The organism is Sporosarcina sp. CAU 1771, assembly GCF_054482775.1.
Genome location: NZ_JBTLRN010000002.1, coordinates 119322 through 176788 on the forward strand (window position 1 = coordinate 119322; position 57467 = coordinate 176788).

The window sequence follows — 57467 nt, forward strand, 5'->3', positions numbered from 1 at the left end:
TATGGGCTGTAGCAATTTTAATTTGCCACTTACAGCGTGCTCTCTTTTTTCTATGATAGACAAAGTATCAACGGAATCGTAATCCTCTACATAACTACCTTCAATAATAGGCGAATCTTCGACAAATTCAAGCATTTGTGAAGCATACTTTTTTTCGTAAAGTTCGGCAGTGAACGTTGCGATTAGTAAAACAACTACATAGGCTGCCACAAGTAGATAGACGAATTTTCGATTCACTTGAAGTTTTACTTGGAATTTGGGACCTAATACATACCAACTGATTAGCGCTAAGAATAGGATCGCAAGTACGATAAACAAGGTTGTATTCATCATCTCGACCGCACCTCCCGATTCATTAATGCAACTGAAGAAATGGTGAAAAATAATGCGACTGTACAAACGACTTTTAATCCAAGAACTAGAAAATTACTTTCTGCACCGTAAAAGAAAATCAAGTTTTCGAATAATCCACTACTATCTGTTGAATGATTGCTTTGAGCTTGCAAACCTAAAAATGGTACTGTGAATAACCCTAGAAGAAGTAAGGGGATAATGATCTTGCTTTTTTGTACAAAAGAGCCGACGAGATAACCAAGACTTATGAAAAGAAGTACATACAGAATAGCTGTCCCAATTCGGTAGAGAAAATCCGTCGGTGAATTTAAGAGCCCGGGTGTTTCGATGTAAATAGCGGCTCCTTGAAAGAAAACAATAAATTTTAGTAGAGAACCTGAAAGCGCAGCTGTTATTCCTGCGAGTGTAGCAACGATTAGTAAAAATAGAGAACTAGATAGATGATGACTTAATCGATTGGATACAAGGGTAAATGCGTCATTCCGATAAGCGGTTGTCGTCACAAGAATACCCGTAATAAACGCCCAAATAAGTGTAAATAGCACGACATTATCATTTGTCGAAGTCATCCCGATAACAGTGACACTTTCTCCAAAAGATGAGTGATTCCCCATGGTTCCTATACCAAGTAAAATAGCTATCACTTGTACGATAAGGAGCGAAGTGAAAACTCCGGTGTAGCCATTAAATTTATAGTGCAATTGCTTTTTGACGACATCAAATAGTCGCGGTTCAGTCAAATACATCATCAATCCCTCCTTTAGAATTCGACGTGAGCGAAACATAAGCCTCATTAGCTGGTACGGCAAAGATTTTGATTCCATCGTCTTTCATTCGCAGTTTCTCGTCTTTAGTAAATGTATCTTCAACCGTTGCCTCGTAATAGGGTCCAGTTGATTGCCTTGCAAATACATTTTTTTCAGCAATGTAGTTTCGGATGGTATTTTCAGACCCGCTCAGTTTCACAAACATTTCTTGCAACTCCGTAATCGGGCCATGAAAACGGGCAACGCCGTTATTAACTAGTAGTATATTTTCTAATAGATCTTCAATTTCGTCTAGATGATGACTGGACAATAAAATGGTGCGCGGATGTGCAATGTAATCTTTTAAGAGTGCTCGGTAAAAATCTTTTCGTACGGCAGTATCCATTCCTGTCGTAGGTTCATCGAAAATGGTAAGGGGACACCTTGCCGCAATACCAATAATGGCATTGAATGTGTTCATCTGTCCTTTTGATAATTGATTATGAGGACCCTTTGGAAATAGCCGGAAGTAAGTTAACAACTTTTCAGCAAGCAATGCATCCCAATTCGGATAAAATCGTGCAGCCTCTTTAAAAATATCTTGAAGAGTCAATTTGTCTGAAAAGCTCATCGTATCATCAATAAATATCGAGTTCGCAGATACTTTTAAACTGTTAAAAGGCTGTTCTGAGAAGACATTGACAATGCCGGAGGTCTCCTTAATATGGCCTGCGATGATTTTCATTAATGTTGTTTTACCGACGCCATTTCGACCGATCATCCCGGTGATAATACCTTCTTCAATTGAAAAGTTCATATCGTTTAAAACAGAACGTCGCCCGTAAGACTTTGTAACGTTGTTGAACTCTACCACTTTCATTTGGAATCCTCCCTTTTTCTTAATTGTTCCGATTGAATCATTGCCAGAAGATGTTGGTTGTCGACGCCAAGCAGTTCAGCTTCGCTAAGAAGTTCTGCAATGAGACGCATGAAAGTTTCTTCTTTTCTCTTAATCAACAACTTTTCACGTCCGTCCGGAGCAACGAAAGTGCCCAGCCCACGTCGCTTATACACAATTTCACTATCAAGCAATAACGTCAGCCCCTTTCCAGCAGTTGCAGGATTGATATTAAACAATTCGGCAAGTTGATATTGGGAGTGGACTTTTTCATCAGGCTGAAGTGTACCATCAATAATTTCTTTCTCGATCCACTCCGCGATTTGTATGTAAATGGGTTTCGAACCGTCTATGTCGAGCATGCAAACACCTCCTATGAGTCAGTGCATTACTGTTGCAATGTACTATATGCCATTTTAGGATAAATTACAACTGTAAACTAGGAAAGTAATGCAAATTGGTGGGGTGCTCGCTGGATTTATTCTCGTGGCGTTGCTGTTTGCTCCCGTATTGACGGTGTTTATTCCCGTAACGATGCCAGTTGTTCCCGCAACGGCGGATTTATTCCCACAACGCGGAATTGCTGCACTTTATTCTCGTAACGGTGTTGTTTGTTCCCGTATCGCCAGAGTTTATTCCCGTAACGAGGCTAGTTGCTCCCGCAACGGCCGATTTATTCCCGCACCGCGAAATTGCTGTACTTTATTCCCGTAACGGTATTGTTTGCTCCCGTATCGCCAGAGTTTATTCCCGTAACGATGCGAGTTGCTCCCGCAACGGCCGATTTATTCCCGCACCGCGGAATTGCTGTCCTTTATTCTCGTAACGGTGTTGTTTGCTCCCGCATCGCCAGAGTTTATTCCCGTAACGTCGCTAGTTGTTCCCGCAACGGCCGATTTATTCTCGTAACGGTGTTGTTTGCTCCCGTATCGCCAGAGTTTATTCCCGTAACGTCGCCAGTTGTTCCCGCAACGGTCGATTTATTCCCGTAACGCGAAATTGCCGCACTTTATTTTCGTAACTTCATTGTTTGCTCCCGCATCGCCAGAGTTTATTCCCGTAACGATGCGAGTTGCTCCCGCAACGGCGGATTTATTCCCGCAACGCGTAAAATCACCAAAAAACTCAATTTATTAACTCATTATTTCAAAAGAACTAACTAAAACCTTCAAATTGTGGCATAATTAAGACATTGAATAAATAATTCGTGCATCGAAAGAGTTGTGGGGGATTCATTAACATGAAAACAATATTCTCGTTTACAAAACCATATAAATGGCCAATTGCCATCGCATTATTTCTTATGCTGATTGAACTCGGAGTGGAACTTGTACAGCCGCTTCTGATCGCGAAAATAATAGACGATGGAATTATCGCAGGGGACGAAAATGTTATATGGATATGGGGAAGCGTTATGATGGGGCTGGCAATTGTTGCGCTGCTTTCAGGTGTCACCAATTCGTATTTTGCGTCTCATGTGGCACAAAGTTTTTCTTTTGATATAAGAAAAGCTTTGTTTCAACAAGTACAAGCTTTTTCGATGGCAACGTTCCTTCGTTTTCCGACAGCTGGGTTAATCACAAGGTTAACGAGTGATGTCACCATCGTTCAAAACGTACTTTTCATGGGGCTTCGCATTATGATGCGTGCGCCACTCCTAGTTATTGGAAGTTTAATTATGGCATTTATCGTCAATGCCAAACTAGCCCTTTTATTATTAATCGGATCTCCATTTCTGTTGTTCTTCCTTTATTTCATGGCAAGAAAAGGGGTTCGATACTTTTCTAAAATTCAAGTCCGTCTCGATAAGGTCAACCGTGTGAGTCAAGAAAACTTACAAGCAGTTCGGCTGATAAAAGCGTATTTGCGTGGAACATATGAGGCGAGTCGATTTTCGAAGGTGGCGAATTTACTACGCCGCGATACTGTACAAGCTATGCGTTTAATGGAGCTTATTTTACCGATATTATTATTAGTTATGAACTTGAGTTTGATGGCAGTTCTATGGTTTGGGGCAATTGAAATTAAAGACAATGGAACCCAGGTTGGTGAACTTGTAGCAATCGTCAACTATGCGATGCGTATTACAGGCGCATTCTCGATGTTTTCGTTTCTAATCGTTGCCTTTTCACGTGCGAAAGCTTCATCTGAGCGAATGGAGGAAGTGCTTCTTGCGAATGAAGACCTTGAAATTCAAGATGTAGATGTAGAAAAGTCGAAGTTATTTGAAGGAGACTTACGTTTTGACCACGTATCTTTCCGTTATCCAGGCAATGATCAGCCAATTCTTGATGAGGTTTCATTTCATGTTTCCAAAGGAGAAAAGCTTGCGATAATGGGCGCAACAGGTTCCGGAAAGTCTACGTTGTTAAACTTAATCCCGCGAATTTTTGAAGCTACAGAAGGAGACGTTTTTGTTGGCGGAAAAGAAGTAAAGGAGTGGGGCTTAAGAGAATTACGAGAAACAATTGGATTTGTCCCTCAGCAATCGGTGCTTTTTACAGGTTCTATTTTGGAGAATCTGGCGTGGGGCGATACGGATGCGCATGTTGACGAACTCGAGGAAGCCGCAAGAAAAGCACAAATTCACGAGTCTATCGATGCATTCCCTAAAAAATACGAAACCCGTGTCGGACAAAAAGGCGTCAATTTATCTGGTGGCCAAAAACAGCGTCTATCGATTGCAAGAGCTCTTGTTCGAAAACCTTCAATTCTCATTTTTGATGACAGTACGAGTGCGCTCGATGTGAAAACGGAAACGGCTCTTTGGAAAGCACTCGAAAATGAAAAGTCGACGATGCTTATCGTAACGCAAAAGATTTCGACGGCAAGGGGAGCAGACCGAATTCTACTTATGGATGAAGGAAAAATTGTAGGATACGGAACGCATGCGGAACTGATTGAGCAATCTGAATTGTACCAACGAATAGCTAAATCTCAGTCGGAAGGAGAGGTGGGTGGAGATGTTGCGAGCGATTCATAAACCATTTGGGTACGAACCGATCCTTTCGAAAGAGGATATTAAAGGAACTAGTAAGAAAAAAGTTGAACGTGCAAGAGATTGGAAGTCTGTTTTATACCGCGTTTGGCAATTTGTCGATGAGCAACGTGCTCTGCTTGTACTCGTTCTATCGCTTGTATTTGCTAGCTCAGTATTAACTTTATTAGCCCCAATTATGGTTGGGCGGATTTTAGATAATCATATTATAACTGGAGATTTTGGTGGTTTAGGCACTCAAATTGCAGTGTTAATCGCAGTATACATAGGTTTGTCCGTCACCATGTATTTACAAAACTATTGGATGGTTGGCATTGCGCAGCAAACTGTTTTTCGTCTTCGCACAAGTTTGTTTTCTCATCTTCAACAATTGCCCGTCACTTTTTTTGATAAACGACAGCATGGTGAACTGATGAGCCGAATGACGAATGACATTGAAAACGTCAGCCAAACATTGAATACGTCCTTCATTCAAGTGTTTTCTAGTATATTAACGCTAACGGGAACCTTAGTAGTTATGTTGTATTTAAGCCCTTTATTAACAGTATTAACGATGATTATCATTCCAGTTATGTTTATTGCGATGCGGTGGATCACACGTCGAACGAGCAAATTATTCAAAGAGCAACAGAAAGCCGTTGGTGAATTGAACGGAATGATTGAAGAAACTATATCTGGTCAACGAATTGTCAAAGCGTTTTCTCAAGAAGACCGTGTCATGGACGAGTTTGCCGAGAAAAACGAACGTCTTAGACATGTTGGATTCTGGGCGTTAACGTATTCAGGTTTTATTCCCAAGGTGATGAATGGGTTGAATAATGGTGCGTTTGCTGTAGTAGCAGGAGTTGGTGGATTACTCGCACTCCGTGGAGATGGAGTTGTAACGATTGGTACCATTGTTATTTTCTCTGAGTTAGCCAGGCAATTTACACGACCGCTGAATGATTTAGCCAATCAATTCAACACCGTTCTTTCCGCCATTGCAGGTGCCGAGCGGGTAATTGGAATTATGGATGAAGCGATTGAGAGGGACGAGGCTACGGAACATTCTAATAAGGTCTTGCAAGGGGATGTAGAGTTTCAACATGTATCATTCGGGTATGAAAGTGATTCAGAAGAACCGATAATTGATGATCTTTCCTTCCATGTAAAGTCAGGCGAAACAGCCGCATTCGTTGGAGCAACCGGTGCTGGAAAGACGACAATTATGCAATTGCTTGCTCGGTTTTACGAGGTGGATAAAGGGGTTATCAAGGTTGATGGCATACCTATTACAGAGTTGCCAAGGAAGACGCTCCGAAGTCAAACTGCATTTGTGCTCCAAGACTCCTTCTTATTCGAAGCGACTGTATTTGAAAATATTCGCTATGGAAAATTGGATGCAACGGATGAAGAGGTAATTGAAGCTGCTAAAAAGGCGAATGCACATGCGTTTATCAAACGGTTGGAGTTTGGATATGATACAGTGCTAACGGCAGATGGCGGTGAAATTTCACAAGGACAGAAACAACTTCTTTCCATCGCTAGGGCTCTCGTCGCAGATCCGGTATTGTTACTATTGGATGAGGCGACAAGTAGTATTGATACGGTCACGGAACTTGAGATTCAAGAGGCATTAGATCGTTTAATGGAAGGAAGAACGAGCTTTGTGATTGCCCATCGATTAAATACGGTTCGAAAAGCAGATACGGTTTATGTATTGGACAAGGGAAAACTAATTGAATCGGGTAGCCAAGACGAATTGATTGAACGAAAAGGTATGTATTATACGATGTTAAAGGAATCAAAAATATAAGAAAAGGGTACGTGGAATCAAATCCGCGTACCCTTTTCTTAGTGTTTACTTTACTTCATCAATTTCTAGCACCGTTCCATCATCAAAATGAACTTTAAGTTCGAATTCTGTATACGTATCTGCACCGAGATAAAGTACGATGTTGTCCATAGCTTCTTCTTTTGACGTGTCTTTTGTAATCCTTATGGTCTTAAATAGTTCGTCAAGTTCAGTCATGGCCTTTTCATCTTTGAAGTCTTTACCTTCAAATTTGTTTTCGTATTCGGCTTTCACTTTGCTGCTTTGCATATCATAATCAGCATCGACCATTTCTTTTCCGTCGACTGTAATTTCAAGGTCAAACTTATCGAAACCATAGCCATCACCGAGTTCGCTGGAACCTCCAACGAGACTGTTTTCGTGTTTAATTGACGGTTCATCTTTATCTTGGGTAATTTTATTCCCGCACCCGCTAATCATTAAAATACTAGCCAATGCGAACAATCCAATTATCTTTAGCTTCATTTTATATTCCACTCCTTAGGCATTAAAAGTCTTGCTACCCTTATTTTTGCCTATATTCCAGGAAGTTAAACACTGCTTTAGGAAGAGGATTAAAAAATAATTACCATTTAGCTATATGTTCTTCTGAACAGCCGAGCATCTGGCGGATTTGAAGTGTTTCACCGTGACCCAGTTTAATTTTGCCGTCAAAATAACCGACAAGCTGATGGACTTCCGTGCTGACGACTTTAACATTTGTTGACGCAATACGCTCGTAAAACGGTGTGAATGTTAAGTCGACGCGATCGGAAAACTTGGATTGGATTTTCCATGTGTCCATAAAGCTGTTTGGATCATATATGAAGAGGACATCCTCATGAATCTTAGTCATGGCGCCGTCAATAAATACAGCATTTTCGGTCATGCCCGTCCCGTCCGTCCACTTTCCACCAAAGTTAAGACCAATTCGACGCCCGCCGAGACGTTGTGAAGCCATCGCCCAGTTCCATTTTGAATCCCTTGGCCAAATTCCACGTCCATAGTCGAGTACGGAAAAACTATAATCTGGATTGTAATCGTACCGTTTGTCTCCAATTTTCACGAAACCTGAGGTGGGAAGTGTGTGATGCTTCGCGGTAAATTGATAAATATTCCTGCTTTTTGGGATGACGACGTTGAGTGATTCATCTTCGGCAGGGTGTGTAATGTGAAGATCAGCATGCAACACTTCGTTATCAAAATCTGGAATTGTAACGGTTAAATGCGTTTCTCCTTGCAAATAGATCATTTGGACAGTTAAATGATCGTTTGTAAATTTTACGGTTTCAAGCACTTCCTCTGGCATCTTCACATTGCGACCAAGGGGGATCGTGACTTGTTTTTCGTAAAATCTTTGAGTTTCATAATCAAGCATATAAACAAAACAAACCGCTGCATAATCAATATGGCTGATTGTGACAGAGAACATAAGGTTTTCACCATAAATACACCAATAATTCCACTTTTTCTTCCGCATGAAGTTTTTACTCAAATTGCTTGTTATTATAGGTTGTCGAGCAAAGCCGATTGCTTCTGGATTTAGAAGACCTTTGTTGTCGCACAGTTCAACGGGTTCAGTAATTTCTCTCTCGAAGTGTTGGATATGGTCGTCCCCCTGCCTATTGTTATTTCCTAATCTTACTGCTATACTTCTTATTGTATCAAATTTACGGGGGCTTAGCTCAGTTGGGAGAGCGCTTCGCTGGCAGTGAAGAGGTCGTCGGTTCGATCCCGATAGTCTCCATATTAGAGTGAAATACGTCCAATCCTTTTGAATTCAGGGATTGGGCGTTTTTTTTGTTGTCTACAAAGATGAGGTGGGAATTTCTTAATTAGTGGAAGAATTGCGGATGCAGTGATTATAACCTGCAAAACTTCAACTTATAAACTATTGAAAAATAAACTTCAGCGAATGAAGGGCAACGGGACTTTACGCTTCGAGCTCATGCTGATGCTTGTTACATCATACAATGCTCAAAGGAGGCATTGTATGATGTATGACAGGGCGGCAGCTGTTGCGTATGCAAATAAATGGTGGAATGATTACAATCCGGCGTATCCGAAATTCGATGTGGACTGTACAAATTATGTATCTCAATGTTTGCGTGCGGGCGGAGCTCCGATGTGGGGGTATCCGAACCGTGAAAAAGGGTGGTGGATTCAAAGCGGGACTTGGAGTCTGAGTTGGGCAACTTCCCATTCGCTTAGATGGTATTTAGGTACATCGACAAAAGGAATGACCGCAACCCGGGTTGATTCGGCAGAGTTGTTGGAGCCTGGCGATATAATTAGCTATGATTTTCAAAACGATGGGCGATATGATCATACAGCGATTGTGACCTCGAAAGTCGGAAATGTTCCTTTTGTTAATGCGCATACGTATAACGTTCAACACCGAGATTGGACGTACAAAGATTCGTACGCGAGCACTCCAGATGCACGATATGTTTTCTTTAAAATTAACGATCAGTTCTCATGAGTAAAAGCCAGCCCAATTAGGATTTTCTTTTTTCAAAGAAAAGTGAAATTTTTTAGACTACGAGCAATGTCTAGTCTCCAGCGCCTAGCTCACTGTGGAAAAGATAAAATCCCCAAAAGTCAAAGGGCGACTTATGGGGATTTTCCTATTTCCTTCGCGAGCTACCAAGGCGCTTGCGCTTTTCGGGCTGTCTAGTCTCCAGCGCCTAGCTCACTGTGGAAAAGATAAAATCCCCAAAAGTCAAAGGGCGACTTATGGAGATTTTCCTATTTCCTTCGCGAGCTACCAGGGCGCTTGCGCTTTTCGGGCTGTCTAGTCTCCAGCCCCTAGCTCACTGTGGAAAAGATAAAATCCCCAAAAGTCAAAGGGCGACTTCCGGGGATTTTCGTATTTCCTTCGCGAGCTATCTAGGCGCTTGCGCTTTTCTTAATTTATTCATAAAACCATACAACAGCAAGCGTTCCTTCTCCTGCGTGGACGGCTAGTACCGTGCTAATATCCCCAATAACGATATCCATGCCAGGTAGTTGCTCATTTATTAAGCTTTCAACAAGTTTTGCCTGTTCCATTACATTCCCTTGCATAATGTGGAGTTTACGGTTGCCTTTGTGATACCCTTCGGCAACTTTATTAACCAAGTACTGAAGTGCCTTTTTTTCAGAACGCACCTTATCGGTTGGTGTCAGTTCTCCCTCTGGAGAAATTTCAACAATTGGTTTTACTTTTAAAAGGCTCCCAAGGTAAAACTGTGCTGCACTCATACGGCCACCTTTGTATAATTGTTCAAGTTGGCCCATCAGTATGTAGTTGTGCATCGTGCCCGCCATTTTTTCAAGTGCTTCTTTAATTTCAGAAACAGTAGCACCAATTTCATGCATTGCCATTCCTCGTTCGATGAGTCCGGTAACGCCGTAAGACAATGAAAGAGAATCGATAATCGTGACAGGGAATCCCGAAAGTTCAGCCCCGCCTTTTGAAGAATCAAGTGTACCGCTCATTTTACTCGATACATGTACGGCAATTGCTTCTTCATAATCTTCAGCCAATTTTTCATATAACGTAGCAAAGTCGCCGGCGGAAGGTTGTGAGGATTTAGGGAACTCTTTTGTTGTTTTAATCTTTTCATACAATTCTTCAGCAGTAAGATCCACACCATCAATGTATTGCTTTTCACCAAAGTGTATATTCAATGGTGCTGAATAGAAGTCAGGATGTTCTTGAAGCTCTTTTGAAATATAAGCCGTACTATCTACAATCCATGCAATCGGTTTTTTCGTCAATTTGGGCTCATTCCTTTGATTGATTTAATATTCTACTAATACTATAGCATGAAAAGTACTTTTTAGGTAAATAGAAGGCCATTAGGGAATGAGTAATTCTTATGGTGGATAACGTATAACCGCTAACTAATTAGATAGCATTTCAAGACTAGTTTGGATTCGCTTCGATTTAGGTAATGAATGGGGTTTATCCAAAGTGAGATCATTTAAAGGGCTATTTACATAGGGTGGCCTTCAGTAGGTTTAAGGATTATTCATAAGGCTCTGATTCAATCGATTATTCCTAGATTCAGCAATCTAGTTAAACTTAATGTATAATTGGGCTAGAACTTTAAAAGGAGACATGGTAAATGAATGAGCAAGCTTTATCCGTCAGAGAAGCAATTGTTACTCGTCGTTCAATAAAAAACTTCAATGGGCAACCAGTTGACCCTGAAACAATTTCCGAAATATTAGAGGATGCGGTATGGGCCCCTAATCATGGCAACCGTAACCCTTGGCGCTTTTTCTTAGCAGCCGATAAAGAATACGTACAGTTTCAAGATGTCCTTCGAGACCATGCGTTTCCAACGTGGAAAGAGTTATCCGAAGAAAGTCTCGAAAGGCAAATGAAGAGATTTACTGCGCCTGGAGCTGTTGTTTTTGTTATCGTTCCAGAAGACGTCAGGCAAAAACAGAGATTAGAAGACTACGCTGCGGCAAGTATGATGATCCAAAACGTATCGCTTCTAGCTTGGGATAAAGGAATCGGAACATGTTGGAAAACACCTGGATTTCTTGACCATCCAAAGTTTAGAGAAGAACTAGGAGTGGAAGCAGGGGAGCGTATTATTAGTATGCTTCAGTTCGGTTATTACGATGAAATGCCGAAAGCTCGTCCACGAACAGAAGTAAGTGAATTAATCACATATTACGGAACTGAAGAAGAATAAGTATAAATGAAAACGCCCGAATCGCATGAAAATATGTGGTTTGGGCGTTTTTTATTGGATTTTCGATATATCGACGTTCGTGTGGATGATATCGGCGCTTGCAGATGGTTTATCGACGGTTGCAATGCGGATATCGGTGCTCGCAAGTGATTTATCGGCGCATGCCATCAGTTTATCGGCGAACACGTACTTTAGTCGCATCAAAAAAGCCGAATTCTTCGAAGAGAATCCGGCCAACCAATTATTTTTTCAATTCATCTTTTGTAAATCCTGCAATTTCATAGTAATAATCACCAATTACACGCAAACCTTGGTCGAAGTTCTCCAAATGGAAGTGTTCGTTCGGTGCGTGGAAGTTTTCTGATGAAAGACCGAAGCCCATTAACACAACAGGTACTTCTAATATTTCATCAAATGCCGCAACGATAGGAATCGATCCGCCACCACGTGTGTATGCTGTTGGTACGTGATACACTTTTTCGTACGAGCGACCGGCAGCTTGAATTGCTGGATGATCAAAAGGTGTAATGAATGGCTTTCCTTTATCAAACTCAGTAATCTCGACTGTGACACCGACTGGTTTATGTTTTTCAATATGCGCTTTGAGTTTTTCAACAATTTCATCGGGATCTTGATCCGGTACGAGGCGGCACGTGATTTTTGCGCCAGCTTCGGCAGGCAAGACTGTTTTAATGCCTTCTCCAGAAAAACCACCAAATATTCCATTCAACTCAAGTGTAGGTCGCACCCATACTTGTTCGAGATGAGAATAGCCTTTTTCACCGAATAATGTTGGAACGCCGAGTTCTTCTTTCAACGCGTTTTCATCAAAGCCAAGTTCTTTATAAGCTGCACGTTCTTCCTCGGTAACAGGTCGAACATTGTCATAAAAGCCTTCTACGGCAATGGTTCCTTCTTGATCACGGAACGTTGCTAACACTTCAACGAGTGCGTGCAGTGGATTTTGTACACCGCCGCCATATAATCCAGAATGCAAGTCACCTTTTGCACCTTTAACATCGATTTGTAACCCACAAAGTCCACGTAAACCGTAACATACGGCAGGTTGTCCAGGTCCTTGCATACCCGTGTCGGAAATCACAATGATGTCAGAGGATAACTTGTCTTTATTCGCCTCGATATACTTCTCTAGGTTTGGACTGCCAACTTCTTCTTCACCTTCGATAAGAAATTTCACGTTGACGGGAAGTTTGCCGTCCTTTTGCATAAGCGCTTCGACTGCTTTAATGTGCATGAACACTTGGCCTTTATCGTCACTTGCGCCGCGAGCGTACAATTTATTGTCGCGAATTTCTGGCTCGAATGGGCCGCTTTCCCAAAGTTCGAGAGGATCTACGGGCTGAACGTCGTAATGACCATACACGAGAATTGTCGGTTTTCCTTCCGCATGAAGCCAGTCACCGTAAACTACGGGATGACCATCCGTTTCATCGATGACAATATTCTCGAGCCCAGCTTTTTCGAATGAATTGACTAACCACTCCGCCGCTGTTTGCATATCCTTTTTATGCTCGGAAAGTGCACTAATACTTGGAATTTGTAAAAATGTAGTTAATTCATCCAAATGCTTTTCTCGATTCATTTTGAAATATCCGTCCAATTCTTGAATATGTCCCAATTCAATCCCTCATTTCATAAAGTTTTGTATGGAAATAGTATAGCAGAAGAAAACAGCGTTGAGAAAAAATTCAGACGTTGGAAAGAAAATTATGGTATGCTATTTTAAAAGTTAGAAGACGAAAAAATAAATTGAAATACAATCGTATTTGGGAGGAACCGCACTTGTTTATCGCACTAGCATTCTTTTTGTTTATGTCGTTTTTCCTTTCGGGGAGTGAGACGGCACTTACAGCAGTAAACAGGATGAAGGTCCAGTTTCGAGCGGATCAGGGAGACCAGCAATCGATTCGATTGTTGAAAATGATTTCGAAGCCGGACCGTATGATTACCGCTATATTAATCGGTAATAACATTTCTAATATTATGATGCCAACAATTGTTACGATGATTGGGATTGAGCGTGGTTGGCCAGTGGGTATTGCAACAGGTATTTTGACGCTTGTGCTCATTATTTTTGGCGAGGTATTACCGAAAACCATAGCGGCTACATTTTCGGACCGAGTTGCTTATATGGTTGCGCCTTGGATAGCTGTACTGGTCAAATTACTGACACCCCTTACGACATTGTTAGCATTATTTACAAATATATTCATTCGTATTATTTCAAAAGGGACGATAACTGAAGCGACATTAACGAAAGACGAATTAAGGTCAATGGTTGACATTGCTTCTACAGAAGGAACATTCGAACAAGATGAATCACTTCGCTTGAAAGGTGTCCTTGATTTTCCTGATAAAGATGTGTCAGATGTACTTGAAACGCATCGTACAGACATAATTGGTTTGCCAATTGATGCGACGTATGTGGAAGTTCGTGATACGATTCTTGAATACTTCTACACACGTTATCCGGTTTATGAAGACAGCATGGATTCAATTGTTGGGATGTTTTATTCGAAAATGATCATTGAGTGGTCAATGGAGCCTGAGAAAACATTAAGGGAATTAATAGACCGTGAGCCGCTTTTTGTTGTCCAGTCGGCAAGTGTTGAAAAAGTTTTCAAACTCATGCTAGCGAAAAAGAAACATATTGCAGTTGTTTTGGATGAGTACGGAGGAACGCTTGGTATTGTAACGCAAGAAGACATTATCGAAGAAATGATTGGACAAGATATCGAAGACGAGACAGATAGTGCTGAAGAAGTTCTCGTTTACGAAAAAACAGATACCGTGTTGACATGCCACGGGCGACTTGAAATCGTGGATGCAATGGAACTCCTTGGCATTGAACTACCTACGGACCATGAAACGATTGGTGGCTTCGTATTTCAAGAACTTGGACATATTCCAGAAGAAGGCGAGAAGTTTTCCCACGAAAACTTGCGTGTTGAAATCGAAGAAATGGACCGCAACAGAATTATTCGGATGACGATAACAATAAAAGACGTTCACGAAGAGGGTTAACTCTTTGTGAACGTCTTTTTCTATACGAAACTATATAGATTAGAGCTTTTTAACAAATTCAGATTTTAATTTCATCGCACCGATACCGTCAATTTTACAATCGATGTCATGATCTTCATCCACCAGACGAATGTCTTTCACTTTCGTTCCTTTTTTCACAACGGATGAACTGCCTTTGATTTTAAGGTCTTTAATGACAGTAACAGCATCGCCGTCCGTCAAGACGTTTCCATTTGCGTCCTTGTAAACTTTCGCTTCTTCAACCTCTTCTTCAAGAGATTCCAGATTCCACTCATGTGCACATTCTGGACAAACAAAATTATTGCCATCTTCATATGTATATTCGGAATTACATTTAGGGCAATTTGGTAAATTAGCCATACTTCCATTACCTCCATTCATTATCACTACCATAATGTCATAGTTTTCACAGATTGACAAGTTCATTTAGGAGCTTTGTGCAATGAAGGGATGGATACCTTACACATTTGTAAGAGAAGTGAAAGAGAATACGATGGTTTGAAACTCTTTATTTGTCGATAATGTTAGTAATAGCAAAAGACGGAGGAGTTTACACGATGGAAAAAAATCTAGATAGCCTACATGAGGAATACGGTCGTTATATCTATCATTTATGTCTCAAATTAACACGGAACAAAGAAGAGGCGGAAGACGTCATGCAGGACGTTTGGGTTAAAGTGGTACGCAATAGCGCAAACATGGACAATGTGGATCATATGAAAGCTTGGTTAACAACAATTTGCATGAATACATTTCGTGATCGATACCGTAAAGGTGTTCGACAGAGTAAACATGTGATGAACCAGCCGGATACACTTGATGTACCGTTACTAGATTTAGTGCCAAGCACTAGTTTGACGCCATGTGAAATTATGGAGAAAAATGACATCGAGCACTTAGTAAGAGAAAAAATCAATCAGTTGGATGTAATCTATAGAAAAACAATCGAGTATTTCTATGTTCACCAATATTCCCTTATTGAAATATCAGAACTTATGAAGGTTTCAATCGGGACAGTCAAATCACGTTTGTTCCGTGCAAAGAAGTATTTAAAAGAAATGATGATTCAAGATAATGCTGTAAAAGAATATGTTTCTGCGTAAAAAAACAGCCGTTGGGCTGTTTTTTTACGGTTTGAATATGGTTTGAGATTGCAAGTGTGCTAGATTTGTTACGGCGGTGGGGAATTGTCTGGCTTTGTTCCCGTAACGCTGGGTGTTGCTCCCGTACTGGCGTGGTTTATTCCCGTAACGCCGCGTGTTGCTCCCGTATTGACATGGTTTATTCCCGTAACGGACGAGTTTGCTCCTGCAACGGGGAATCGCCTGGGTTTGTTCCCGTAACGCCGTGTGTTGCTCCCGCATTGCCGTGGTTTATTCCCGCAACGGTGATTATATTCCCGTAACGGGGAATCGTCTGGTTTTATTCCCGTAACGCTGGGTGTTGCTCCCGTACTGGCGTGGTTTATTCCCGTAACGGAAGAGTTTGCTCCCGCAACGGGAATCCATCTGGCTTTGTTCCCGTAATGCCGCGTGTTGCTCCCGTATTGGTGTGGTTTATTCCCGTAACGCCGATTTTATTCTCGTAACGGAAGAGTTTGCTCCCGCAACGGGGATCCGTCTGGCTTTGTTCCCGTAACGCCGCGTGTTGCCCCCGCATTGGCGTGTTTTATTCCCGCAACGGACCAGTTTGCTCCCGTAACGGGAATCGTCTGGCTTTGTTCCCGTAACGCCGTGTGTTGCTCCCGTATTGACATGTTTTATTCCCGCAACGACGATTTTATTCCCGTAACGGACGAGTTTGCTCCCGCAACGCCGCACCCCATCATCCACTAACCAGATAAAAACGCCCTCCTTATAAAAAATTTCCCCAACAAAAAAGACTGTCTCCAATTCTAGGAGACAGTCCCGATTCCTTAATTTAACGCAGCACGCATTTTATTCAACTCTGCTAATCTTTCTTCTAGCGAGGCGAGACGTGTTTCTGCTTTTCTTACAAAGCTATCATTGCCAGTCGATTCGAGTTTCTCGATATCTCCCTGTAAGTTTATATAGTCCATTTTTAATTCGGCGATTTCGTTATCGATTTGTCGTTTGTCCAAAAGGGAAAACCTCCTAGCTTTTTCCCTATTGTAGCATATCGGAAGTCTCTTTTCCCGCGGTGCCGTCTAATTTGCGCTTTGGGTATTCAAGGTAATAGAGGATTGCTTCGTTAATTGCACTAAGACCGTCTCCAAGTTCCAACGCAGTTTGTCTTTGGATGGCGCGTTTTCGAAGTGGTTCATGTAAAAGGAGTTCCATGATTGCATTTAATAGGCTAGACTGTTTCACTTTGCGGCCAGAACCAAGGTGAATAAATCCATGTTGTTCTTTTGGAAAAGCGAGCGATTGTTCAAAATCATTTTGTGCAAGAACAACGGCGGGAATGCCCATGTATGCCACATCGTACGGCATGTATCCGGATCCGCATAAGACAACATCCGCAGTCGAGTAAATCTCGGAGAAATCATAGGGATGAACCTGAATGAATGTATTGCGTCTACCGAGTGCCATCATTCGGAGTTCGCTGACATCGTGACTATATTGTTCCCCAATAAGTGCTGTAACTTTAAGTGGGATTTGAAGTTGAAACATATGACGAAGGGCGCGGTACGTTAAATTCCCGGGATCCTTGTCGTCGAATGAAATAATGAGATGGGGAATAGGGTTTAGCTTGTTTTTTTGCAAGCCAGTATTTTTATAAGGCAAGATTTTTTCGTCTGCGATAAACGTTTCGATGCCTTCAACGTAGTGTTCTGGAGCTTTGTCATTTGTGTCTTCATAGAGTGTCTGAAATACTAGGTCAGCATGCTTTCCGCCTTCGCCAAAATCATCGAAATGAATAATGGATGGAACAAGACTTCGAATTTTTTCAACTTCTTCTAGTGATGTAGAGCCACTGTCACGAAGCAGTAAATCGGGCTCGATCGTTCTTAATGTATTTAAGAGTGTGGACTTGCTTGAAACGGTAAAGGTTTCATATCCTTCAGGTGTTGAAACGGATTGATTTCCTCGGATAAATACAACTTCGACTCCTGTTAATTCTTTTGCAATCGTTTCGACTCTTCTTGTTGGGTATGTCCCTTTTTCGTTCAAATCACAAATGTAAATTGCCACTTTCTTCTTTTGAAGTTTGTCTATTGGAATCACCCTTCCTTAACATATCAGTCTGTCTATCCATCGTATGGCTGAAAAAAATAATTTATGTATTAATCCGTTCAATGAATCTAGGAATGTGGTAAACTAATTGTATTTGAGACAGGTTTCATAGATTTTGAAGCGAATCCAAATGAAGGAAATCTAAGATTTTAAAAAACTGAAACTTAGTATAGGGAGGTGCTTGCATTGTTAGATTCATTATTATTTAACCTAATGCTCGTCGTATTAATCGGTATTTTATCGCAGTGGGTTGCTTGGCGATTTCGCATGCCAGCCATTGTTGTTATGTCCGTTGCAGGACTACTTGTAGGACCCATTTTTGGGTTGATTAATCCTCAAGAAAGTATGGGGGAATTATTTGGACCGATCATTACGTTAGCGGTCGCAGTGATTTTGTTTGAAGGAAGTTTGAACTTAGAAATCAAGGAAATTAAAGGTTTTGGTAAGCCAGTTACACGAATTGTTACGATTGGTGCCTTTATCGCTTGGATAGCTGGATCGCTTGCAGCACACTATATCGCGGGGCTTCCCTTAACGGTTGCATTTATTATTGGTGGTTTGTTTATCGTTACAGGGCCAACAGTTATATTGCCATTATTAAGACAGGCAAAATTAAAACCGCGTCCAGCAGCGATATTAAAGTGGGAAGGTATTGTTGTCGATCCAATCGGAGCACTTCTTGCAGTTTTTACGTTTGAGTTATTCAAATTTATTAACGGTGAAGTTACTCTACCATCGTTCCTGTTGTTTTTTGCAGGTTCAATTTTTGCGGTTATCTTAGGTTATGCAGTGGGGAAAATTCTTGGAGTTTCGTTTGAAAAGGGAAATGTTCCCGAATTCTTGAAGTCTCCCGTACTTTTTGCAGTTGTTATTTTCACATTCGTATTTTCGGATGAAATTATGGAACACACAGGCCTACTCGCTGTTACTGCGATGGGAATGACGATGGCGAATATGCGTCTAACTTCCATTCATGACATTCGAGAGTTCAAAGAAAATATTTCTGTGCTATTAATTTCTGGAATCTTTGTGATGTTAACAGCGTCACTTGATCCGCAAATACTTAAAGAAATATTTAGTCTAAATATCATCCTTTTTGTAATCGCAATGCTCATTGTCGTTCGTCCACTATCCATATTGCTTTCCACGATAGGGACCGACTTAAATATGAGAGAAAGAATACTCCTCAGTTGGATTGCACCAAGAGGAATTGTCGCTTTAACGGTTTCAGGCTATTTTGCAACAGTGTTGACGGAACACGGATATGAAGGAGCAGAAATTCTAACAGCACTTACCTTTGCACTCGTATTTGGAACAGTTGTGTTACACGGCTTTTCAATTGGTCCGCTTGCAAGAAGATTGAATTTGACGACTGCGGATGAATCCGGAGTGCTCATTGTTGGTGGTTCACGATTTGCAGCAGAATTTGCTCAATCAATTAAAAATACTGGAAATGCTGTCATTGTTGTCGATCGGTCGTGGGCGAATTTAGCGCCTAGTAGACAAATGGGTGTGAATACCTTTATTGGGAATATTCTTGAAGAACAAAACGACTACCATCTAGATTTAACGCCGTATCGATTCATCCTTGCGATGACAAAGGCAGACATATATAACGCGCACATTTGTGCAGACTTTGTCCCTGAGTTAGGTCGAGAAAACTTGTATCAAACAGGGTTTCATTCAACAACTGAAACAAAAGGGTACGGTCTTACAAGTGGGCAGTACCTATTTACGCCAGCTGTTTCGATCTATCAAATCGAGGACCGCGTAAATGAGGGGCATGTCATTCGTAAAACACTCATTACGAAGCAATATAGTTATACACAATACCTCCGCGAACGGGATGATTCATCCATACTGCTGTACATTTTACGTGCAGATAGTTCGATTGAGTTTTATTCGCCGGAAGTTGAGCTTCAGGCAAATCCAGGGGATGCTGTACTTGCGCTTAGTGTACCTACGAAAGCGATTGAACGTGTTCTAGATCGACTTGGAGAAGAAATCATAGGGAACGATGCAACTTATGATGAAATTAAAGACCTTTTTACGAATGAAAAAAGCAATAAAGCATTTATTCCAGGAGATGCACCTGTTTCAGCGAAAGTATAATCTGTAAAAGAAGAGTTGCCGAAGTCCATTTATGGGTCGGCAACTTCTTTTTTTGGTAGAATGGAATGTATCATATCGTTTCAGGGGGATTTCAAGTGAAAGTCGTATTTGTAAATGGAACAGTACTCGGTTCAAAAACAAAAATTATGTTAGAAACAATTCGAACGTATATAGAAGAAACAGGGTGTGGATTCACTTTGGAATTGGTGGATTTAGGAGACTATGAGCATCAAATTGTAGATGGAAGACCTTTAGAAAACTACAATAAAGATATGCAGGAAATTGTTCGTAAATTTGAAGAAGCGGATGGATACATCATCGCCTCGCCGATTTTCCAAGGATCAATTCCTGGTGTGCTTAAAAATGTGTTCGACATACTTGATCCGAAAACGATGCGCTATAAACCGGTGTCAATTGTCGCAAATGGAGGTACCTACCAACATCACCTCGTTATCGAAAACCAACTGAAACCGATATTGGATTACTTTCGTTGTCTCGTAACGCCGAATTTTGTGTATACACATGCAGGCCATTTTGATGAAAAGAATACAATCATCGATGAAAATGTACATAATCGATTGCGTGAACTTGCACGCGTTTTTGTACATTATGCGGAGATGAGTAAAGAAGTGGCAAAGGAATCACTGGATAAGGATTGATGGAAACGATTTTCTGAGCTGTCTAACAAGTTTGTACTACTGAAGAGGTGAGTGGAGATTCGACGATTCCACTCACCCTTTTTTATTTAACAAAGCCAAAAAGTTGTTCGAATACCTCCTATCCATGCAATGAACTCAAATCTCCTTTATACTAAAAGTATGTAGAAAGGGGATTTACGAATGTCTAAATCACTTGTATTAGCAGAAAAGCCATCTGTAGCACGCGATATTGCGCAAGTGCTTGGCTGTCATAAAAAGGGGAACGGTTTCCTCGAAGGGACAAATTATATTGTCACATGGGCGCTTGGTCATTTAGTGACGCATGCGGATCCTGAAGGGTATGGCAATGAATATAAAGAGTGGAAGCTGGAGCATTTACCGATTGTCCCAGATCCATTTAAATTGGTGCCGATTCGCCAGACGATGAAGCAATACAATGCAGTAAAAGCGCAATTAAAAAGAAGCGATGTTAAAGATATAATTATTGCGACAGATGCTGGACGTGAAGGGGAACTCGTTGCACGCTGGATTTTGGAACAAGCAAAAGTTAAAAAGCCTGTAAAACGTCTGTGGATTTCTTCCGTTACGAACAAAGCGATTCAAGACGGATTTAAAAACTTAAAAGATGGTCGTGCATATGAAAACTTATATGCAGCTGCCGTCGCTCGTGCTGAAGCGGACTGGGTTGTTGGCATTAATGCAACTCGTGCTCTGACCGTAAAATACAATGCGCAACTTTCAACAGGCCGCGTACAAACCCCAACTCTTGCAATGATTGCAGAACGGGAAAAACAGATTAACGAGTTCAAACCACAATCGTATTATGGACTGGAAGCTATTTCAGAGACTGCGAGGTTTACTTGGTACGACAAATCGGGTCAGACGCGTGCATTTGATAAAGCTAGTGTGGAGCAATTATTGGAGAAACTTGACGGTGTTCACATTGGGAAAGTTAGCGATGTGAAAACTTCGCCAAAGTCTCAACCAGCACCGCATCTGTTCGATTTGACAGAATTACAAAAAGAAGCACACCGTCGTTGGTCATGGTCAGCGAAAGAGACGTTGTCTACACTTCAGAATTTATATGAGCGCCATAAAGCGGTAACGTATCCACGTACCGACTCGAAGCATTTAACATCTGATATGGAAAGTACGTTAATTGACCGCGTGAAGGCTGTGGATCTTGGACCTTTCCGAAAAGCTGTTAATACGTTGCTTCGTGCGGGAAAAGTGAAACCACAGCGTGGGGTCATTGATGATAAGCGGGTTTCAGATCACCATGCCATTATTCCGACGGAGGAAACACCTATCTTGCAAAATCTGTCTGATAAAGAACAGCGTTTGTATTGCATCATCGTCAATCGATTTCTCGCGGTATTTTTCGGCCCCTATCGATACGATCAAGTAACTGCTGATTTACTTGTTGGTGGTGAAATGTTTAAAGCAAGAGGGCGGACAGTAACGGACGAAGGATGGAAAAAGGTGTACTTGTCAGATGAGGAAGAAGTGGATACAGATAGGCTTCCTGCATTTACAAAAGGTGAAGAGTTGAAAATTAAGGCCGTCTCGATGACAGAAGGACAAACGAAGCCTCCCGCACGTTTTAATGAAGGAACATTGCTTGCCGCGATGGAAAATCCCACACAATTTATGGCGGGCGAATCGAAGGATTTGATTCAAACAATTGGTGAAACGGGTGGTCTAGGCACAGTGGCAACACGTGCGGATGTTATCGAACGACTGTTTAAGTCTTTTGTTCTCGAGAAAAAAGGGAACGATATATATACAACTTCAAAGGGACGCCAATTGCTAGAGTTGGTACCTGAAGACTTAAAGTCCCCAGCTTTAACAGCGGAGTGGGAGCAAGGATTGACAAAGATTGCAACGGGTAAAATGAAGAAATCGGAATTTATGAAAGAGATGATTGCTTTCTCTCGTAAAGCCGTTACAGAAATTAAAACGGATGAGAAGAAATTTAAACACGATAACGTAACGGGAAGAACTTGTCCGGACTGTGGAAAACTTCTTCTTGAAGTGAATGGTAAACGGGGCAAAATGCATGTCTGTCAAGATAGAGAATGTGGCTATCGTAAAAGTATTTCTAGACAAACAAATGCAAGATGTCCAGTCTGTCACAAGCGTCTTGAGCTTAGAGGACAAGGCGATGGACAAATTTTCGTTTGTGGGTGTGGTCATAGGGAAAAACTATCTGCATTTGAAAAGCGAAGAAAGTCTTCGGGTAACCAGAAAGTGGATAAACGTGATGTCCAAAAATATATGAAAAAGCAAGAAGAACCAGAAAATAATGCAATGGCAGAAGCGTTGAAGAAACTATTCGATAAATAGTTCATCTTTTTGCATTCGGTTTACTAATCAATTCAAGCATTTTCGAAAGAGCCAATTCATCACATTGACACGATCCTATTTTGAATTCAATAGGATCGTGTTTTTTTGAAAGTTTACATTCATATAATATATTGATATGATAAAAAGAAGTAGGTACTTTTCTAGTAAATTAATTGCTTTGGAATGAAAGCGTTTACTTTATGAAGCGGGGAGGTTGGATTTATTCTACGAAGAAAAGGGGAGAATGGAAAATGAGAAACGTTGTAGAGATTATGAAGGAAATCCTTGGTGTTCCTGAATCAGAAATTACTGAAATAAAGCCTTTTGGTGGAATGACGAATATTAATTATTGCACTTCGGTAGGGAACGATCGATATATTGTAAGAATTCCAGGACTGGGAACAGACCAGTTTATTAATCGGCATGAGGAAAAAAGAAATCTTGAAATTGGAATGGAATTGGGGATAAATCCAGAGCATATTTATTTCGATGCAGAAACAGGTTTGAAAATCACCCGAATGATTCCAGGTGCAAGAACGTTAACGCAAAAGGCTACGAAAGAACAAGGTACGATTACAAAGGTAACGGAAGTGCTGAGAAAATTACATGATTCAAATGTTAAAATGGACAATGATTTTAACTTATATAAACTAATGACGCATTATGAAAACAATGCAGCGGAAGCAAATGCGACATTCTATTCGAATTTTGATGAAGTTAAAAAGGAAGTAGAACAAATTAAGTCTGCTTATGACACGATGCCAAAATTAGTCTATCCATGTCATATCGATTCAATCTATGAAAATTTTGTTACGGATGAAAATGAAAATTTGTTTTTAATCGATTGGGAATACAGCGGTATGTTTGATCCACTTTGGGATGTAACGACACATATGATGGAATCAGGTTTTACAGCACAAGAAGAAGCTGTTTTTTTGTGTGCTTATTTTCAAAGAGAGGCTACTGGAGAAGAGAAAGAAAGAGTTCTCATCCACAAAATCTTTCAAGATTATTTATGGTCCATCTGGACGTTGTTTAAAGAGGCAAAAGGCGATCATTTTGGTTCGTATGGACAAGACCGCTTTGATCGATTACAAAGACATGTGAAATTATATAAGGAAGAGTATAGCAATAGGATATCTATATGAGAAACAAAAAAACGGTTGGCGGCGTGACGTTCGGTATTTTTTCGGGAATATTTTGGGCCGTCGATACTGTTTTAATAGGCGTAGTCCTATCAATGACGGGTTTTTTAGCATTTGAAGAAATCTTATTCGTTGCCCCTTTGTTAAGCACTTTTTTGCATGATGTTTTTTCAGCAATTTGGATGACTGTTTTTCTTCTAGGAAAAGGTGAGTACAAGACGGCGATCTCGAGTTTGAAAAAGAAGCCAGGTCGAATTATTATTCTTGCGGGAACTCTTGGGGGACCGATTGGCATGACCTTTTATGTCCTCTCAATTCAAAGCATCGGATCGTCGTATACTGCTGTTATTTCGAGTATATATCCAGCAGTAGGGGCCCTCTTTGCATATATAATATTGAAAGATAAATTAAGGTTAGGCAATTGGTTTGGTTTGATCATGAGTATCACATTCATTATTCTACTAAGTTATTCGGGTGAACTCGTTGTAGGATCCAATGCATCATTAGGGCTTATTTTTCTTATCATTTGTATTATAGGATGGGGATTGGAGTGTGTCGTTAGTGCTTACGCAATGAAAGACGATGGCATTAAACCTGAGCATGCCTTACTAATTCGACAATACACTTCTTCACTTATCTTCGGATTGCTCATTATTCCAATTTTTGTTGGGCATTCCTACACGCTTCAAATTATGACATCCCCACTCGTACTTCTTGCTTTAGCTGGCGTCGCTTTAGCTGGAACGTTATCCTATATTTTTTACTACAACGCAATCAATATTATTGGCCCTATTCGTGCAATGGCTATGAACATTACATACGCTGCATGGGCCGTCGGATTTTCAGCAATCCTATTTGGCGCAACCTTTACGTGGAAAGAATTTATTTTCGCAACATGCATTATCGTCGGCTCAATAGTCGCAGTAGTAGAAAAAGGCACAGTTCCATTACCTTTGATAGGAGAAAAAGAATTTGTGAAATGAAGGAACATACGCCTATAAGGATAGGTCTTTCGCTTAATGTGAAGATTAATGAAACCCTGTATAATTTAAATTAACTGTATAGAGCGACAAATCTCATTTTAAGAAGCGAGGTGAAGTGAAATGAATGCAATCTTATCGCAAGTATCTATGCATGATAAGATGCAAAGAGTGGACATAGCTAAGCGTAGAAATGCCGAGATTGCATATGGTCGTCAAGAGAAATACAATGTAGATCATCAAAAGAAATTAGAGGCTTTAGAGCAATTAATCAAAGGAAAAACGGATAGGGAATCCATTCAGATCAAGAAATCGAAAGTAAGTGAACTGGGTGCCGGTCAAGTCAAGCAAGTCACCATTCCTGTTGGCAAAACATTAGAAGAAACAATTGATTTGTGGAAAAACGTCCGGAGCGAAGCGATTTCAAGGCCGGAGCCAACAACAGCAGATTTTCAATTAGCTGCAAAAGCAACTTCTACTATTATGCAAACAGAAGCACAAATTACGCTTCATAATTACGCTCATTCCGAAATTGATCGTGCAACAAAAGTGGAGGAAGCTGAGTCAATGAAGCTAGCATCCATGGAACTTCCCTCAAAATTAGATTTCGAAGTGTTAGAAAAGCAAAAAAGATTCGAGCATGCCATATCGACCTACTCTTTCCACGTACAAATGAAGCAGCAAGGTTTTGAAATTGCATTGCCAAGTTTTTATAAAGTTGCATAGAACTTCTGAGACCACCAATGACTTGGTGGTCTTTCCGATTGAATGGGTATGTGGAATGTTGAGGGATGGTTTGCGAAAGCGCGTACAATCGAAGGAATTGCGCGGACATCCCGCTGATTAGCGCGGACAATCCGTTCGAAAGAGCGGACATCCGCTAAAAGGGCTGACAATCGACGGAATAGCGCTGACATCCCGCTGATTAGCGCGGACAATCCATCAAAAAGCCCGGACATCCCGTCCCAATCAAAACTTCATCATAAAAAAGGAGCCCCCAAATGGCGAAATCGAGTAAACCTACGAAAACGAATGCGATGCGAATTTTGGATCGTGAAAAAATAGCATATGAGTTAATGGAATACGATATTCACGATGGACAGATAGATGGCGTGTCAGTTGCCGAGAAAACAGGACAACCCCAAGACATCGTATATAAAACACTAGTTACGAAGGAAGGTGCATCTAATCTATTTGTTTTTTTAATTCCAGTTGCTCAAGAATTGGATTTGAAAAAAGCTGCAAAAGTTGCAGGCGTGAAAAAGTTGGATATGCTTCCAGTAAGCGAGCTAACTAAAGAGACAGGTTATATGCGTGGTGGTTGTTCAGCAATTGGAATGAAAAGAAGTTACCCGACATTTATCGACAAATCAGCAGAGCAATTCGAAAATATTATCGTCAGTGCAGGTAAAATAGGGCTTCAGATGAAACTAGCGCCTCACGACCTTTCACGAATGACGGACGCTATTTTTGAAAGTCTTGTCAAAGCTTGACTATTTGTATAGAAAACCATGTCCATGCTATGATGAATAGATTATTAGAGGCATTCATTTGATTCTTGCATGGGTGTTACATATAGAGAGAAGGAAGTATATTGAGAAGGATTTTGATGTGGAGATGGATTTTCTTCTTTGTGGGGATTATGATTCTGTCACTAGGTGTTTCGATGACAATAAAAGGTCAGCGGCTGGGCATCGCTCCTTGGGATGTTCTACATGTAGGATTGTATAAGAACTTTGGATTAACGATTGGGACATGGGGAATCATCACTGGATTTGTAATCATATTGATAACCGCGGCAGCACTTAAGCAATTCCCGAAACTAGGTACATGGGTTAATATGGTTATGATTGGCTTGTTTATAGACTTATTTAATTGGTTATTGCCCGAATTTACTACGTTGGCTGGACAAATCATCATATTTACACTAGGTGTTCTCGTTGTCGGTATTGGCTGTGGCGTCTATGTTAGCGCAAGTGTGGGTGCCGGTCCAAGAGATAGTTTAATGCTCCTTTTAGTAGATAAAATGGGGTTTAGCTTAAAAAAGGCTCGTACAATAATGGAAGTTGTCGTAGCTATTTTAGGGTGGATGCTAGGTGGTCCTGTTGGGATAGGTACTGTCCTCGTTGCAATATTCACCGGACAAATTATTCAGTTCGCGCTTGCGAAAAGCCGTAAACTTCTACTGAGAATTATTGGTGATGTAGATCAAGAACTATTATTTAAAATGAACTTAATTCAATAAGTAAAATGACTAAAGCATGTGCCCTGGCCGTGCTTTTTTTGTTTGTCCGAGCATAGATTAATCGTATGTATAGAAAGGGTGAACAGCATGTATGGAACAGTAATAGAGTATATGGGTACGGCATATACGGGGGAAGGGGTTTCACATAAATATGAGGAACTGATCGCATCCGCCTCCAAAACAGTGTTTCTAAAATGTCCTCCGACAAATGCGCTTTCGAATTTATTGAATGAAACCGGAACTCACTTTTTAAAACGTGGGTATGATATTGACCGATTTATGAATCCAACCCATCCAGATCTTACAGATGCAATTTATGTGAAAGGTCTTAACTTGTTAATTGTTCAAGCTTCAAATCCAGTTGCATTAGAACCTACAGACATTGGTGGTAAACATTTCGTTGTCAGTTTTTATGATGTGTACAACGAAACCATTTTGCGTGAAAAAAATAAAGTCATTGTAGAAAAAATAGAACAATCGGAGAAATCCTTTGAGAAAGCACTTGGTTTTCTTTCGGATGCAAAAGTGATTCATGATGAATGGGAAGTAGTTAACATTGACCGGATGATTTGGGAACTCCATGTACAGCTAATTGAATCATTGAAAGAAAGGTTGTTTGATTCGATCTCGCTGAATAAAAAGTCGGTCGTTTCACATCGTCTCATTGGTTCGTTAACATCACGTGGAGCGCGAGATTTCATACCTTCAATTACGAAGCGAATGGAACGCCGAATTCTCATTAAGGGATTGCCTGGAACTGGGAAATCTACGCTTATGAAATCCCTAGGTGCTGAAGCTGAAAAGCGGGGATTCGATGTGTTGTACGGTTGGTGTGGTTTAGATCCAAGTGGAGTCGATCTCGTTCAATTTCCGGAGTTATCCATTTGCTTAATCGATGCGACGCAACCGCATATGTATGAACCTGAACATAAGGGCGATGAAGTGTTGGATCTTGTGCATATGTGTGAAGAGGATGAAGAAGCTGAGGATAAAGTGCAGGAAATAAGCGGAAGATATGCTGGAAGAATTCTAGATGCCGCTGGATATATGCAGGCGTTTGCACAAGCTGACAGCATCATGAAGAGCACGATGGATTCTGCAATTGATCAAACCATCTTTGAAAAGAAGTCGAAGCAACTTTTAGACATAATCGGATAACAAGTACATTAAACTACAGGTTGGTGGGCATTATGATAAAATAGCCGTAAAACCCACCTGAGAGGAAGATGATTATGTCCAACATACTAGATGCATTTTTAAATGAAAACCTACAGGAACTTCGGGAACAAGGAATGTACAATGAAATTGATCCCGTCGAAGGACCAAATGGTGCGATGATTTCAATTCGTGGCAAGCAGTTAATTAATTTATCCTCAAATAATTACTTAGGTCTTGCAACGGATCAAGACTTGAAACGACTTGCAACAGATGCGATCGAAAAATACGGAGTAGGTGCGGGTGCAGTTCGTACAATAAACGGTACACTCGATCTTCACGTAGAGCTCGAAAAAAAGCTCGCTGAATTTAAAGGGACAGAAGCCGCTATTTCTTACCAATCCGGCTTCAATTGTAATATGGCCGCTATTTCAACCGTTATGAATAAAAACGATGCCATTCTTTCAGATGAATTAAACCACGCGTCAATAATCGATGGTTGCCGTCTCTCCGGCGCAAAAGTAATTCGGATTAATCATCAAGATATGGACGACCTTCGTGCAAAAGCGAAAGAAGCGACTGAATCCGGTATATATGGAAAAGTAATGTACATTACGGATGGTGTATTCTCCATGGACGGCAACATCGCCAACCTTCCTGAAATTGTGAAAATCGCTAAAGAATTCGACCTGATTACATATGTGGACGACGCACATGGATCAGGTGTAACTGGGAAAGGGAAGGGAACTGTAAAGCATTTCGGTCTTGAAAAAGAGATTGACATGCAGATGGGAACACTGTCTAAAGCAGTTGGCGTTGTCGGGGGATATGTCGCCGGTAAACAAAACTTAATTGATTGGTTAAAAGTTCGTTCACGTCCATTTTTATTCTCAACAGCGGTTACTCCCGGAGATGTCGCTGCGACAATAGGTGCCTTGCAAAAAATTATGGACTCGACTGAATTGCATGATCAACTATGGGAAAATGGGGACTACTTAAAAGTGGGGCTTAAAAAGCTAGGATTTGATATTGGAGCTTCTGAAACGCCAATTACTCCATGTATTATTGGTGAAGAAAAATTAACTCAAACCTTTTCGAAACGCCTGATGGAAGAAGGCGTCTATGCAAAGGCCATTGTATTCCCAACAGTAGCCAAAGGAAAAGGCCGCGTGCGCAATATGCCGACCGCCGAACATACGAAAGAGATGCTCGATGAAGCACTTCTTGTGTATGAAAAAGTAGGAAAAGAGCTTGACATTATTTAATATTGGAACGAAAGGACCTCCAACTGGCATAAGCTAGTTGGAGGTTTTTAAATTAAAGTTCGATTATCTAAGACCAATCTAGTGCATACTAATGCGAATGTAACGGATGCATAGGGGTTAATTTAAGAAATAAGGAATCATGTACCGTTCAAAAATACATACTTTAAATTTGAAAGGAGTTTTCACATGAAAAAAATCATCGTTACCGGAGCAAGTGGCCAAATCGGGTCGGAGCTCATATCAAAACTGCGGTCAGAATATGGGGTCGATAATGTTTTAGCGACAGATATACGCAAAAGTAATACCCCAACAGACGGCCCGTTTGAAATGCTTGATGTGACCGATGCAAATTCAATGCATGCGCTTGCTGGCAAGTTTGGTGCCGATACGATGATCCATATGGCGGCATTGTTATCTGTAAAAGCAGAAGACGCGCCACATTTCGCATGGAATTTGAACATGGGTGGACTCATGAATGCACTTGAAGTATCGCGTGAATTAAAGCTTCAGTTTTTTACACCGAGTTCAATTGGTTCATTTGGTCCAACTACTCCTAAAATAAAAACTCCGCAAGATACGTTTCAACGTCCGACTACGATGTACGGTGTCAATAAAGTGGCTGGCGAACTTTTATGTGACTATTATTATCATAAATATGGATTGGACACACGTGGGGTTCGTTTCCCCGGCCTCATCTCCTACATAACGCCACCAGGGGGAGGAACAACAGATTACGCTGTCGATATCTATTACAAGGCGCTTGAAGACGGAAAATTTACATGCAATCTTGCAGAGGGCACTTACTTAGATATGATGTATATGCCAGATGCATTGCAGGCAATAATTGATTTATTGGAAGCGGATCCTTCGAAATTGGTTCATCGGAATGCGTTTAATGTAACAGCGATGAGTTTTGAACCGTCTGAAATTGCTGCTGAGATTAAGAAGCACATCCCGTCATTTGAAATTGCATACGAAATCAACCCGGTGCTGCAAACAATTGCCAACAGTTGGCCTGACTCACTTGATGCATCGGCAGCTGTAAACGAATGGGGATTCAAAACGGTCTATGATTTGGAAAAAATGACGGTAGACATGCTGGAGAAATTAAAGCTGAAATAAGTTTGATAAAAAAATAAGAGTGCCACGTATGGACATCCATTCGCTTCCCTGCGAATTGTGGTCGTACTTGGCACTCTATTTACGTTTCTAACTATCTGTAAAGTACAGGCATTGCTAGACGCACACTAAATAGTTTGACGAAACGGAATAGTGTGATAACGTTAAGCTAGAATTCGCGATCCGTACAATTTTGCGCCAGGTTTTCATGGTGCTCCTTATGAAAAACGCGGTCTAAAGTTCTTCTTTTGGCTAATCAAAATGACTATGTATCTAACTTAGTATAAGGAGAGATTTTAATGAGTGAATTTAAATCACCTCATAAAATTTATTATGGGGCAGGATCACTGGAAAAATTAGAAAGCATATTAGATGAAATAAATGCACGTAGTGTGTTTCTCGTTAGTGACCCATCACTAGTAAAACTCGGTTTGATTAATCCTATTTTAGAAGTTTTAGAATGTAGAAAAACAAACGTGTATTTGGAAACAAATGTTGTACCCGAGCCATCTGTAGACCTTGGAAATAGAATAGTAAATGAAATTCGGAAAGGCGATTATGATTTAGTAATTGGAATTGGAGGCGGGAGTTCAATAGACTTGGCTAAGGCCACCGCCGTACTCGCTAAAAATGAAGGACGAGTTGAAGAGTACTTAAACCTTTCTGGAGATAAAGTACCTATACATAAAGGGCTTCCAAAAGTATTGATTCCAACAACGTCAGGCACTGGAGCGGAAGTGACTGACATTTCAGTTTTTTCATTGGAAGATACAAAGGATGTAATTACTCACGATTATTTACTTGCTGACTATGTGATTGTCGATCCCGTTCTGACGTATACACTTCCCCAGAGAATAACCGCGGCAAGTGGAATTGATGCACTAACGCACGCACTAGAGGCTTATACTTCAATCAATTCAACGCCGTTAACAGATTTACTAGCATTGGATGCAATAGAAAAGATATCACAAAGTATTAGAACTGCAGTTTGGAATGGTCAAGATAAAAAAGCTAGAGAACAAATGGCATTGGGAAGTTTGCAAGCGGGTTTAAGTTTTTATAATGCAGGGGTGGCTGGCGTGCACGCACTCGCATATCCGTTAGGTGGACTGTTTAAAATTCCACATGGAGAGTCAAATGCAGTCTTGTTGCCGTATGTTTATGATCATATTTGGCCTTCTTGTATAGACAAGATGGTAAAAGTTGCGGAGGCAATGCAACTTCCAACTGAAGGGAAAAGCAATCGGGTTAGTGCTCAAAGCGTCGTTCAAAGTTTGTTAGATCTCGTTAAAGACGTTGGACTACCTATCAGACTAAAAGATTATAATATAAAAACAGAGGATTTAGATCGTTTAGCTGAAAATGGAGCGAAGCAGAAAAGATTACTTAGTAGAAGTCCCAAACAGTTAGACATTACCTCTATTGAAACGATCTATAAAAATGCTTACGAGGGTACACTAACTATTGATTAAGAGAGTGTGTAAGATAAAATTCTTGTAGACTACTCTATCAAGTACGTTCAAAAAATAGGTAATGCCCTTATGAAAAAATATTGGCGCAAAGGGAGAGAACCAAATGTACAAAATGATTATAGAACCTCGAGTTTCAGAAACAGATGGTGTTGGACATATCAATAATACAACTTTGCCAATTTGGTTCGAAGCCGCTCGAAATCCTATATTTAAATTATTTACGCCAGATAGTCAATTTCAAAACTGGAAAATGATTATTTTAACTATGAATGTAAATTACAAAGCTCAAATATATTTTGGAACAAATGTAGAGGTTTTTACATGGGTAAATAAAATAGGGAATTCAAGTCTAGAATTGTACGAAGAGATTTGGCAGGAAGGAAAGTTATGTGCGGATGGAACTGTAACCTATGTGAACTTTAATACAGAGAAACAAGTTTCGGAACGCATTCCTGATACGATTAGAAAAGAGTTGGAAGTACACCGTTATAATGAAGGGCAGTGAACATCACTTGTTCAATTTTATTTACAAGGGATGCTTGATAAATAGATAACATATGTGTAAACTTATCCACAAAATATGAATGTTGAATGCTATTCGTAATTCAACTAGAAAAGACCCTACACTCGTGTAAGGTCTTTTCTGTAGTTCATTTATCATAAAGGCTATGTTAAGTAACTCTGTTGATAGTTGATAAAGTATTTGGACACACCTTGTCAAGTAGAGGGGAAAGTGTGAAAATATCGCTTCGTCAACGTTTTTTAGCATAGCTAAAATAATGAACATTAATTGGTGATGGCCTCCCGTAGTAAGCCCGTCAGAAAGTTCACTGTCGATCTTACTACTTCGGCTCACACTTGTCGCTTCTTCGCTAGTTCGTTTTATTTCATGGTTAATGCAGCAATAAGATTGGAGCAAAAATACTATTTGTACGCTCCTAGTTGATTGAAGTGGAAGACGGCGACTCCGGGAGGACAAGCGGGTCAGGTGAAACAACAACGGGTTGGTCCACCGCCTGCCCTCCGGAACGCGTCAGGGAAAGATCGGATTTTATCTTTTCGCACTTCCGGTCTGAAACGGAAATCAGCGTGTTAGATCTGCTCACTCAAGCGCTTTTGTGTAATAAGCTTTATCAACATTACTATATTAAAAGAGCTAAAATAAAAGATGGGCAACTCCTGCGATAATTGGTAAAGAAATAAGTGTGCGCAGAAGGAAAATAACAACTAAATCTAAGAAGTTTACTGGTATTTTTGAACCGAGTAACAGTCCGCCAACCTCCGCCATGAAGATTAACTGAGTCACTGAAACCGTTGCAATAACGAATAATGTTAGCTCGGATGTAATTAGCCCCTCCGCCAAAATAACGGGTAAAAACATATCCGTAAAGCCGACAACCATGAGTTGCGCAGCATCAGCAGCCTCGGGAATGCCGAGAACAGCTAAAATCGGTTCAAACGGTTTGCCTAAAATGGTGAAAACACTTGTATATTCGGCAAGAATAAGTGCAATTGTCCCAAAAGCCATAACGACTGGAATAACACCTAACCACATATCAAGGACATTTTTGAAACCACTCGATAGGACTTTTCCGAAAGAGCGATTGGCATCTGCTTTTGTTAAGGCATTTTCAAGGCCATGCGTAAAGGAGCTATATCCTTCAGGCAACTTTTCTTCATTCCCAGTAAAAGGTCTGCCATCAATGTATTCATCTTCTTTTCCAGCCAATGGATAGATGCGTGGCATGATAAAAGCAAGAACGAGTCCTGAAAAAACGACGGTGCCGTAAAAAGGTAAAAAGTAAGAGCCGAGGCCGACTTTTTCAATGATAACTATGGAAAAAGTGATAGATACAACTGAAAAAGTAGTTCCGATAATCGCTGCTTCTTTTTTCGTATAAAAGCCTTCTTCGTATTGTTTACTCGTAAGTAAAACCCCGATCGTACCGTCTCCAATCCATGAAGTAAGTGCATCGATCGAAGAGCGACCAGGTATTTTGAATAACGGTCGCATGATCTTAGACATCATCGTTCCAAAAAACTCAAGTAACCCGAAGTTCAAAAGAAGGGGTAAAAGAAACCCAGCGAATAAGAAAATTGTAAATAAGAACGTCACCAATCCGTCATCGCTTAAAAGAAGCCCTCCTGTATACTCACTCCAAATCGCTTCTGGCCCAAATTGTAGTTGAACAAGTAGTGCTGAAATGGCACCAATAATTCGTACAATGATCCAGAAAGGCGAAACTTTGAACAGCTTCATAGCGAAAGATGGTTTCGCATGCTCATTTTGAACAAATAAATAGAGAATCGAACCGATTGCTGCAATTAGTAAAATACCAGTTGCGGTCCAAGGCATAATTGGAGCGATTGACGTAGATAGAATATCTGCAAATATGGCAACAGGAACTTTCCAAACTTCACCGAACTTGACGGGCACCATAAATAAAATAACGCCAAGAATTGAGGGGATTAGGAAGAGTAACCATGTAGAAAGCGAAAATTTTTTCATTTATTTATAACTCCTCTGTATATTGAATGCTGACATGTGAATAATTATACATTCTATACTCTTGTAGTATCCTTGTAAATAGTATAGGTCAAATTCCATTTCTTCAGACTTTTCAGTAGGTAACTTCAGGTGCCAGTTGCCTTTGTTAAGTTTAAGAGGAAACTTTTTTATGAAAAAATGAAACGATTTCATATCGTATGCGTATAAGTAGTAGAAACAAAATTTATTGCAGGAAAAGAGTGTTTGATATGTTGGAATTGCTACTATTTTCATTAATTGTAGGTGTTGTCGGAAGTGTCATTGTCGTTCCGCTACTTACTTCAAATAACGAAGAGGAATCGCTAACGTTCAACCGATGGACCGCTTTAGGTACGCTTACGGTTGTTGGTACAGTTGTCGTCTTCATATTTTATTATGCGACGAATTTGGATCGAAATTGGACATCGCTTTGGACGTTGCTTCTCATAGTTACTGCATTAGGTGCATTTGCATCAAAAGGGACGGAACGCAAAGTAAAAATGGCATTCGCACTTGCTGCACTGATCGTCGGTGTTTATGTGTTAAGTGCTCCACTTTTCAATGCGAATAAAAAGTATGAAACAGTGGAGATGGTTCAAAAAGTAGAAATTACTGCATTTGATGAAACGAAAACACCGGCAAGTGTACCTCCTAAATTTGCGCGCAACAAAATGAAGAAAGCATTTAGCCAAGTTCCAAATACGAGTTATTATGAGCTTGGGAATTTACAAATTCAAAAAGTGAATGACGAGTTTGTTTACATTGCACCTGTAGAATTCTCTGGTTTTTTCAAGTGGTTTAACGGGAAGACGACACCGGGATACTTTACGATGAGTGCAACAGACTCAGCGGACAATCCAAAGTTTGTTAAAGTTGAAATGGCTTATACACCGTCCTCTTTCTTCCATAAAGAAGTCCACCGTAAAATGCGCATGGAAATGCCAAACTTAATCTTTTACGGAGATGTTCAACTGGAAATCGACGAGGAAGGCATGCCGCATTACATTCGCACATATGGGGACTTTATTTCCGCACGTGACGGGTTTGATGCGAAAGGAATTGTCATGTTGAATCCTGAAACAGGCGCTACGAAAAAGATTTCGTTGGACGATGTTCCTGAATTTATTAACGGAGCAGTTTCACCAGAAGCAGTCAGCCTTCAAAACAGTTATTTCGGGAATTATATTCATGGTTTTTGGAATTCAATTGTCGGAAAGAAAGATGTGAAACTCCCTTCGGATGAAGGAACGGAAGCGAATGTGAGCCCGATATTTGATGAAAATGGGCATATGTATTATTTCACAGATTTCACAAGCCCTAAAGAAGGCGTCGATTCAATGCTTGGTTATGCATTGACGGATGGTCGTACAGGAAAAGCAACGTATTATTCGGGGAACCTTGAAGAGGCGTATATGGATTCGCAAGGTGCACTCCAAATTATTGAAAAGAAATTTATCGAAAAGAAATGGTACGGAGAAATGCCTGTGTTGTACAATTTTTACGGAGAAACAAGTTGGTTGACGCCGGTACTTGATTCGAATGGATTCTTGCAAAATTACTTTATTGTATCTGCTGCAAATCCTGAAATCTCAGTATTTGCGAATACACCAAACGAAGCTTTGAAATTGTATAAAACGGCACTTCAACGGGGTGTAAGCACGGTCGATGGAAGTTCGAATGCAGAAGAAGCAAAAGCTGTAGTCACAGTAGTGCGAGTGTTTAAAGAACGCATCGGTGACTTTACGCTAGTTTCATTCCTCGCAGAGGACGGCCGAAATTTCCTTGTTTCATCAGAAGTGGAACCACTTTCTATTTACATTGAAATTGGTGATAAATTAGCTGTAACGTATTTAGAAACAGGTGAACTATTCCTTCCTGTTAAGGGATTAACGAATATGAGCGTGAACTAATCGAACTACCCATTTTTGTGGGATAAAATCAAAAAAACTGCGTGCTACCAAAGTGTTTGAAACTTGGTGGCACGCAGTTTTAATTTTGAGTCTAGTACTGATCTAATTTGTTGGTTTTATTCGAAATCCTGTTCCCAGTTATACGTGTAAAAACGCTCATAGCGAAGCCATTTTTGGGCATCAGGATCTTTCGCTTCTAATTTGGCTTCCATTTCTTTCATCATCCACACGGTTTGTGAAGCATGTGCTTTCAACGCCGCAATTTTCTGCTCAGAAAAGTCTTGAATGTCATGAATAATATCAGGCTCACCAAGAACTTCTACGGTATTGTTCGCAAATGCAATGGTGTACAGATTTGGTCGCTCATTTTCAGTTATTCTTCGAACTGCTCGAACAACCGCCCTTGCAGTCGCATCATGATCCGGATGAACCGATAATCCTGGATAAAATGAAATGACTAAAGAAGGATTTGTTTCTTCAATCAACTCGGTAACAAGGTTGACCATCTTCTCATCGTCTTCGAATTCGATGGTTTTATCACGGAGTCCCATCATTCGTAAATCATCAAGTCCCATCGCTTCACATGCGTTAAGCAGTTCAGCCTTCCGAACTTGTGGCAATGTTTCTCGATTTGCAAAGGCGGGGTTTCCTAAATTGCGGCCCATTTCACCTAATGTTAAACATGCATACGTTACGGGTACGCCCATACTCCGCCAGTTTGAAATGGATCCTGAAATGCCGAAAGCTTCGTCATCCGGATGTGGTAAAACGATGAGTACATGTCGTTCTTTTTTCAGCATAAGTGGTGCCTCCTTAGTATGTAAACGGTGTTTCGCTTATTTCAAGTGCCACAGCAAGTTTCCCTTCAGGATCAAGCCCTGCCATGAGTAAACGCCCATCTTCATCGAGTGTAGAATGTGTAATGCCTTGCGCGTAAATCCAACCGTAAGGAAGTTTTAAACCGACACGGTGAGGCGATTCACCAGCTACTTTTCCAAGTTCAAAACGCACAACAACGTTTCGAATGAAAGCACCAGCATTGAAAAAACCTTCCTTAAAGTGACTCGCATATGAACCATTCGTCGTTTCTAGATGGATATACACATCTTTATTCGCGAATGAAGTAAGGTATTCTTGTAATTGTTCAGGTTGCACTTTTTCCATAAATAATCCTCCTCGGTAAAGCATGTGTTAATTATATAATGAATGGAATGGGAATGCGATTGGCCGGCTCACACCAAAAGCGCAAGCGCCTGTCCAGCTCGCGAAGGAAATAGGAAAATACCCGGAAGTCGCCCTTTGACTTTTGGGTATTTTATCTTTTCCACAGTGAGCTAGGCGCTGGAGACTAGACGCCAACAAAAGCGGAAGCGCCTGTCAAACCCCGACAAGCGCTGGAAGGCTTGAAGATAAAGGCGTTTTTTGCCTTTATCAGCAAGACTGAAGCGACTCGAGGGGTTAGGCGCTGAAGACTAGCCGATACCAAAAGCGCAAGCGCCTATCCAGCTCGCGAAGGAAATAGGAAAATACCCGGAAGTCGCACTTTGACTTTTGGGTATTTTATCTTTTCCACAGTGAGCTAGGCGCTGGAGACTGGCCGAAACCAAAAGCGTAAGCGCCTATCCAGCTCGCGAAGGAAATAGGAAAATACCCGGAAGTCGCACTTTGACTTTTGGGTATTTTATCTTTTCCACAGTGAGCTAGGCGCTGGAGACTAGACGCCAACAAAAGCGTAAGCGCCTGTCAAACCCGCAGATGATGAAAAAACGACCACGTAAAGCTTCGTGGTCGCAGAATGTGTATTTTATACTTCAGTCAATGTAATTTCAGAAGCACTGAATTTGTTTTTTGCGCCGTGCATAACGGGTCCGACGTATTCGTTTAGTTTCCAGCCATGTGCAATTGCTGCAGAAACAAATTTCTTTCCTTCAATAACTGCACTTTTGACGTCCATGCCATTTGCCAGATTCGCTGTAATTGCAGCCGCAAACGTACAGCCCGCACCGTGGTTATAGTGTGTTGCTGTTTTCTCTGCTTCAAGAAGTGTAAAGGTTTGTCCGTCATAAAATAGGTCAGCGGCTTTGTCGTGCTTCAGCTGTTTTCCACCTTTTATCACAACATTGCGTACTCCAAGAGAATGGATTTTTTGAGCAACAACTTTCATATCTTCAATCGTTTTAGGTGTAGTTGTCCCGGCAAGTTGTCCGGCTTCAAATAAATTCGGTGTAACAATTTCCGCTTTTGGCAGTAAAAACTTTACCATCGCATCAACGGTTCCCGGATTGAGAACTTCGTCTTCACCTTTACAAACCATTACAGGGTCTACAACTACATGATCAAGTCCCGAATCTGCGATTGCAAGCCCAGCCGTTTCGATTACTTCTTCAGTACTAAGCATTCCTGTTTTAATCGCATCGATTCCGGTTGATAAAGCGGTTTTGATTTGTGCTTTCAACACATCAATCGGTAGAGAATAGACGCTGTGTCCCCAGTTATTATCTGGATCCATCGTGACAATCACAGTTAATGCAGTCATACCGTATGTTCCGTGTTCTTGAAATGTTTTCAAGTCAGCCTGAATTCCAGCGCCGCCTGAAGTATCTGATCCAGCGATTGTTAAAGTTTTTTTCAACGTCATTTCTAAACGTCCCCTTTAGTTTCTGAATGAACTCAAGACTCATTTTAATCAAGTTAATCAAAAATTACAAATGTTGAACATCGTCCGTCGTTATAATTTTATAGACACAATAGGCTAGAAAGATAGCGATGAATGCTGTAACGGCAGCGGCGATAGGGTTTTCATTCAGAATAAAACCAATCATAAGCGCAAAAAGAACTAGAATGCCAATGATGAAAAATGAGAGGAAAAGAATGAGTCCCCATTTTTTAGTTTGTTCAGGTACGTCGGCTCCATGTTTCGCGGCTTGTGTTACTTTTCGTAGTTTTTCGCGCATATGCATATCAGACATGTCGCACCCCCTCCGAACTAATCGTATCACGCCTTTCTAGTTGTTCATAATGAAATTTTCCTATATTGTAAATGTAGAAGGAATTGATAGAAAAACAAATAGATGGCAGCCAAATCGCCGCGTCCTGCGGCCAGGCTGCACACCTGCATCCTGCAGGCGAAAAGAGGGATGAAATGTCTAATGAGAAGAAATTAGATGAGATTGAGCAATTGTTAAACGAATTGAAAGCTGCGGAAGCAGAATCGGCAGTCACGGTAGAAGAGACAATGGACCGCCCATCTGGTTTTTGGCGTGTAGGAAAAATCTTCTTTTCGATTTGGAAAAAAACATTTTTGATTGTTGCTTTCATCTTACTGTTAGTCATGGTTGCCTTACCCGTTGCAACATTCTTTTTCCTAAAACAAGGAAGTACCTATACAGAAAACAAGACAGCGTTTCTCGAGCAAATTCAGGAACTAAATGAACTTGCCACTGCGGAAGCATACACGAAGGTAATTGTTGAAAGACAAGATAATACGATTTTCGGCCAAAGTATTGGTGTTAATTTACCAGGTACCAAAAGACAACTTCTCGTTGTGATTCCAGGGTCCGTAAAGGCCGGTGTTGATTTATCTGGATTAACGGAGAAAGACGTCGTAATTGATGAAGAAAACAAGACTGCCAAACTGACATTGTCTCGGGCCAAATTTTTAGGTGGCCCTGAAGTTTATTTTGATCAAATCGAAGTCTATTCCTATGAAGGACTTTTCCGAGAGAAAACAGACATTGAAGAAGCTTATGAGCTGGCGGCAGAAGCAAAAGAACTTATTTTAGCGGAAACAGAAGGACAAGGTGTGCTTGTTATGGCCGAGAAAAATGCAGAGAAAACATTAAGTGAAATGTTTTCGTTTGCTGGATACGATGTAACCATTGAATTTAAGGACTGATAGATGTTGAATAAAATTACGTTCGGTAACGATTGGGACGAAGTGTTGGCGGATGAGTTCGAGAAGCTTTACTTCCGGGAACTCCGTGCATTTTTAAAGAAGGAATATGTTGATGAGCTTATTTATCCACAAGAAGAAGAACTTGGGACTGCATTTCAACTGACACCGTTTAATGAAGTGAAAGTCGTTATTTTGGGTCAAGATCCTTACCACGGACCTGGACAAGCACACGGATTAAGTTTTTCCGTTAAACCAGGTGTGAAGCACCCGCCAAGTTTACGTAACATTTTTAAGGAATTACATACAGATCTAGGCTGTGGGATTCCAGAAGATGGGACACTCACGGGTTGGGCAGAGGAAGGTGTATTGCTCCTCAATACGGTTCTCACAGTAAGAGCAGGTCAGGCCCATTCACATAAAGGACGCGGATGGGAAACGTTTACGGATGAAATAATCATGCGCTTGTCCGAAAGGGAAGCGCCGATTGTATTCGTATTATGGGGACGTCCGGCTCAAGAGAAAAAGAAGTTGATTGATGAAACAAAACACACTGTTATAGAGGCATTTCATCCGAGTCCGTTAAGTGCCAGTCGCGGTTTTTTTGGCAGTCGTCCGTTTTCGAAAGTGAATCAAATCCTGGAAGCGCGGGGTGAAAAGTCGATAGAGTGGTGCTTGTAAACTAGACAGGGTTCTTTAATTTACCAATTGTCCATGATAAAGTGAGTAGGAAAGAGGTGGCCGTTGTGACAGTTAATTGTTTTCAGTGTCAATTCTTTTTTGTGACGTGGGATCAGCGCAATCCACGCGGGTGCAAAGCATATGGATTTAAAACGAAGGAACTGCCGTCGACCGTTGTAAAGAGGTCGTCCGGAATGACATGTTTGAAATTTGAACGAAAGATTGGTGATTTGCGAAGATGATTCCATTCGACCGAATTATTTCAGAAATGGAGCGCCAATTGGCTGTTGCCAGGAGTACAAATGACGAGCGAAAGATGCGCGAAGCATTGTCTGCCGTGAGATCACTTTGTGAAGTGGCATTGGGTGGGGAAGGGAAACCGCAAGAGAAAGTTTTCCCGAAAATGCTTATGGCAGAGCCATCGGTGCAGTCAATATCATCCCTTGAATCAAAGCCACTTGAGGAAGAAGATGCAAATGGTGGTTCGTTGTTTGATTTTTGATAGTCCGAAAGGCTTTGTTCGCCGATAAAACCGTTCGAAGCGTCGATATATGTACTTGGAGCGCCGATAACACGTGCACAAACGCCGATATCGGACCCGCAAACGTCGATATCAGACCCACAAACGCCGATATCCCAACAGAACGATTATTTTAGTATAGAAAGCAGGGAAATTCATGCCATTTTTCATTATTGCAGGTGCTGTTAACGCGGCAATCGCGGTTGCACTCGGTGCATTTGGTGCACATGCGTTAAAAGATCGTCTATCCGAGAAATATTTAGCCATTTGGGAGACAGCCGTTCAGTACCAAATGTTTCACGCGCTAGGTTTGATTGCGATTGGTATTTTGATGAGCTCCGCATTACTCGGACCTATCAGCCAATTAAACTGGGCGGGGTATTTGCTACTCGCAGGAACGATTATCTTTTCCGGTAGTTTATACGCTCTGAGTTTGTCCGGGGTTGGTGTTCTAGGAGCAATCACACCAATCGGCGGTGTCGCATTCATTGGTGGTTGGATCATGTTAATTATTGCAGCGACTAAGTTTACAAATTAAGCATAGTATACAAAAAAACTTCCGCAAGCCATATGGCGAGCGGAAGTTTTTTTAGACTTTAGGAAGTAAAGAAATATATTGTTGTAATGCTTCTTTTTCACGTGTAGCCACAAGATTTATGAACAGCTCATACTCCTGTTTAACAGCTGCAATATCAAGCGCTTCATAATAATCTTGCCGTTCCTTCACTTGAATCGTTACAGGTAAATAGCCATGGCGTATTAATTCAAGATTCATTAGCAATCTGGAGGTACGTCCGTTTCCGTCTATAAAAGGATGTATGTTTACAAATTTACTATGCAAAAGACACGCCTTTTCCAAGGGGTGTAACGTATTAGTATCTTTGTACCAATCAAGCAGTGTATCCATTTCATCTTTGATTTGATGCGCAGGTGTTACTTGGTGAGAAGCACCAGAGATAAGAACTTCCTGTTTGCGATAGACCCCAGCATGCAGATTATCAATGCCTCTTAAGATAAGTTGATGGATTTCTTTAATTAACCTTTCCGTTAGTGGTTCTGAAATAATATCCTCCAAAAAAAGGATGGCGTCACGGTGGTTGATGGCTTCTAAATGTTCACGCATAGACTTTCCGCCAACGGTTATTCCGTCCTCAATAATCACTTTTGTCTCGTATATAGTGAGCGTATTTCCCTCGATTGCATTGGAGTGATAGGTGTTTCGAACAAGGAAATCCTCTTTCAGTTTTTGCAAAGTAATAGAGGAAAGGGGACGATGATTATCCAGTTCTTTTTTCAAATGAATCAATTCAGTTAGCACATCCATAGGATAATCCCTCCGTATTCAAGATGCTATTAACTAAAATCATACATACTTTAGAGTAGATAAGCAAAATCCAAACTAATGAATTGAATTTTGACGACAAAAAAACTTCCGCAAGCCATATGGCGAGCGGAAGTTTTTTTAAACCTGGCGTGATTGAATACTTTGTGGAAAATATTTTACGTCTCCAAAAAACTCGGCGTAGTCAAAGTAAATCATCGGGAAGAGAAATTGATTGCCATCAGACTTTGCTTCAACAATGACATGATCACGACCAGCTGCTAATACTGTACCCTCAATATTTCTTACATTTAAACCGGGTTCGAGTGTGTTTTCAAATGAAAAATGAAAAATTCCAGGCTCACCGATGTTCAAGCGCAAAATATTTTCGATGTACGACGTTTCTCCCGGGGGGAGGACAGGTCTTCCGCTAGGAATCGTTACTTGTGGTGGCATCATCGGTTGTTGAAGATTCGGGTTCTGAAAGTTTGGCTGTTGTAAATTTGGGTTCCAATAATATTGGACCATGCGTTCATCCTTTCACTATTCAATTTGTTTGATTCGGAGCCTGTTGAGTAAGTTTAGTTAAACAGTTGGACAATCACTTATGAGTGGAGCAAAAAAACAATGAGCCTTATACCTACCGGTGTTCCATTGTCCATACCACTGCGCAGGGCACTCTCCTGTAGGCATGAAAAACCATAATGCACGACTTGCGGGAGAAAAGCGTTCACCTGCAATGACTCTCCTGGCGAGTTTTTTATCAGATTCACGGGCGCGTTGATAAAAGTATCCTTTTGTCGTTGCTTCAAAGCCTCCAGGACGTTGGAATACCATTTGTTCGAGGGATCGAATGTCAGTAAAGTCGAGACAGTCTCCAAGTACGCGATTGACCCCGACGTTTCCAACCATGAGCATCCCTTCCAGCCCGTCGCCTTCTGCCTCTGCTCGCATTAATCGAGCGAGCAAATCGACTTCCGCCTCGTTATATGCAATCACCGCCAAAAAATTACCTCCTCGTGTAAAATGTATGCGGTGGTGAAATTAATAATGACAAGTTGTGGTTGAATTTCATCTAAATAGTTGTTTTCAGAAGGAACGCTTCGGTTGAGGAGGTCTATTCGCGTTGTGAGGCTAGCTGAAAACGGTGTGCTGAACGGTTTGTTCCCGTAATGGAGTGCATTGCTCCCGCAACAAAGTGGTTGCTCCCGTACCGGCGAAGTTTATTCCCGCAACGCATTGCATTGCTCCCGTAACGCTGTACTTTATTCCCACAACGCATAATTTCTAAGTAAACAAAATCACTTTTCTGAAATAAAAAAACCGATAGAGAAAGTGAATCTTCTCTACCGGTTCATTGTATGGGCCAACCTTAAAAAATATTACAATTTAAAAAATGCTTCTCTTTTCTCGCCGTCTAAAAGGGTACCGACGAAGAACGATCCGAACTCAGCGTAACGTGCACTTACTTCATCAAAGCGCATTTCGTAAATCAGTTTCTTGAACTGAAGAACGTCTTCTGAAAACAGTGTAACGCCCCACTCGTAGTCGTCAAAACCGACAGAACCGGTAATGATTTGCTTCACTTTACCAGCATAGCTACGTCCGATTAACCCGTGATCGCGCATTAGTGCTTTACGCTTGTCCATATCGAGCATGAACCAGTTGTCATTGCCTTCACGTTTTTTATTCATCGGATAGAAACAGATGTATTGTTGACGTGGTAGTTCAGGGTACAGACGTCCACGTACGTAAGGGTTTTGGTAAGGATCTTCATCCGATTCACCCGCAAGATAGTTCGATAATTCGACTACTGACACATACGAATAAGAAGGGATTACGTAATCAGCGATTGCCAGTTTGTTGAATTCAGTTTCAAGTTCTTGTAGTTCGTCCATCGTTGGACGGAACGTCATAAGCATGAAATCGGCTTTTTGACCGACAATTGTATAAAGTGCATGACTTCCTGTTTTATCGTCATCTGCCTTTTGAAGCTTTTCAAGATAGACCAAAAACTCATCAACCGCAGATTGACGCTCTTCTTTAGAAACTAATTTCCATGTCGTCCAATCCATTGCGTATAAATTGTGTAATGCGTACCAACCATCTAATGTAATTGCTGCTTCATTCAATGTATATTACACTCCTTTAAATTGTTATTCATTCTCTAATAGTTTAGCACAACCGACTAAAAAACAATCTTAATATGGGGTGCTGTCACAAATTTTACATAGTCATGAACGTCTTTTCACGACTGCCTAATTGGTGTATGCTGAGACTATAACAATTGGTTGGAAGGGGTTTATTGCGTGACAGATTTATTTAGTGGAATTAAAGCAAAGTTAAATGGTAGTAAGAAAAAAGTTGTCTTACCAGAAGGAAATGATGTGCGTATAGTAGAGGCGGCATCACGTTTGCATAAAGAAGGAATTGTACAACCCATCTTACTGGGAAATGAAAAAGAAGTGAGAGAAACAGCAGTAGAAGCACAAATTGATATTTCAGAAGTTGAAATCATAGATCCAATCACTGTTTCCTATTTTGAGGAACTAGTTGAAATGTTTGTTGCGAGAAGACAAGGTAAGGTTACGTTTGAGCAAGGGCGCGAACTGTTGCAGAATGTAAATTATTTTGGGACGATGCTCGTCTATACAGGACGTGTGGATGGACTTGTTAGTGGAGCCGCTCATTCGACGGCTGATACAGTACGTCCGGCACTTCAAATTATCAAAACAAAACCAGGTGTTTCGAAAACAAGTGGGGCATTTATTATGATGAAGGGCGAAGAGAAGTTGGTCTTTGCAGACTGTGCAATTACGGTGGCACCTACAGCACAGGAACTAGCAGAAATCGCAATTGAAAGTGCACAAACGGCGCGTTCATTTGGCGTAGATCCAAGAGTTGCGATGCTTTCATTTTCAACAAAGGGCTCTGCGGTAACTGAAGAAACAACGAAAGTGGCAGAAGCTGTTCAATTTGCAAAAGAACTTGCTCCTGAATTAACTATCGACGGGGAATTTCAATTCGATGCGGCTTACGTTCCAGAAATTGCTGTGAAAAAAGCACCGGGCTCAACGATTCAAGGTGATGCGAACGTTTTTGTGTTCCCGTCACTTGAGGCTGGAAATATCGGCTATAAACTAACGGAACGACTTGGAGGATACGAAGCAATTGGGCCGATTTTACAAGGGTTGAACGCACCCGTAAATGATTTGTCACGTGGGTGTTCGGCAGATGATGTGTATAAGTTGAGTCTTATTACCGCAGCTCAAAGTCTATAATTAGGAGAGTTTCATATGTCATCAGTTGAATCTTTTTTACGTATTCCTAAATTACGATTCATCGATGAATCGATGAGTGCACGAAACCGCTCAGCTTTGGAGTCTTTTGCAACGGACGACACGCTTTGTCATCTTGTTGGGCAACAACTAAGTATTCCAACGCTACGGACATGGGTGCATGACCAAACAATCGTACTTGGCATCCAAGACCACCGACTGCCTCATATTTCTGAAGCCGTTGCAAGGATTGAAGAAGCTGGATACAAGTCGATTGTGCGCAATTCAGGTGGACTAGCAGTTGTATTGGATGCAGGTGTATTAAATATATCCATTATTCTATCGGAACAGGATTCTTCGATTGATATTCCAACAGGTTATGAAGTCATGTTGGCTTTCGTTCGTCTGCTGTTTCCAGAAGCCGGAAGTCGTATTGAGGCCTATGAAATCATAGGTTCTTATTGTCCAGGATCCTATGATTTGAGCATCGACGGAAGAAAGTTTGCAGGTATTTCACAAAGAAGATTGCGTCAAGGAATCGCGGTTCAAGTGTACTTATGCGTAGAAGGAAGTGGAGCAGAGCGGGCTGAAATCATTCGCGAACTCTATGAAATCGGTTTACAAGGGGAACAGACCAAATTCACGTATCCGTCGATCAAACCGGAAGTGATGGCGTCGTTTTCTGAGTTGTTGGAAATGCAGCTGACAGTGAATGATGTCGTGCTCCGAATCCAGAAGCTCCTACAAACATTAGCTGGAGAAGTCGTGCTAAGCAGTTTCAATGCAGAGGAAATGGAATTGTACACTTCTTATTTGCATCGTGTCGTTGAACGCAATCAAAAAATGTTAACAAACCAATAAGAATGAAAAAAGAACCACGGATCAATGACTGATCGGTGGTTCTTTTGATACTAGATTACCATTCTTCTCCATTGTAAAAATGGGTGCTGTTCGATCATTATCATCGGAAAGTGTAACAAGACGGCGTGCTCGATTCATGATTTGTACAAACTGTTCGTAATCAGAACGTAATGTCTCATTTTCCTTAGTTAATTTAGTAATCTTTTTTTCCAATTGTGCAATATTTTCGTTGGCAATTTTAGCAGTTTGCCTCCAACGTAAAGACTCACTATCGCCTGCGCCTGCATGATGCAAACGAACGAGATAGGCGATTACAGTATCAAGAGATAATGCCGATAAAGGGACCATCATCTTATTATCTGTTTCGGATCCTTGGGAAGGCGTATACAATTGTCTCCCGCGTTGTTTGAAATCTTTTCCTAGAACACGCATTGCTTGTTTGCGTTCTTTTTTTGCTTCTTCAAGCTCGTCATCGTATTCTCTTCGAACAACAGCGTTCCATCTAAATCCACATGCTGCCGCTGTTCTGTTCAGTGCATCTCCAACTTCTTCAAATGCACTTAATTGCGTACTGCCTTCTCTGACGTGTTTGAGCACCGTCTCTGCCAATAGAATATCGTTTTCTTCCATCCAAGCATCCTGTCTAACTTTCACCATTTCCGTGCCTCCTACCATGTTCATAGTCTTGTTCTATTGTCAGTGTGGACATGGAACAGCTATTTTATTCATTCAGGAAACAGCATTCGCACACCTTTTTTAAAAGACTTTCGGATACGTCATTTTATGAGTACAATAGAATGAAGAAGCAAAGGATTGGTGGAGGTGTACGAGTGGACTATAAAAATCAGAAACTAAGCGAAGAAAAAGTGTTCAAGGATCCGGTGCATCGGTATATCCACGTGCGCGACCAAGTCATTTGGGATGTCATTGGTGCAAGTGAATTCCAACGACTTCGTCGAATTCGGCAGCTGGGTACTACCTATTTAGTGTTTCATGGCGCGGAACATAGTCGTTTTCATCACTCGCTTGGTGTGTACGAAATTGTGCGCCGAATTATAGACGATGGTTTTCAAGGAAGACCTGAATGGGATAACGATCAGAGACTGGTAACATTATGTGCTGCACTATTGCATGATCTTGGCCACGGTCCATTTTCACATGCTTTTGAAAATGTGTTCAATCTTGATCATGAAGACTTCACGCAGGCAATTTTGCTCGGGGATACCGAAGTGAACACAATACTTCGGCGTGTCGCACCAGATTTCCCACAAAAAGTGGCGGATGTTATTGGGAAAACGTATCCGGACAAACTTGTGGTTAGTTTAATCTCGAGTCAAATCGACGCGGATCGTATGGATTATTTGCAGCGGGATGCTTATTTTACGGGTGTTTCGTATGGTCATTTTGATATGGAACGAATTTTAAGGGTTATGCGTCCAGAAGAAGAGCAGGCTGTAATCACATACAGTGGCATGCATGCGGTCGAAGATTATATAATGAGTCGCTATCAAATGTATTGGCAAGTATATTTTCACCCTGTATCTCGAAGTGCAGAAGTGATCTTAACGAAAATTTTACATAGAGCAAAGCATTTAAGTGAAACAGGCTATTCATTTAAACAAGAGCCGACGCATTTTCGATCTTTTTTTGATGGAACCTTTTTATTGGATGAATACATTGCGCTGGATGAAGGTGTAATTACAACGTACTTTCAGCTTTGGATGAAGGAAGAAGATCCGATTTTATCCGACTTGAGTACACGTTTTATTAACAGGAAACTATTTCAGTACGCTGAATTTAATCCTGCGACAGAATATGAAAAACTTTTTGAGTTAGGAAAGTTGTTTACACAAGCAGGTTTAGATCCTTTATATTATTTAGTTGCGGATTCATCATCCGACCTACCGTATGATTTTTATCGACCGGGTGAAGAAAATGAACGTTTACCGATTTTCTTGAAAATGCCGAACGGTGAATTAAGCGAGCTCTCCAGATCATCCGATATTGTGGATGCCATTTCAGGGAAGCGTCGTACGGATCACAAAATCTATTTTCCAGAAGATGTTTTAGAAGCAGGAAAAGAAAGCAATCCTATATATGGGCAAATTTTAAACCTCATTAATAAACATGCCACGAAGGATTAATTGCTTTGAGGCGGATTAGAAAGGGTGGCTATTTTGTTACAAGAACACGCAAAAGTTGTGCAGTTTATTTCATTGGCAAATGAAGTGACGGGAAGAAAGAAATTGCAGAAGATGATTTATATAGCGAAGAAAATGAATTTCGCATTTGATGAAAAATACGAGTTGCATATGTATGGTCCTTATTCAGAAGAATTAACGCTTCGTGTTGAAGAGCTATGTGAAATGGGGTTTCTACACGAACAATGCATAGACAAAGGTTCTTACGTTCAGTACAAATATGAAGTTACAAATGCTGGAGAGCGGTTTCTAGATACTGCGGAGGCGGCACATGAAATGTTGCTAAGTTGTATTGATTCGATGAAGGAAAAAAGTTCGAGGTTTTTAGAATTGGTATCCACGCTTCTTTATTTCGATCATCTTAATAGAGAAGAACAAATCGCTAAAGTGCATATTGTGAAAAATAAACTAAACTTCACGAAAGAAGAAATGGATAACGCATTTGCATTCATCTCAGAAATGGAAGAGTTTTCGGTGAATTAAACCTTAAATTGGATGGGGAGACAGACAATGAGTGTTCTAAAAAGCAGAGTTTTTAAAGGTGTTTGGTCGATTGTAACAATACCTATAGTTGTCGCCTTATTTCTGATGTTAACAACGAGTTACTTTAATACGAAAGAAATAAATCTACTCACATCGGGATGTTATGAAAATGGTGGAGTGGTGAATATGGTTATCCACAATAACTTGACAGGTAGTTATTCATTCGAGTGCGAAAAATAAAGTGAATACATATCGGTGCAAATGAAAAACGCTCATTTCTGAGCGTTTTTTTTACGTATTACTTATCTGCTGAACGGACTCCGGCGACGGCGTGGTCGCTTTTTTTCAATTCTTCAATAATCACATGGACACTTGTAGCAGGTGCTCCAGTTGTTTCAACGATCGCTTCAGTTACGCGTTCGCAAAGAGCTTTTTTCTGTTCGTCGCTACGACCTTCTAACATTTTCACTGTAACGTATGGCATACTATTTCCCCCTTCCTCATAAATTCCAGTATACTTAATATAATAACAAAGTTGGAGGGGATAAAGAAATGACGAACGAAGAGAAGCCAAAAACAAAATTAGGGTTTACCATTATAAAAGACGATCCAACAGATGGTCATAAAGGATTTGGGATTGGATCGTTATCACTGGAAAACGTTTCTCCCGTCATCATTGACGTTGAAGAGGAGATTGCGACGATTGAAATTGGAGCAATGCACGCAAGAAGCCCGTTAGAACGCGGCATTAAATTCTTACGCGAACGCGAACCTTCTGAAGGTGGAAAACAGTATTGGCTTGTGTGGGTCACAATTGATTACCAAGAAGAAGGTCCATACTATGCAGGCGTGACAGCTTGCGAAATGGTTGTAAATCGTGAGAAGAGACGGGGATACAAAGATTTTATCGAACATATGAATAAGATGGACAAATCGATAAAACGTCAAATAATCGTTGAGGAAATGGACGCAACGTCTAAAGAGGTTCTCGCGGATTTCCTTATAGGACATAACAAAGAATTATGGGATAGAAGTAAACCAGAACTGCATGAAGAGTTAGGGCGGAAATAAGTACACTTGTGAACGAAATATGACAAATATAAGATACTTCCGCTTACAAGGTTGAATGTGTACTTAAAAGGAAGTAAACTAAAATTATAGCTTGCGAATAAGCTAGGACAACCGGAATAGTTTATACAGACAAAAAAGGTTTCAGACAAACCCAAGCATGAGATCTTTTTTGTGAATGAATTCTATACTGGTAAAAAAGCTTTCTTCCTTCAACGTAAAGTTGAGGAAAGAAAGCTTTTTTGATGTTCATATATTATTTTGTACATAGTAACTGATCACGAAGCATTTAGTGCAGCGTCATTCAAAAAATGAAAAAGGGAATAGATTGAATGTCCTTCCTTTATTTTCGGCATTTGAACGGGTTTCTCGTAAAGATTTATCGGTGCATAGTTTTTGTGGCATATCCTTGTCTTTTACATAAACAAGCCGCTGTCGCTCGCATTCATTTACGGCAAGTCCACCTGTTTCAACGTCGATGATGACACCACTTACTCCTTTTGGAGGGATGAAGGGCTCAGGTGCCGTACCGCTGTGAACAGTTTCCATAAAATCAATCCAGATTTTTTTCGAAGGGGCAAAATCTTCTGTTTCGGTCAATTGTCTACCTATATCATAACCCGTCCATATTCCGGCTGTGAGCGATGGAGTGAACCCGATTAAATATTGATCTGAATTGGTTGTTCCAGATTTAGCTGCATAAGGTCTTGTTTGTTTATGGCGCATAGACAATCCAGTTGCTGTCGAGTAGTCATTAAAAACAGGGTCAAACATGCCGGTCATAAGATGTGTTAAAACGAACGCATCTTGTTCGGAAATTGCTTGCTTGGCAACTTTTTCTTTTTGCTCGTACACGGTTTTTCCGTTAGCGTCGGATATCGAAATGATGGTCCTCGGTTCGATTTGCGTTCCTCCAGAAGCGATTTGGTTGTACGCGCTTGTCATTTCGGAAAGCGTAACGTCCAGTGCACCGAGTGCAACCGCTGGAGATTGTGGGAAGACGGCTTCAATCCCAAGTCGTTCTGCGACGGAAAGGTAATTTTTGTACCCGATTTCCTCCAACGTTTTAACTGCAAACACATTGTCTGAAATGGCAATTGCTTGTGCGAGTGAAATTGGGTGATCAGCAAATTTGCCATTAACGTTTTTCGGTTCATAAGATGAGCGACCTTCATCATACGTGAATATTGTTTTTTCGGTAGATAAAAAAGTGAGTGGATTATATCCGTTTTCAAGTGCGGCGGCATATAAAATAGGTTTAATCGCCGAACCTGGTTGTCGTTTAGCTTGCGTTGCACGATTAAATTGATTTTCTGCGTAGTCAAGACCACCGACAAGTGAAGTGATGGCTCCAGTATCCGTCTCCATAGATATAAAGCCGACTTGCAACCCACTATCCGGCATCCAATTTTCCACTGTTTCTTCTGCGGTCTTTTGGTGATGCGGATTAAGTGTTGTACGAATTGTCCACCCGCCTTCAGCCGGGTAGCGTCCCTTTTCGGTTAATAATGTTTCGGCTTCTTTCCAAACAGCGTCAAGAAAGTAAGGAGCTACGCGCTTTGACTCTGCCCATTCTTTGTTTTTCAAAACAAGTACCGCGTTCTGTGCTCTTTCAGATTGCCGTTCGGTAATGTATTTTTGTTGCTCCATTAAAGAGAGAACGAGGCGTTTTCTTTCTGCCGATTTTTCTGGATTGGCAACTGGTGAATAAACGGAAGGTCCTTTTGCAATCGCCGTAATTACTGCAGCTTCTTCCAGTGTTAAGTCGATCGCTGATTTTCCAAAATAAAATTTACTCGCAGCTTCTACGCCGTACATCCCATGTCCAAAATAAATTGTATTTAAATAACCTTCTAAAATTACATCTTTGTCATAAAAGCGTTCCATTCGATACGCATACAATGCTTCGTTGATTTTTCGTTTCCAAGTCTTTGCGTGTGTTAAGTAAAGGTTTCGAGCATACTGCTGGGTAATTGTGCTGGCGCCTTCCGCTTTACTCATTGATTTAATATCCTTTAAAATAGCGCCCGCGAGTCGTTTATAATCAAACCCGTTGTGACTGTAAAACTTTTGATCTTCGGTTGCGATGACTGCATCGACTAGAAATGGCGACATTTCATTCAAGCTAACCCAATATCGGCGCTCCGCAGAGAAGTGGTCTCCGATTTGTTTTCCATCTTTATCAAGAAATACAGACGCTTTCGGCACGTTAAGTGAAGGGGCGCCTGTGATTTGTGCATACAATCTAAGTGAGAAAAATAGTGTAAACAATGCTGTGAAAACGGTAAGCGTTATTAACAAGAACCGGCGTATTGCCAGTTGTCTCTTTTTTTGTTTTACATAAACCGTACGCCTCATTGCATCCCACCTCGTCCACGTAATTGAATCTAGTATGCGAACTAGTGAACAAAATTAAACCCTTTATTATGAACATTTCTAACGAAAGAGTAGACATGATTGAAAAATACAGCGATAAAAGGATATAATAAGAAGATGTTTGATTTTATCGTCGATCAGCACGTGTTTGATAGTGGAGCACGATCATTTTAAAATGCACTATTTTATTTTTAATTAATGGAATTCACAAAAAGGGGTTGAACGTATGGAAAAGCAATACGTAACCATACAACTTAAATCATCGATTCAGCATCCTGAACAGGACGAAGAAACGCATAATTTACAACTAACCGGGGAATGCATTCAGAAATCGGGTAGACTGTATTTAAAGTTTGTAGAAACGCAAGATAGCGAAGCCGTTCAGACGACTGTTAAATTAGGTGAAGAAGATGCACTTATTATGCGCAGTGGGGCAGTAAATATGCGACTTCCATTTGAGTTAGAAGAAACCAGACCAGGCAACTATGGAAATGGACCCGCCGCTTTTGAATTAATCGTCCAAACAAAGCGACTTGAATTTGTGGGGAATGTTTCAAATGGGCAATTCAATGTCGGTTATAACTTATTAGCAGAAGGAGCAATCCTTGGAACATACAAATTATCGATTACATATTCGGAGGGAACAAAATGAACGCAGTAGAAAAAATTCAACAAGAAGTAAAATCAGCACTGCATGAAGCAGTACTCAAGGCAGGACTAATTGAAGAAGCGGATATGCCGTCCGTTATTTTAGAAACGCCAAGAAGTAAAGAAAATGGAGACTACGCTACGAATATTGCAATGCAATTGACGAAGCTAGCGAAAAAGCCACCTCGTGCAATTGCTGAAGCGATTGTAGAACATGTTGACAAAGTGAGTGCATCGATTGAAAAAATTGAAATTGCTGGACCAGGTTTCATTAACATCACATTGAAAAAAGACTACTTACAAGAAGTAGTCAAAACAGTTCTTGAACAAGGTGAAGACTACGGTCGATCGGATGCAGGCGCTGGAGAAAAAGTACAAGTTGAATTCGTATCCGCGAATCCAACAGGAGATCTTCACTTAGGCCATGCGCGCGGTGCATCGGTGGGAGATTCTTTATGTAATGTGTTGGACATGGCAGGTTTTGATGTGAAACGTGAATATTACATCAACGATGCAGGAAACCAAATTGACAATCTTGCCAAATCAGTTGAAGCACGTTATTTCCAAGCACTTGGTGAAGCGTGTGAAATGCCAGAAGACGGCTATCATGGACAAGACATCATCGAACTTGGAAAACGTCTCGTTGCAGAATTTGGGGATAAATATAAAGATGTATCAAAAGAAGAGCGTTTTGCGTTTTTCCGTGAATACGGCTTAACGTATGAACTTGCGAAGTTAAAGCAAGATTTGGAAGATTTCCGTGTACCTTTCGACAATTGGTTTTCTGAGACGAGTCTCTACGGAAGCGGAAAAATCGAAAGTGCATTAGAGAAATTGCGTTCGAATGGCCATGTGTTTGAAGAAGACGGTGCAACTTGGTTCCGTTCAACTACGTTTGGCGACGACAAAGACCGTGTGTTAATTAAAAACGACGGCTCGTTCACGTATATCTTGCCAGACATTGCCTATCACGAAGATAAAATTCAGCGTGGATTCGACAAGCTCATCAACATTTGGGGTGCGGATCATCACGGGTATATTCCCCGGATGAAAGCTGCAATCGAAGCGCTCGGATATGACCGCGATAAGCTTGAAGTCATCGTTGCGCAAATGGTTCACTTATACAAGGACGGCGAGCGCATGATGATGAGCAAACGTACAGGTAAGGCGGTTACATTACGTGAACTCGTTGAAGATGTGGGTCTAGATGCAGTTCGTTATTTCTTCGTTATGCGTTCTGGGGACACTCAAATGGACTTCGACCTAGATTTAGCGGTTTCGCATTCAAATGAAAATCCGGTTTACTATGCGCAATACGCACATGCTCGAATTTCATCGATTCTACGTCAAGCAGAGGAAATGAAGATTACTGCGAACCCAGAAGGTACAGCGTTATTGACATCAGAAAAAGGAATTGATTTACAAAAGAAAATCGGTGACTTCCCAAGTATCGTAGCAGATGCTGCGCGCTCTCGTTCACCGTACCGTGTTGCAACATATATCCAAGAACTAGCTGCAGCATTCCACTCGTTTTACAATGCAGACAAGGTGTTGGATCCAGAAAATGTTGAGCTATCAGAAGCGCGTTTGGCTTTAATAACAGCCGCTCGTACAACGATTGCGAACGCATTAAAAGTTATTGGCGTATCTGCACCTGAAAAAATGTAAAATTCTTTGCTGCCGCACTGAGGTGTGGCAGTTTTTTTTGATGAAATTAATAGTGCGAATGTCATGATTCGCCGATATATCGGTTGTGAGCGCCGATATCGTGAGCTGGAGCGTCGATATCGGGTCAGTTGTCGCCGATATATGAGACGCAACCGCCGATAAGTGACACTCGAGCGCCGATATATAATAGTAGAGAACAGGTTAAAACTAATTGGCGTATCTGATCCTGAAGAAATGTAAATTGCTTTGCCGCACTGAGGTGTGTCAGTTTTTTTTGATGAAATTTATAGTGCGAACGTCATGTTTCGCCGATATAACGGTTGCAAGCGCCGATATCTGGAGCTGGAACGTCGATATCGGGTCAGTTGTCGCCGATATACAAGACGCAAGCGCCGATAACCGACACACGAGCGCCGAAAACCAACAATAAACAGCCAGTATCGACAAAGGCGAAAAATGTAGTATAATAAAAGGCGAAAACAATTAAATAATCAAAAAAGTAAAGGTGCCCTATTCTCAAGATAGGGTTAAAAGGGAAGCCGGTTTAATTCCGGCGCGGTCCCGCCACTGTAAGTGTGAGCCAATCGTTTTAGATCACTGGAAACTTCCGGGAAGATGCGATGCGCTAGGAGCACAAGTCAGGAGACCTGCCTTTACGAAGTCACCTTGATACCTACGAGGATTAGGTTGGTGTAAAACTGCATATTTTTATGTGCTGATTTTTACCCTAACAAATCCTTCGTGCAAGCGAGGGGTTTTTATTTTTTGAAAAAACAGGAGGAAAAGAAAATGAGTAAAGCAATTAAGTTATGGTTGTTAGCCGTGCTAGCAGTATTTTTATTAGTCGGGTGTGGAACAGGTTCTACTGAAAAAGAAGAGACACCTGAAGTTGATGAAACGCCACAAGCTGAAGTCGAGAAGCCAGAAGAAGAGGAAGTAGTCGAAGAAGCAGCATTTCCAATTACGTTAACAGATGCTGTTGGAAACGAAATTACATTTGAAAAAGCACCAGAGAAAATTGTATCTATGATTCCAAGTAATACAGAAACATTGTTTGCATTAGGTCTTGGTGATCAAGTTGTAGGCGTCAATGATTATGACAACTACCCACCAGAAGCGCTTGAAAAAGAAAAAATTGGCGGCATGGAATTTAATGTGGAAGCAATTGTTGCCATGACTCCTGATATCGTTTTTGCTCACGAATCTGGACTTGGAATGGGCGATGAAGGTCTTCAGCAAATTAGAGATGCGGGAGTTTCTGTGTTTGTTGTGAAAACTGCAAACAATTTTGATGAAACGTATGCTGCAATTGAAACAATTGGACAAGCAACAGGTAAAACTGAAGAAGCTGAAGCGATCATTACAGATATGAAAGCACAAGTGGAAGAAGTACTTGCAAAAATTGCAGATGTTGAAATAGAAAAAACAGTATTTGTTGAAACGTCTCCTGCACCGTCAATTTATACGCCAGGAAAAAACACATTCATGCAGGAAATGCTTGAAATGCTTAAAGTTGAAAACATTTCAGCTGACCAAGATGGATGGTTCGCTATGGAGCCAGAGGAAATTGTGAATCGCAATCCAGACGTTATTATTGTGATGTATGACTACGTTGAAACAGCTGTAGAAGACGTTTATGCACGTCCAGGTTTCGACACAATTACTGCAATCAAAGAAGAACAAGTGATTCAATTAGATGAAAACAAAATAAGCCGTACAGCACCGCGTTTAGCAGAAGGCTTGGAAGAACTTGCAAAAGCCATTTATCC

At 40.9% G+C, this 57467-nt stretch carries 57 protein-coding genes, 1 tRNA gene and 1 riboswitch (2 of these 59 cut by a window edge); of the genes, 35 read left to right on the forward strand and 23 right to left on the reverse strand.

All coding sequences use genetic code 11. The annotated features are described in order from the left end of the window. The 4 genes in view from ACXYMX_RS03140 to ACXYMX_RS03155 are tightly spaced (each overlapping or abutting the next) and all read right to left on the reverse strand, a layout consistent with a single transcriptional unit that may run on beyond the window. A protein-coding gene (locus ACXYMX_RS03140) for a hypothetical protein (RefSeq protein WP_459042774.1) crosses the window boundary here: on the reverse strand, window positions 1-333 show its 5' portion. Its footprint begins 363 nt before the window's first position; 333 of the gene's 696 nt are visible here — the first part of the coding sequence; the start codon lies at window positions 331-333; its stop codon lies off the left edge, out of view. Next, window positions 330-1100 carry a hypothetical protein gene (locus tag ACXYMX_RS03145; protein WP_459042775.1) on the reverse strand — a complete coding sequence of 257 codons (771 nt, stop codon included), beginning with the start codon at window positions 1098-1100 and terminating at the stop codon, window positions 330-332. Before ACXYMX_RS03145 ends, ACXYMX_RS03140 begins: the two co-directional genes overlap by 4 nt. Continuing rightward, window positions 1087-1980 carry an ATP-binding cassette domain-containing protein gene (locus tag ACXYMX_RS03150; protein WP_459042776.1) on the reverse strand — a complete coding sequence of 298 codons (894 nt, stop codon included), beginning with the start codon at window positions 1978-1980 and terminating at the stop codon, window positions 1087-1089. Before ACXYMX_RS03150 ends, ACXYMX_RS03145 begins: the two co-directional genes overlap by 14 nt. Further along, window positions 1977-2360, reverse strand: a complete 384-nt coding sequence (locus ACXYMX_RS03155) for a GntR family transcriptional regulator (protein ID WP_459042777.1) — start codon at window positions 2358-2360, stop codon at window positions 1977-1979. Before ACXYMX_RS03155 ends, ACXYMX_RS03150 begins: the two co-directional genes overlap by 4 nt. An 878-nt stretch (window positions 2361-3238) precedes the next feature. Between ACXYMX_RS03155 and ACXYMX_RS03160 the strand changes: the two genes are divergently transcribed. Both ACXYMX_RS03160 and ACXYMX_RS03165 read left to right on the forward strand, forming a co-directional pair. After that, window positions 3239-4981 (forward strand): ABC transporter ATP-binding protein, encoded by a 1743-nt coding sequence (locus ACXYMX_RS03160; RefSeq protein ID WP_459042778.1) that lies wholly within the window; start codon window positions 3239-3241, stop codon window positions 4979-4981. Further along, window positions 4962-6791: an ABC transporter ATP-binding protein gene (locus tag ACXYMX_RS03165; protein ID WP_459042779.1), complete on the forward strand. Its 1830-nt coding sequence runs from the start codon at window positions 4962-4964 to the stop codon at window positions 6789-6791. The genes ACXYMX_RS03160 and ACXYMX_RS03165 overlap by 20 nt, the downstream gene beginning before the upstream one ends. A gap of 45 nt (window positions 6792-6836) precedes the next feature. Here ACXYMX_RS03165 and ACXYMX_RS03170 read toward each other — a convergent pair whose 3' ends face one another. Continuing rightward, window positions 6837-7295: a YusW family protein gene (locus ACXYMX_RS03170; RefSeq protein WP_459042780.1), complete on the reverse strand. Its 459-nt coding sequence runs from the start codon at window positions 7293-7295 to the stop codon at window positions 6837-6839. A gap of 100 nt (window positions 7296-7395) precedes the next feature. After that, entirely contained in the window at window positions 7396-8469 is a 1074-nt protein-coding gene (locus ACXYMX_RS03175; RefSeq protein ID WP_459042924.1) for a DUF2804 domain-containing protein, read from the reverse strand. Window positions 8470-8483: 14 nt separating this feature from the next. On the opposite strand from ACXYMX_RS03175, the gene ACXYMX_RS03180 reads away from it, so the two are divergent. Together ACXYMX_RS03180 and ACXYMX_RS03185 are read left to right on the forward strand one after the other, a co-directional pair. Further along, window positions 8484-8556: transfer RNA gene (locus ACXYMX_RS03180), tRNA-Ala, on the forward strand. A gap of 246 nt (window positions 8557-8802) precedes the next feature. After that, entirely contained in the window at window positions 8803-9291 is a 489-nt protein-coding gene (locus tag ACXYMX_RS03185) for an amidase domain-containing protein (RefSeq protein ID WP_459042781.1), read from the forward strand. 431 nt (window positions 9292-9722) lie between these two features. Here ACXYMX_RS03185 and ACXYMX_RS03190 read toward each other — a convergent pair whose 3' ends face one another. Then, complete coding sequence (locus tag ACXYMX_RS03190) at window positions 9723-10571, reverse strand: DegV family protein (RefSeq protein WP_459042782.1); 849 nt, start codon at window positions 10569-10571, stop codon at window positions 9723-9725. A 350-nt stretch (window positions 10572-10921) separates the two neighbouring features. Between ACXYMX_RS03190 and ACXYMX_RS03195 the strand changes: the two genes are divergently transcribed. Together ACXYMX_RS03195 and ACXYMX_RS03200 are read left to right on the forward strand one after the other, a co-directional pair. Next, window positions 10922-11503: a nitroreductase family protein gene (locus ACXYMX_RS03195; RefSeq protein ID WP_459042783.1), complete on the forward strand. Its 582-nt coding sequence runs from the start codon at window positions 10922-10924 to the stop codon at window positions 11501-11503. A 6-nt stretch (window positions 11504-11509) separates the two neighbouring features. Further along, window positions 11510-11653, forward strand: coding sequence for a hypothetical protein (locus ACXYMX_RS03200; RefSeq protein WP_459042784.1), 144 nt, complete (start codon window positions 11510-11512; stop codon window positions 11651-11653). A gap of 91 nt (window positions 11654-11744) precedes the next feature. On the opposite strand, the gene ACXYMX_RS03205 is transcribed toward ACXYMX_RS03200, so the two are convergent. Continuing rightward, window positions 11745-13142 (reverse strand): dipeptidase, encoded by a 1398-nt coding sequence (locus ACXYMX_RS03205; protein ID WP_459042785.1) that lies wholly within the window; start codon window positions 13140-13142, stop codon window positions 11745-11747. A gap of 164 nt (window positions 13143-13306) precedes the next feature. On the opposite strand from ACXYMX_RS03205, the gene ACXYMX_RS03210 reads away from it, so the two are divergent. Then, window positions 13307-14548, forward strand: coding sequence for a hemolysin family protein (locus ACXYMX_RS03210; RefSeq protein WP_459042786.1), 1242 nt, complete (start codon window positions 13307-13309; stop codon window positions 14546-14548). Window positions 14549-14587: 39 nt separating this feature from the next. On the opposite strand, the gene ACXYMX_RS03215 is transcribed toward ACXYMX_RS03210, so the two are convergent. Then, on the reverse strand, window positions 14588-14929 hold the full coding sequence (locus ACXYMX_RS03215) for a zinc ribbon domain-containing protein YjdM (RefSeq protein ID WP_459042787.1): 342 nt from the start codon (window positions 14927-14929) through the stop codon (window positions 14588-14590). Window positions 14930-15126: 197 nt separating this feature from the next. Here ACXYMX_RS03215 and ACXYMX_RS03220 point away from each other — a divergent pair, with 197 nt between their 5' ends. Continuing rightward, the gene (locus ACXYMX_RS03220; protein ID WP_459042788.1) at window positions 15127-15672 is read left to right on the forward strand and encodes an RNA polymerase sigma factor; all 546 of its coding nucleotides are present in this window, start codon (window positions 15127-15129) and stop codon (window positions 15670-15672) included. An 812-nt stretch (window positions 15673-16484) separates the two neighbouring features. Here ACXYMX_RS03220 and ACXYMX_RS03225 read toward each other — a convergent pair. Next, the gene (locus ACXYMX_RS03225) at window positions 16485-16670 is read right to left on the reverse strand and encodes an SE1832 family protein (RefSeq protein WP_459042789.1); all 186 of its coding nucleotides are present in this window, start codon (window positions 16668-16670) and stop codon (window positions 16485-16487) included. A 25-nt stretch (window positions 16671-16695) separates the two neighbouring features. Then, window positions 16696-17757 carry a hypothetical protein gene (locus ACXYMX_RS03230; protein ID WP_459042790.1) on the reverse strand — a complete coding sequence of 354 codons (1062 nt, stop codon included), beginning with the start codon at window positions 17755-17757 and terminating at the stop codon, window positions 16696-16698. A gap of 186 nt (window positions 17758-17943) precedes the next feature. Between ACXYMX_RS03230 and ACXYMX_RS03235 the strand changes: the two genes are divergently transcribed. From ACXYMX_RS03235 to ACXYMX_RS03295, 13 genes are all read left to right on the forward strand, one after another. Continuing rightward, on the forward strand, window positions 17944-19878 hold the full coding sequence (locus tag ACXYMX_RS03235) for a cation:proton antiporter (protein ID WP_459042791.1): 1935 nt from the start codon (window positions 17944-17946) through the stop codon (window positions 19876-19878). 95 nt (window positions 19879-19973) lie between these two features. After that, window positions 19974-20537, forward strand: coding sequence for an NADPH-dependent FMN reductase (locus ACXYMX_RS03240; RefSeq protein ID WP_459042792.1), 564 nt, complete (start codon window positions 19974-19976; stop codon window positions 20535-20537). A 180-nt stretch (window positions 20538-20717) separates the two neighbouring features. Then, complete coding sequence (locus tag ACXYMX_RS03245) at window positions 20718-22883, forward strand: DNA topoisomerase III (protein WP_459042793.1); 2166 nt, start codon at window positions 20718-20720, stop codon at window positions 22881-22883. A 251-nt stretch (window positions 22884-23134) separates the two neighbouring features. Beyond that, the gene (locus ACXYMX_RS03250; RefSeq protein WP_459042794.1) at window positions 23135-24031 is read left to right on the forward strand and encodes a phosphotransferase; all 897 of its coding nucleotides are present in this window, start codon (window positions 23135-23137) and stop codon (window positions 24029-24031) included. Beyond that, the gene (locus ACXYMX_RS03255) at window positions 24028-25011 is read left to right on the forward strand and encodes a DMT family transporter (RefSeq protein ID WP_459042795.1); all 984 of its coding nucleotides are present in this window, start codon (window positions 24028-24030) and stop codon (window positions 25009-25011) included. Before ACXYMX_RS03250 ends, ACXYMX_RS03255 begins: the two co-directional genes overlap by 4 nt. A gap of 120 nt (window positions 25012-25131) precedes the next feature. After that, a complete protein-coding gene (locus ACXYMX_RS03260; RefSeq protein WP_459042796.1) occupies window positions 25132-25734 on the forward strand; it encodes a hypothetical protein in 603 nt (200 codons plus the stop codon). 275 nt (window positions 25735-26009) lie between these two features. After that, window positions 26010-26501 carry a Cys-tRNA(Pro) deacylase gene (gene ybaK, locus ACXYMX_RS03265; RefSeq protein WP_459042797.1) on the forward strand — a complete coding sequence of 164 codons (492 nt, stop codon included), beginning with the start codon at window positions 26010-26012 and terminating at the stop codon, window positions 26499-26501. Between the two features lie 116 nt (window positions 26502-26617). Then, entirely contained in the window at window positions 26618-27253 is a 636-nt protein-coding gene (locus ACXYMX_RS03270; RefSeq protein ID WP_459042798.1) for a YczE/YyaS/YitT family protein, read from the forward strand. Window positions 27254-27340: 87 nt separating this feature from the next. Continuing rightward, on the forward strand, window positions 27341-28411 hold the full coding sequence (locus tag ACXYMX_RS03275; protein ID WP_459042799.1) for a hypothetical protein: 1071 nt from the start codon (window positions 27341-27343) through the stop codon (window positions 28409-28411). Between the two features lie 74 nt (window positions 28412-28485). Then, window positions 28486-29673 (forward strand): glycine C-acetyltransferase, encoded by a 1188-nt coding sequence (locus ACXYMX_RS03280; protein WP_459042800.1) that lies wholly within the window; start codon window positions 28486-28488, stop codon window positions 29671-29673. A gap of 186 nt (window positions 29674-29859) precedes the next feature. Further along, window positions 29860-30795 (forward strand): L-threonine 3-dehydrogenase, encoded by a 936-nt coding sequence (locus ACXYMX_RS03285; protein WP_459042801.1) that lies wholly within the window; start codon window positions 29860-29862, stop codon window positions 30793-30795. Window positions 30796-31091: 296 nt separating this feature from the next. Further along, on the forward strand, window positions 31092-32264 hold the full coding sequence (locus tag ACXYMX_RS03290; protein ID WP_459042802.1) for an iron-containing alcohol dehydrogenase: 1173 nt from the start codon (window positions 31092-31094) through the stop codon (window positions 32262-32264). Window positions 32265-32367: 103 nt separating this feature from the next. After that, window positions 32368-32769 carry an acyl-CoA thioesterase gene (locus ACXYMX_RS03295; RefSeq protein WP_459042803.1) on the forward strand — a complete coding sequence of 134 codons (402 nt, stop codon included), beginning with the start codon at window positions 32368-32370 and terminating at the stop codon, window positions 32767-32769. Window positions 32770-33420: 651 nt separating this feature from the next. On the opposite strand, the gene ACXYMX_RS03300 is transcribed toward ACXYMX_RS03295, so the two are convergent. Continuing rightward, the gene (locus ACXYMX_RS03300; RefSeq protein WP_459042804.1) at window positions 33421-34773 is read right to left on the reverse strand and encodes a YjiH family protein; all 1353 of its coding nucleotides are present in this window, start codon (window positions 34771-34773) and stop codon (window positions 33421-33423) included. Window positions 34774-35021: 248 nt separating this feature from the next. Between ACXYMX_RS03300 and ACXYMX_RS03305 the strand changes: the two genes are divergently transcribed. Beyond that, a complete protein-coding gene (locus ACXYMX_RS03305) occupies window positions 35022-36701 on the forward strand; it encodes a hypothetical protein (RefSeq protein ID WP_459042805.1) in 1680 nt (559 codons plus the stop codon). Window positions 36702-36817: 116 nt separating this feature from the next. Here ACXYMX_RS03305 and bshB2 read toward each other — a convergent pair whose 3' ends face one another. From bshB2 to ACXYMX_RS03325, 4 genes are all read right to left on the reverse strand, one after another. Continuing rightward, window positions 36818-37501 carry a bacillithiol biosynthesis deacetylase BshB2 gene (gene bshB2 / locus ACXYMX_RS03310; RefSeq protein ID WP_459042806.1) on the reverse strand — a complete coding sequence of 228 codons (684 nt, stop codon included), beginning with the start codon at window positions 37499-37501 and terminating at the stop codon, window positions 36818-36820. 13 nt (window positions 37502-37514) lie between these two features. Further along, window positions 37515-37865, reverse strand: a complete 351-nt coding sequence (locus tag ACXYMX_RS03315) for a YojF family protein (protein WP_459042807.1) — start codon at window positions 37863-37865, stop codon at window positions 37515-37517. 640 nt (window positions 37866-38505) lie between these two features. Beyond that, window positions 38506-39339 (reverse strand): bifunctional hydroxymethylpyrimidine kinase/phosphomethylpyrimidine kinase, encoded by an 834-nt coding sequence (gene thiD / locus ACXYMX_RS03320; protein WP_459042808.1) that lies wholly within the window; start codon window positions 39337-39339, stop codon window positions 38506-38508. Window positions 39340-39403: 64 nt separating this feature from the next. Beyond that, window positions 39404-39670 carry a hypothetical protein gene (locus tag ACXYMX_RS03325; protein WP_459042809.1) on the reverse strand — a complete coding sequence of 89 codons (267 nt, stop codon included), beginning with the start codon at window positions 39668-39670 and terminating at the stop codon, window positions 39404-39406. 173 nt (window positions 39671-39843) lie between these two features. Between ACXYMX_RS03325 and ACXYMX_RS03330 the strand changes: the two genes are divergently transcribed. The 4 genes from ACXYMX_RS03330 to ACXYMX_RS03345 all read left to right on the forward strand — a co-directional run bounded on the left by ACXYMX_RS03330 (window position 39844) and on the right by ACXYMX_RS03345 (window position 42332). Next, window positions 39844-40596 carry a DUF4230 domain-containing protein gene (locus ACXYMX_RS03330; RefSeq protein ID WP_459042810.1) on the forward strand — a complete coding sequence of 251 codons (753 nt, stop codon included), beginning with the start codon at window positions 39844-39846 and terminating at the stop codon, window positions 40594-40596. 3 nt (window positions 40597-40599) lie between these two features. Then, the gene (locus tag ACXYMX_RS03335; RefSeq protein ID WP_459042811.1) at window positions 40600-41274 is read left to right on the forward strand and encodes a uracil-DNA glycosylase; all 675 of its coding nucleotides are present in this window, start codon (window positions 40600-40602) and stop codon (window positions 41272-41274) included. Between the two features lie 238 nt (window positions 41275-41512). After that, window positions 41513-41776, forward strand: a complete 264-nt coding sequence (locus ACXYMX_RS03340) for a YwdI family protein (protein ID WP_459042812.1) — start codon at window positions 41513-41515, stop codon at window positions 41774-41776. A 175-nt stretch (window positions 41777-41951) separates the two neighbouring features. Continuing rightward, window positions 41952-42332, forward strand: a complete 381-nt coding sequence (locus ACXYMX_RS03345) for a DUF423 domain-containing protein (protein WP_459042813.1) — start codon at window positions 41952-41954, stop codon at window positions 42330-42332. A 51-nt stretch (window positions 42333-42383) separates the two neighbouring features. On the opposite strand, the gene ACXYMX_RS03350 is transcribed toward ACXYMX_RS03345, so the two are convergent. The 4 genes from ACXYMX_RS03350 to hemQ all read right to left on the reverse strand — a co-directional run bounded on the left by ACXYMX_RS03350 (window position 42384) and on the right by hemQ (window position 45247). After that, window positions 42384-43118, reverse strand: coding sequence for a Fic family protein (locus tag ACXYMX_RS03350; RefSeq protein ID WP_459042814.1), 735 nt, complete (start codon window positions 43116-43118; stop codon window positions 42384-42386). Between the two features lie 138 nt (window positions 43119-43256). After that, window positions 43257-43643 (reverse strand): spore coat protein GerQ, encoded by a 387-nt coding sequence (locus tag ACXYMX_RS03355; protein ID WP_459042815.1) that lies wholly within the window; start codon window positions 43641-43643, stop codon window positions 43257-43259. A gap of 57 nt (window positions 43644-43700) precedes the next feature. After that, window positions 43701-44120, reverse strand: coding sequence for a cell wall hydrolase (locus ACXYMX_RS03360; protein WP_459042816.1), 420 nt, complete (start codon window positions 44118-44120; stop codon window positions 43701-43703). Window positions 44121-44497: 377 nt separating this feature from the next. Continuing rightward, complete coding sequence (gene hemQ, locus ACXYMX_RS03365) at window positions 44498-45247, reverse strand: hydrogen peroxide-dependent heme synthase (protein WP_459042817.1); 750 nt, start codon at window positions 45245-45247, stop codon at window positions 44498-44500. Between the two features lie 177 nt (window positions 45248-45424). Here hemQ and pta point away from each other — a divergent pair, with 177 nt between their 5' ends. Then, entirely contained in the window at window positions 45425-46396 is a 972-nt protein-coding gene (pta, locus tag ACXYMX_RS03370; RefSeq protein WP_459042818.1) for a phosphate acetyltransferase, read from the forward strand. Between the two features lie 15 nt (window positions 46397-46411). Continuing rightward, the gene (locus tag ACXYMX_RS03375; RefSeq protein ID WP_459042819.1) at window positions 46412-47254 is read left to right on the forward strand and encodes a lipoate--protein ligase family protein; all 843 of its coding nucleotides are present in this window, start codon (window positions 46412-46414) and stop codon (window positions 47252-47254) included. Window positions 47255-47275: 21 nt separating this feature from the next. Here the strand turns inward: ACXYMX_RS03375 and ACXYMX_RS03380 are convergent, their stop codons facing one another. Further along, window positions 47276-47911 (reverse strand): RsfA family transcriptional regulator, encoded by a 636-nt coding sequence (locus ACXYMX_RS03380; protein WP_459042820.1) that lies wholly within the window; start codon window positions 47909-47911, stop codon window positions 47276-47278. Between the two features lie 173 nt (window positions 47912-48084). On the opposite strand from ACXYMX_RS03380, the gene ACXYMX_RS03385 reads away from it, so the two are divergent. The 3 genes from ACXYMX_RS03385 to ACXYMX_RS03395 are packed head-to-tail and all read left to right on the forward strand — an operon-like array spanning window position 48085 to window position 50178. Continuing rightward, a complete protein-coding gene (locus ACXYMX_RS03385) occupies window positions 48085-49398 on the forward strand; it encodes an HD domain-containing protein (RefSeq protein ID WP_459042925.1) in 1314 nt (437 codons plus the stop codon). 33 nt (window positions 49399-49431) lie between these two features. Then, complete coding sequence (locus ACXYMX_RS03390) at window positions 49432-49938, forward strand: YwgA family protein (protein ID WP_459042926.1); 507 nt, start codon at window positions 49432-49434, stop codon at window positions 49936-49938. Window positions 49939-49965: 27 nt separating this feature from the next. Then, window positions 49966-50178 (forward strand): hypothetical protein, encoded by a 213-nt coding sequence (locus ACXYMX_RS03395; RefSeq protein WP_459042821.1) that lies wholly within the window; start codon window positions 49966-49968, stop codon window positions 50176-50178. A gap of 58 nt (window positions 50179-50236) precedes the next feature. Here ACXYMX_RS03395 and ACXYMX_RS03400 read toward each other — a convergent pair whose 3' ends face one another. Beyond that, window positions 50237-50422: a 2-hydroxymuconate tautomerase gene (locus ACXYMX_RS03400; protein WP_459042822.1), complete on the reverse strand. Its 186-nt coding sequence runs from the start codon at window positions 50420-50422 to the stop codon at window positions 50237-50239. Between the two features lie 68 nt (window positions 50423-50490). Here ACXYMX_RS03400 and ACXYMX_RS03405 point away from each other — a divergent pair, with 68 nt between their 5' ends. Continuing rightward, on the forward strand, window positions 50491-51009 hold the full coding sequence (locus ACXYMX_RS03405; RefSeq protein ID WP_459042823.1) for a YwhD family protein: 519 nt from the start codon (window positions 50491-50493) through the stop codon (window positions 51007-51009). Window positions 51010-51306: 297 nt separating this feature from the next. On the opposite strand, the gene ACXYMX_RS03410 is transcribed toward ACXYMX_RS03405, so the two are convergent. Continuing rightward, entirely contained in the window at window positions 51307-53364 is a 2058-nt protein-coding gene (locus ACXYMX_RS03410; RefSeq protein ID WP_459042824.1) for a transglycosylase domain-containing protein, read from the reverse strand. A 244-nt stretch (window positions 53365-53608) separates the two neighbouring features. Here ACXYMX_RS03410 and ACXYMX_RS03415 point away from each other — a divergent pair, with 244 nt between their 5' ends. The 3 genes from ACXYMX_RS03415 to ACXYMX_RS03425 all read left to right on the forward strand — a co-directional run. Beyond that, window positions 53609-54034, forward strand: a complete 426-nt coding sequence (locus ACXYMX_RS03415; protein WP_459042825.1) for a YwiB family protein — start codon at window positions 53609-53611, stop codon at window positions 54032-54034. After that, window positions 54031-55698, forward strand: a complete 1668-nt coding sequence (gene argS, locus ACXYMX_RS03420; RefSeq protein ID WP_459042826.1) for an arginine--tRNA ligase — start codon at window positions 54031-54033, stop codon at window positions 55696-55698. The genes ACXYMX_RS03415 and argS overlap by 4 nt, the downstream gene beginning before the upstream one ends. Window positions 55699-56184: 486 nt before the next feature. Next, a riboswitch (cobalamin riboswitch) is annotated at window positions 56185-56367 on the forward strand. A gap of 120 nt (window positions 56368-56487) precedes the next feature. Beyond that, window positions 56488-57467 carry the 5' portion of an ABC transporter substrate-binding protein gene (locus ACXYMX_RS03425; RefSeq protein ID WP_459042827.1) on the forward strand. 19 nt of this gene lie beyond the right edge of the window, so only the first 980 of its 999 coding nucleotides appear in the window; its start codon is at window positions 56488-56490; the stop codon falls past the right edge of the window.

What these genes read in the sequence shown, in the direction of transcription:
- ACXYMX_RS03160 (WP_459042778.1), top strand. Translation starts at nt 3,239, where the DNA reads ATGAAAACAATATTCTCGTTTACAAAACCATATAAATGGCCAATTGCC.
- ACXYMX_RS03415 (WP_459042825.1), top strand. Translation starts at nt 53,609, where the DNA reads ATGGAAAAGCAATACGTAACCATACAACTTAAATCATCGATTCAGCAT.
- ACXYMX_RS03165 (WP_459042779.1), top strand. Translation starts at nt 4,962, where the DNA reads ATGTTGCGAGCGATTCATAAACCATTTGGGTACGAACCGATCCTTTCG.
- ACXYMX_RS03215 (WP_459042787.1), bottom strand. Translation starts at nt 14,929, where the DNA reads ATGGCTAATTTACCAAATTGCCCTAAATGTAATTCCGAATATACATAT.
- ACXYMX_RS03400 (WP_459042822.1), bottom strand. Translation starts at nt 50,422, where the DNA reads ATGCCATACGTTACAGTGAAAATGTTAGAAGGTCGTAGCGACGAACAG.
- ACXYMX_RS03185 (WP_459042781.1), top strand. Translation starts at nt 8,803, where the DNA reads ATGATGTATGACAGGGCGGCAGCTGTTGCGTATGCAAATAAATGGTGG.
- ACXYMX_RS03195 (WP_459042783.1), top strand. Translation starts at nt 10,922, where the DNA reads ATGAATGAGCAAGCTTTATCCGTCAGAGAAGCAATTGTTACTCGTCGT.
- ybaK (WP_459042797.1), top strand. Translation starts at nt 26,010, where the DNA reads ATGGCGAAATCGAGTAAACCTACGAAAACGAATGCGATGCGAATTTTG.
- ACXYMX_RS03145 (WP_459042775.1), bottom strand. Translation starts at nt 1,100, where the DNA reads ATGTATTTGACTGAACCGCGACTATTTGATGTCGTCAAAAAGCAATTG.
- ACXYMX_RS03335 (WP_459042811.1), top strand. Translation starts at nt 40,600, where the DNA reads ATGTTGAATAAAATTACGTTCGGTAACGATTGGGACGAAGTGTTGGCG.
- ACXYMX_RS03285 (WP_459042801.1), top strand. Translation starts at nt 29,860, where the DNA reads ATGAAAAAAATCATCGTTACCGGAGCAAGTGGCCAAATCGGGTCGGAG.
- argS (WP_459042826.1), top strand. Translation starts at nt 54,031, where the DNA reads ATGAACGCAGTAGAAAAAATTCAACAAGAAGTAAAATCAGCACTGCAT.
- ACXYMX_RS03305 (WP_459042805.1), top strand. Translation starts at nt 35,022, where the DNA reads ATGTTGGAATTGCTACTATTTTCATTAATTGTAGGTGTTGTCGGAAGT.
- thiD (WP_459042808.1), bottom strand. Translation starts at nt 39,339, where the DNA reads ATGACGTTGAAAAAAACTTTAACAATCGCTGGATCAGATACTTCAGGC.
- ACXYMX_RS03200 (WP_459042784.1), top strand. Translation starts at nt 11,510, where the DNA reads ATGAAAACGCCCGAATCGCATGAAAATATGTGGTTTGGGCGTTTTTTA.
- ACXYMX_RS03220 (WP_459042788.1), top strand. Translation starts at nt 15,127, where the DNA reads ATGGAAAAAAATCTAGATAGCCTACATGAGGAATACGGTCGTTATATC.
- ACXYMX_RS03260 (WP_459042796.1), top strand. Translation starts at nt 25,132, where the DNA reads ATGAATGCAATCTTATCGCAAGTATCTATGCATGATAAGATGCAAAGA.
- ACXYMX_RS03250 (WP_459042794.1), top strand. Translation starts at nt 23,135, where the DNA reads ATGAGAAACGTTGTAGAGATTATGAAGGAAATCCTTGGTGTTCCTGAA.
- ACXYMX_RS03325 (WP_459042809.1), bottom strand. Translation starts at nt 39,670, where the DNA reads ATGTCTGATATGCATATGCGCGAAAAACTACGAAAAGTAACACAAGCC.
- ACXYMX_RS03380 (WP_459042820.1), bottom strand. Translation starts at nt 47,911, where the DNA reads ATGGTGAAAGTTAGACAGGATGCTTGGATGGAAGAAAACGATATTCTA.
- ACXYMX_RS03345 (WP_459042813.1), top strand. Translation starts at nt 41,952, where the DNA reads ATGCCATTTTTCATTATTGCAGGTGCTGTTAACGCGGCAATCGCGGTT.
- ACXYMX_RS03355 (WP_459042815.1), bottom strand. Translation starts at nt 43,643, where the DNA reads ATGGTCCAATATTATTGGAACCCAAATTTACAACAGCCAAACTTTCAG.
- ACXYMX_RS03170 (WP_459042780.1), bottom strand. Translation starts at nt 7,295, where the DNA reads ATGAAGCTAAAGATAATTGGATTGTTCGCATTGGCTAGTATTTTAATG.
- ACXYMX_RS03290 (WP_459042802.1), top strand. Translation starts at nt 31,092, where the DNA reads ATGAGTGAATTTAAATCACCTCATAAAATTTATTATGGGGCAGGATCA.
- ACXYMX_RS03395 (WP_459042821.1), top strand. Translation starts at nt 49,966, where the DNA reads ATGAGTGTTCTAAAAAGCAGAGTTTTTAAAGGTGTTTGGTCGATTGTA.
- ACXYMX_RS03155 (WP_459042777.1), bottom strand. Translation starts at nt 2,360, where the DNA reads ATGCTCGACATAGACGGTTCGAAACCCATTTACATACAAATCGCGGAG.
- ACXYMX_RS03270 (WP_459042798.1), top strand. Translation starts at nt 26,618, where the DNA reads ATGTGGAGATGGATTTTCTTCTTTGTGGGGATTATGATTCTGTCACTA.
- ACXYMX_RS03295 (WP_459042803.1), top strand. Translation starts at nt 32,368, where the DNA reads ATGTACAAAATGATTATAGAACCTCGAGTTTCAGAAACAGATGGTGTT.
- ACXYMX_RS03150 (WP_459042776.1), bottom strand. Translation starts at nt 1,980, where the DNA reads ATGAAAGTGGTAGAGTTCAACAACGTTACAAAGTCTTACGGGCGACGT.
- ACXYMX_RS03245 (WP_459042793.1), top strand. Translation starts at nt 20,718, where the DNA reads ATGTCTAAATCACTTGTATTAGCAGAAAAGCCATCTGTAGCACGCGAT.
- ACXYMX_RS03375 (WP_459042819.1), top strand. Translation starts at nt 46,412, where the DNA reads ATGTCATCAGTTGAATCTTTTTTACGTATTCCTAAATTACGATTCATC.
- ACXYMX_RS03315 (WP_459042807.1), bottom strand. Translation starts at nt 37,865, where the DNA reads ATGGAAAAAGTGCAACCTGAACAATTACAAGAATACCTTACTTCATTC.
- ACXYMX_RS03340 (WP_459042812.1), top strand. Translation starts at nt 41,513, where the DNA reads ATGATTCCATTCGACCGAATTATTTCAGAAATGGAGCGCCAATTGGCT.
- ACXYMX_RS03350 (WP_459042814.1), bottom strand. Translation starts at nt 43,118, where the DNA reads ATGGATGTGCTAACTGAATTGATTCATTTGAAAAAAGAACTGGATAAT.
- ACXYMX_RS03410 (WP_459042824.1), bottom strand. Translation starts at nt 53,364, where the DNA reads ATGAGGCGTACGGTTTATGTAAAACAAAAAAAGAGACAACTGGCAATA.
- ACXYMX_RS03300 (WP_459042804.1), bottom strand. Translation starts at nt 34,773, where the DNA reads ATGAAAAAATTTTCGCTTTCTACATGGTTACTCTTCCTAATCCCCTCA.
- ACXYMX_RS03280 (WP_459042800.1), top strand. Translation starts at nt 28,486, where the DNA reads ATGTCCAACATACTAGATGCATTTTTAAATGAAAACCTACAGGAACTT.
- ACXYMX_RS03255 (WP_459042795.1), top strand. Translation starts at nt 24,028, where the DNA reads ATGAGAAACAAAAAAACGGTTGGCGGCGTGACGTTCGGTATTTTTTCG.
- ACXYMX_RS03330 (WP_459042810.1), top strand. Translation starts at nt 39,844, where the DNA reads ATGTCTAATGAGAAGAAATTAGATGAGATTGAGCAATTGTTAAACGAA.
- ACXYMX_RS03275 (WP_459042799.1), top strand. Translation starts at nt 27,341, where the DNA reads ATGTATGGAACAGTAATAGAGTATATGGGTACGGCATATACGGGGGAA.
- bshB2 (WP_459042806.1), bottom strand. Translation starts at nt 37,501, where the DNA reads ATGCTGAAAAAAGAACGACATGTACTCATCGTTTTACCACATCCGGAT.
- ACXYMX_RS03405 (WP_459042823.1), top strand. Translation starts at nt 50,491, where the DNA reads ATGACGAACGAAGAGAAGCCAAAAACAAAATTAGGGTTTACCATTATA.